Genomic DNA, 54165 nt, shown 5'->3' on the forward strand with positions numbered 1-54165 from the left:
GGTCTCGATCACTGCGAAGGAACCCGCAGCAGCGCCGGAGCCGGAAACCCCGGCCGCTTAGTCGAGCTAGTTCAATTCCACCCTGCCCAGCGTGGAATTTTTGCTTGGGCGCTCCTTCACGAAGCGCCTCATGCGCGAGTGGCGATGCCTCTCATTTCCTGCCGATTTGAAACTTCAGCTTATCGGTTGGCCACCAGTTGAAAGACGGAGGTGGCTCATAGCAGCCTGGCTGGTTAGCAGGCGAAGCATCACACCGAACGGTGTATCCCTTCGAGCCTACCTCTGTAATGTCATCGCTGGAGCTGTAGTGAGAGCAGCCCGCCAGCGCGGTGAATATGAGTGATGCAGCAACACGCTTCATAAGAAATTCCTTCCATAGATTGCACCATCGTATCGCTTAGCAGTGGCGGATAGGGACGTAGATCTCAGAGACCACCAGTGATTCAAGAAAGCGAGTCGAGCAGCTTGTTGAGGATGCCTTCCTGATACTGCCGGTTGTAGCAGCCCGGTTGATTCGGAGGAGTGTCATCGCACGCAATCTCATGCTTGTTGGTAGTGCTCCCATAAGTGCTGTTGGAAAAGTGGGAGCAACCAGTAAGCAGGTAGCTGAATAGCGCTAGTGCAAAAAATCCATTTTTCATACCCAGTCTCGCGTAACGGATGATGCAGATTGGACGTTCGTGCAACAAATAAGGCACATCCGGCCCGCCCAGCGCGGGCTTTTTTTCGTCTGGAGAAGACCTATGACCACACCACGCGGTGTCCGCAACAACAACCCAGGGAACATCGACTACAACCCGCGCAACGCCTGGCAAGGGCAGCTGGGCCTGGAAGTAGGCGTGGCTAAGCCGCGCTTCGCCCGCTTCGACCATCCAGAGAACGGCATCCGTGCACTGGGCAAGCTGCTGCTCAATTACCGGGGCAAGGATGGGATGCCCGGCGTTGGCCGGCCTGGTATCGACACCCCGCTGGAATTCATCAACCGCTGGGCGCCGGCGAGCGAGAACGACACCAATGCCTACGCCCAGGTCATCGCCAAGCGCCTGGGCGTCGGCGTTTGCGACTCGATCGACATCTCCAAGCCGCAGATCCTGCGCGAGTTGGTGGTCGGCATCATCGTGCACGAGAACGGCACCAATCTGTATCCGTCGACGCTGATCGATGAGGGCATCAGGCGGGCGCTGGCATGAGCCCGTGGGTAGGCCTGGCGGCTGGCTTGGCCTTGGTGGTCAGCCACTGGGGTGCCTACGAGCACGGCCGGAGCGTCGAGCAGGCGCGGGCCGGCCAGGCCACGGCCCAGCGCGATAGCGGCGCCCGTCTTGCCGAGGTGCTCGGGGAGCGTGGCGCTCGTCAGCAAGAACATCAACGCGCCCAGGCGCAGGAGGAGGCGAGAGCCCATGCATACGAACAACACCAGGCGGCTGATGCTGACGCTGCTGGCGCCGATGCTGCTGGCCAGCGGCTGCGCAACGACGGCGCCAAGTTCGCCGCCGCCGTCAGTTGCCCCGGCACGGATACCGCCGCTGTCGCCCGAGGCCAGGCAGCCACCCGCGCCGCCATGGTGCTCTCCGACCTGCTCGCACGGGCTGATGCTCGAGCGGGAGAACTGGCGAAGGCTTATGACCAAGCCCGAATAGCAGGACAGCTGTGCGAGGCGTCCTATAATGCCCTGACCAAATAAGGGTATTCCAGATGGACAAAGATGAATTTGCCGCTGCCGTTGAGGCAGGCGAGCCACTGATCGAGCAGTCGATGGAGGCTCTCAAACGGTACTGGGAGGCCAGAGACTATGGAGCTCCAGCCGAGGAAGTAGAGCGTCTTCGGCTCCGTTCTGAGTCCCTGGCCCAGGCGGTTTCTGACTACCAGCTTCGCACCGTCTCCAAGCTGATGGGCAACAAACTGCCCCCGCTGCACTAGCGCACCCCGCCTGTCGGCAGTTGCCGGGCCTATTGCAGGTCACTACCATACTGTTCATTCATACAGTATTGAGGCTCCGCCAATGAACACCGCCCTTGACTTCGAAATCGACGACATGCCACAGCTCAGCCTGGACAATCTGATGCAGGTGCGTGCGCCCTGGACCTACCTGGTCAAGATCGAAGGCGAGAGCATGCAGGGTATTGGAATGTATTCCGGCGACCTATTGGTCGTTGATCGAAGCGTCGAGGCCAAGCACGGCGACATTGTGATCGCGGCGGTGAACGGCGAAGCGGTCTGCAAGCGCATGTGCCATGAGCACGGTGTGCTGGTCTTACGGTCGGAGAACCCAAAGTACCCGTCGCGGTACATTATGGAGGGCGACACGTTCGAGGTGTGGGGTGTCGTCCGGTTCAGCGTCCGGGATCACGACCGTGTATCAGGGTAGGGGTAGGATTCGGCAGAACGCCGGAAGAGGGTGGTTAGGCTGTCTAATACTGGCGTGAGGCACCGCGCTTTTACTAGGCGAAACCCGCTGAAAATGAGGATAGGGTATTAGACAGCCATGGTTTGGGCGCCGCAGATTGTGCGGCTTGGGGCGGGGATCTTCCGCTACTGCTGCATTACTGGGGCGTTGAATTCTGATTGTGCGAATGATCAGCCAGAGCCAGTGTCGCTCTCGCCTTACGTTTTTTGCGGGCAACGTACACTGAGTAAATCGCGAAAATCACCATCAAAGCCGTTACCACTGGCACTGCAAACTGCCATTTCACGACGCACACACCGACTACTACTGGCGGTAGGAAAAACCTCGGATTGCTAATCGCGAGAATCAGCCAGAGAATGGCCAGCAGCCATAATGCTAGCTTGTAAACCAGCGATGCGACGCCGAGCGCAAACAAGGCATACCATCCGAAGGGAACGTTGACGACGAGTCTCATGAGGTGGCTCCAAATTTTCCCCAATTGTATCTCAGTTGTGGCTCATTGCCATGAGTGAAAGGCCCTTATCGACTGCCTGGTAAATCGGTTCCAAACTCAAACAGCGACCCGTGCAGTGTGCGGTTTGTAGGCGTGTGGTTTGGTCTATGTTTTGGAATCGATTTTGCGGTACAGGACGCTTGGGATGGGATTTCATTGCACCGTCTTGAAAACCGTTGAGCTAAACCGACGCTTTTGTCCAGGATCTGCTAGACAGCTTGAGGTCGGCTTCACGCGAAAAGCTGCTTTCGACCCACAGCGGACGTTCGACGATGGCAGAGATCGAACCTTAGCTATGGTTGCAGAATGGCAGTATTCGGATGATAGGTGCGAAAAAGTAGACCCTCAATAGAGGGGGCTGAGCCTGGAAGGAGGGCCTTTGGGATACAGGGAGCAGGCATTGCGTTCATTGCAATAGTACTCCACTGGTCTATTTCACAAAGCTCAAGTTTTAACCTTATAATGTAGGCCTACCTTAATTTACTGAATGAGTATGCTATGACGCCTGGAGCCATTTTTACTAATTTGAAGAAAGAGCTGGGGGCCATCAATCCATACATGGCGATTGTAGATTCCGCAGTTAAAATTTTTCTCGAAGCATCAAAACAATCTGCCAATCCGCCTGGTTTTATCTCTGCGCAGGCGAAGTCGCTCGGGTACGGTACGCTCTATCTTGATCAGCTAGAGCTAGAGAAATCAAAACAATTTGTATATCTCTCACATATAGCTTTCATGAACGGCAAAGCCGAAACTGCTTGTGATTACATTAGAAAACAGCCTTTAGTAGCCAAGCCTAATGTCAATGTAGAGGGTGATTTCCTTCGAAAGGCAATTCGGGTTATCCATTCGTCTAGAAAGGGGACAGGCGAGGTGATGAATGACGATGCGGCATTGTCAAGTTTTGTCGATGCCTCTGATGTAGCGGTGATTGATTATTATAGGAAAATGAGAAATATTAATTTTCATGGAGGGAGTTCTGAAGAAATAGTAATATTTAGTGAGGCTTACGCCTCTACAGTTAGGGGGAGGTATAATTGGGTTCCTAGTCCATTTGGAAATTTGAAGGCTCAAGATATGATATTGCTGTCTAAAGTTTGGCAGCGAGTGATACGTGATCTTTGTGAAAGGTCGTTAGATCCCGAGCGGGATGTGCTTCCGTTGGTAGTGAAGCGATATAAGGGGGCAACCGGTGAGAGAATGCTGAACGGCGCCATAAAGCTCCTACGGCAAGAATATCTTCTTGACACCAGTGCCGCGACCGAGCTAGCATCGAGACTAAAGGCTGGTTAGCATAATCGGTTAATGCGCCCTACGGCTGCGCCTAGCGCAGCCTCCCCTCGAATGTTACTTGTGACAGGTAGCATTCGAGGGGTAGATGGAGGTTCGAGCCCTCTGCCAGCCACCATTTTCATTTTGACGCTGTCCTGATTCATTTGGATTGGTCGTCAACTTAGCCTTATACCGCAGGCATTGCTAGTTTTCGGTGTTCTTGGGCAATCCCAGTTCATTTCTGAATATCAACTATTATCAACTTTTAGGTTGAGCCTTAGTCACGCACCGTATTGCCCTCATTCCCTAATGTCTTTTACCGGTCGGTATGAACTGGGTGGGATCATTGGTCAGTTCACGGCCAAAAGTGGACGTTTGGAAGCGCCCGCTACCGGCCAGAAGCGGCCGGTCGAAGCAGCTACACGCGCTGCTCCGCAATGATCAATGCCCTCGGCTCATGCTGTGCGCCCCGTCACAGCCTTAAACGTACTTTCTGCGCCTGTTTTCAAATGCCGGTTTTGTACCTTCCAAGATGTTGACCACAGACAGATTGAGGTGGAGCTCCTCAATTGAGCCGGCGTCGTACTTGATGCGATTGCTGCCGTCGCGTTCCATGGTGCACACAATGACTTGCTCGGCATCACAGGCGACTGCCAGGTTTGCGTTGTGAGTGACCATTACCACTTGGCGATGTTGCTTCGCCCTGTTGATTACCCCTACTAGCAGGTTGTAGACGGTCTCGTTGTCTAGGTTCTCCTCGGGCTGGTCAAGAATAATGGGGATACGTTCCCTATCGACCAGCAAATAGAAAATCAGCAACAGCGCACCACGCTGACCTGGAGATAGACGCTCCAACTCTACGCTGCCGAGCATCAGTCCATAGCTCAAGTCGAAGTAGCTCAGTCCGTATAGGAAGTCATATAGATCCGCGGGAGTCCGGTCTGATCGCAGGATTGAGGAAAGGGTTACGGGGCGTTGGGTGTTGCCGCGAATGTCAAAGTTCAGGGCCGTATCAGCCTCGGCAAGGAAAGCCCGTAGTCCTTTAGGATCGCTAAGGTCGTATTTTGCTACAAGGCTGAGGGCGTACGCTTTCGATTCCTCTACGCCCACAAATGAACCAGAGCTCTGTTTGATGTAGTCGAACAGCCGGGTGGCGAAAGCATCGAAAGAGAAGCGGACAGAGAACTGTACTCCCAGCGCCTCCCGTATGGCGGGCTCGCCATCGATTAGCGACTGAACAGGAGCGAAAAGTTCGCGCAGTACTGCTGCGCGGCGCTGGAGACCCTCCAAGATGGAAACGGAAACTTCTACTCGTTGTGCCTGAAGTACCTGTAGCTCGGTACGGCGAGCAGCAAAGCTCTTAACCTTGAACCAGAGATTTCTGAAGCTGCCGTCCGTCTCTACGGTACCTACAGCTGAAGCCCATTCTTCGTTCCAGCTTCTCAGCAGCGCCAGTTCTTCTTGGTAAGCAAGGAGTGGCCCCTCGAGCTTCTCCTTCTCCATCCGAAGTTCTTTTTCCCTTTCAGCAAGCTGGGCTGTGTGGGACGTTGGGAGGTCGAGATTAAGCAAAGCTTCCTGGTCAACAATCTCACCCGCGGTGGCGGTTGTGAGGTCTTGTAGTGGCTTCAGATCAATGGTTAGTTTGATCACCTTTTCAGCGTCAATACCAAGGGGCGCCAAACGGGTTACCAGCTCTGCGATCGCGGCTTTACTGGTCCTCTCAAAGGACTGAATACGTTCAATGGAATCAGCAATGTCACGCTTTCTCGACCGCAGAGAATCCACGGTGGATCTAGCAGTGCCTTCCTTGTCCTTCAGTTCATCGATAGCGTTCTGGATCTCCGAAATACGCTGTGAGATTGTCTGGGCTTCGGCGTTGTCGGACTGAGGCTCAATCGGTTCTGCCGGCTTGTTATCGTAGAGCGCCCGAAGGGCTAGCAAAGAAAGTTTCAACTCTTCCCGAGCACGCAGTTTGGCTGCAGGATCAACTTGGCTGGTCAGTTCAAGGATGCGTGCATTGAGCGCCGTCAGCGTCGTTTGTTGGCTGCTGGTCTCACTGCTGATGATGTCCGTCCGTAAGCGAATCAGCTCCTCAAGCGTCGCTGCACCTTTTCGTTCTTCCGACGGGATATGCGAGAAAATGACTGTGCGCAGTTCACTCTGTAGAAGACTGTCGTCACCGCGAACGTGATCATTGCAGAGCTCTTCAAAATAGCGCTGCGGTAGGTATTTCACTCGAGCAACTGAGCTACTGAGTCGAGCCTCAGAAAGCGTGCGCCACTCCAGCTCCTTTGTGTCCTGCACCCATTCGAGCTGAGCCTCGAACGAACTGGCCTTGTTGTCCTTGGACAGCCTGAATCTCTGGTCTGAGAGGAAGGAAAAGTACCGCCCGTTCGGGGTGTCTCCCAGCATGCCGATTACATCCGCCAATGCACTCTTGCCGCTGCCCTTTCGACCGACAAGTGCCACTAGGTCTTGGTTTAGCGGGAGCTCTGTTGGATCAAACCATGCTCCTGGTTCAGGTGCTCCAGTCTTCTTCCGCACTCGGATGGTTTTCAGGAACAAGTGAGGGTTTCTGTCTACGAAGTCCAGCTTTGGTGGGCGGGAACCGATGTAGGAGCGGTTTCCAGGCTCTCTGCATGCCTGGAGAAGCCCCGCAAATGTCGGACTGGCCTTGATCCAGGTCGATTTACCTGAGGGGAAAACACCGTATTCAGAAATTTTGTGGGCGTCGCTCCCGCGAACCGCGAGCTTTGGATGCTTGATTGCTTCCATGAACTCGTCGAAGAAGCCTTCATTTTCCGCAGTCTTGATGCCGACAAATGCATCGCGAGTTTTGAGCGAAGAAACCTCGAAAATGGCCTCCATCGCGAGTGCTTCGCGAGGAAAGGAATAGTGCTCACGGAATTTAATTTTCGTGACGCCATCGCTCGTATCAAACGGTACGAACAAAACTGCGTCACGCTCGCCAAGGATCCTCAGAGCTTCGCCAACAGAATCGGGGAGCACCTCAGCGGTTTTAGAGGCGGCCTCAAGGGCAACAGCCTCCGAGTTAGTAATCCCCTCCTTTTTCATCCCCAGCTTTTCGATGCGCTCAGCGGAGATGTGGTTTCGAGCCCACTCAATGAGATATCCATCTGTCAGGGGCTTCCCGCTGATCGACAGCTTTAGCTGGGTCTTGAAAGCATCGAGTTTGTCATCGCTCAAATCGGGATTGAGTACAGCATGCATGTTCAGGCGGAAGTCCCCTGGCGACACCATACGAAGCTCAATGCCAGGGAAAATCGTTGCGTTGCACTTCACTGCATCAGGCCGCTTGAGATATGCACGTAAGGCCTTAACGCCATCAAAGGTCCAATAGTCCATGACCGCGACAGCTACGCAACCACTCGCATTGATGCCTTCGACCACCTCTTTGAGCAGGTTTTGGCGTTCCTCATCGGACGTTATGTCTCTTAACCGTTTTCCGCCTCTCCACTCATACGACGCTGGCGTATGAATGTGTAGATCCCATTTCCCCCAAGTCGCACCACGGTTCATTGCTGGTTCCCTCCATCAGATATTGAAGACTGCGAATGGCGGCCTGGGGCCAAACGCATAAACAAAACGCTGCACTCATTTGGAGTCAGTGCCCCCCGGTGCTCTTAAGAATATGACTTGGCAGAGCTGGGGCTCCGCATGACCAAGCTAGCATCTGAATCAGGAGCATGCAGCCCAATAGTTTGTGCGGCTGCTTCTGGCCGATAGCTGCTCCTCAGCCATGGGCAGCTTTTGGTCGACAGCAGTCATCTCCGAATGGCCGCTAACGACCCATTGCAGCCGTTCGGGACGGGCGGCAAACGGCCAAACAGACGCTTGCCCGGACACGGCGATATAATCCCAGCGTAGAAATCCTGCGTTATTTAGGAAGCTTGCTACTGACAATGATTAGGAAAGACTTGAGGTACGCATTGGCATCATGTCCCATTCATGAATTCCGACGGGATCACACTGATGGAGGCGCCGCACGCTTGCCGCTGGGCATTCGAGGGCGCCACAAAAATCATCCGGTTAACCTAGGCGCGCGTTTTCTCAAATCTCAACCTCCCCATGCGGGCTCAGAGCTATTCATGCTCGCAGGCTCATCCGTCAGCCTCTGGCAAGTTGCAGTAGGGAAGCTCTGCGAACTCGGATATATAGGGGTGGGATTCGGTCAAAGTATAGAGTGAAACCAGTAGGTTGGTTGGGGTGCCAGGGATTTTGGTCTCAATAAGCCTGTCAGCAGCGTAGCTTAGTTGCTCATCATCATCTAGGATGAACACCATTGTAAACGTATCTACCTCTCCCTTTTCCAGATGGTTTACTGCTCGTGCTACTAGACTTTTAATCAGTTTCGCAAAGATCACGGACGACCTTGAAGCCTGCCTGATCTCGTAGCCGCTTTTACCATTGCTGTCCTCGACAAGGAAGTCCATGGTCGAGTGCTGATGCTCTACCCCCCCTTGGGCAAGCCTCCAGTCTTTGAATATTCTTTGTTTTTTAAATAGCGAAGACAAGTATTCTTGTGACTCGGCTGTAATGTTTCGACGCTCGATAGATGTGTCGCGAACATCTTCCAGAGTTGATTCTGAGATCTTAGTATTAAGATAGTCTTTAGAATACTGCAAGAAGCCTTCAGGGTTGTACATTACAAAGCTATCTATGCCTCCTGAAATACGCGCATCTTCAATAAGCTCGGGGCGGGGGCCTATTGTTTTAGGGCCGTCAAGGTTATACTTTTGCCACCAGTCTTCTTTAGCGTCATCCGTTACAAAAACTATAGTTTTGTTATTGCTTTTTTTGGCAAAATCAAGGAGCTGATTCCAAACCAGATAATCACCAAACTTGCGCTTGTAGATAATATTGTTGTGGATGAATTCGTCTGGTGAGTCCTCATCTTTATTGCTATCCATGTATCCCGGAGGGATTTTAAATTTATAACGCTGCTCAGCGATTTTACAAAATTCATCTACTGTCTTTTGATCTGGGGGTGGCGGGCCTACTCGATTTTCGAAGAGGCTCTCAATTTTATCTTTCAGGGCATCTGGCTCTGTCAGTTTTTGTTGAGTTTTTTGAGCCGCGCTAAGTTTTTTTAAAAAATCTTTCGTGAGCTTTTCGAATTCGCTTAGAAAGTGGTCAGGATCGATGAGGGTGTGCCTTTTTCTTAGGTTTAGCTTACCTAGATCAGAAATAACTGTTACTTCAAATTTTTCGATCGCCTTCCGTATTTCTGAGAATTTCTTTCCTTGAGCCGCAATGACTTTCATTCGATTGCGTTGGAATTCCAATGCGACATGAAAGGGAATCCATATTTTATCTGAAAGCTCGGACAGCACTCCGAGCAACTCGTCGCGAGTTTTCTCTTGATATCGGTACAGGTTGAGCAGGACATTTGTATCAAACACGAAAATTGCGTCACGCCAGATCGCTTTGTAATCCAGTTTTTTAGATGAGTCGTATTGTGGAAAGAGTCCTTTCATATGCTCTCCTGGAATGCATGAAGACCTACGATAGGTCCGAATGATGCGGAGGGTAACGCAAAGGATAAAATCGCGCCACTAAAGTGATATCAGGGGCATGTGAAGGTGTACTGGAGGGGCACGACATTGGTTTGCAGCCGTAGCCAAATCACGGCTTCTCTTTTTTACAAGCGCATCTGTTGCAAGGAGCCCAGATGGCCAACCGCCGAGTCTGTCTGCTTCTAGGTGTTTGCTGCCCTCCGCCGCCGCTTTGGGTCGATAGAAGCCGTTGAATCAGGCGGAGCATGCGCCGGGAACAACCTATTTCATACCGGATCGGCATCATGATCGCATGAAAGCCATCGGACCAATTCGCGAACCAACTCATGCATATCGGTGGGGGAGTGAGAGGAGCTTGGCCCAGCAAAATCGACACATCCCCACCCGCTAAACCCCATGGCATAGCGCATGGTGATGTTTGCTGTGGAGATCAAGTGCTTGTCCTGCGGGGGTTCCAGAGGTGTATTTAGGCCCTCTCGTCAGTTCTGGGCCAATTTTGGGCCATTTCGACTCGGGGCGGCAGCTTCTCCAGCTCCCTCCAGTCCAAGGAGGAGCTGATCCATTTCGCGTAGGTAGAGAGCTACATCTCGACGCTGTAGCCGAGCTGGCTCGCGATGAACGCGGGGTTCATCCCAGACATCAGGCACATGGTTGCGTAGGTGTGGCGGGTGTCGTACTGACGGCGTTCACGGATGTTCAGCGCCTTCAGCGCCGATTTGAAGTGGCGGATTGTAACACTTGGCTCGTTGATCCACAGCCCACCTTTGCTAGGTTGGAACACGAAGGGACTGGTTGGTGCTGACCAGCACTTGGGCTTCGTTTCACTTGAAGATCAGGATTCCCTCAGGTTCCAGTACACGGAAACGCTCGGCAAAGTCTTGGGGGATATCCTCCCGCCATTCACTGGTGAGCACTCTGTACATTGCCCGCATCCAGCGAGCCACGTCGGCCCGGGTCAGATGCGGCGGATCGAACACGACCAAGCGCAAAGCGGCGTCCCCAAGGGCAGACTCCGAAAGTCCATCAGCACATCTGGCTCAACCTTCAGTATCCGGCTGTCGCATCGCTGGTGTTCGTCGTCGCGGATGTCGCCGAACAGGGCGCGCTGGTCTTCCTTGTCGAACCACATCATGCGGCGGGCACTGCATGTGTCGAGCGGTTCAACCGCTGCGCTCATCGCGGCCCCCTGCAAATCAGGTAGGCCATGTACATCAGGGCTAGAGTCATAGAAGGTGTCCTCCGGCATACCGCAGGGCGTCACGATCTTGTCGAAGCTAATCGCGCGCTTTGATCAGGCCTTGATTGCGGTTGAAATGTTGCGGTGCTCCAACTCGAGGGTAATGGCAACGCATATAATGCGTCAGGATCACCTCGCCCGGCTTCTGGCCGAGCCAAACCCGCCTGGAACGGCATCACGCCGGCCGGGCTATGACTCAGGGAAATGAGACCAATGAAGACCGTTATCAAGGCCGGTATCGCTGGCGCGGTGCTGGCAGTAGTGGGCGCAGCCCACGCCGAGCTGCACGGGGAAGAAGCAGAGATTGCAGCACGGGATGCAGCGGTGCGTCAGTACGCGGCGAAGCTTGAGGCCGATTGGCAGCAGTGCTCGAGAAAGCCGGAGACCAAAACCACCCAGGATTCAGCTCATTGCGCATATGAAATGCGGGAGGCGGCCAAGGACGCGGTGGAAGAGAAGTACCAGAAGGCCCTGGCCACCGCAAAGGTGTATGTCGATGAAGGCTCGCTCCCGAAAAATGTACCGGCCATGATGCCCCAGGCGCAGGCAGCGTGGGAGAAGTTCGTAGAGGCAGATTGCGACGTGGTAGGTGCTCTCGTCACTGGGACCGCGAGTTCTACCTATCAGATAGTGTGCGAGTACAAGCACCAGATACAACGTCTCCACGACTTGGACGAATGGTGATTTTGATGGTGTTTGATAGGCGCAGGTCGTCGTAGTCGGGGCAGTCGCTCGATTTCGAAGCTTCGATGATTTCTCCCAAGGATCTCATGGCTTGACTCCAGCGGCCAGGGCCTCAGCCTCCAGTGAGGCGTACGCCACGCCATCCAACGCGCTGCCTCGTGGTATTTGGCGGGGTTCTGCCACTGGCCCACGTCCTTGACGATCTGCCTCAGCAGCCAACCTTCTGCTTCGATCCGGTCGGTCATGTCTAGCCCCAGTAGCCAAGGTCTTCGTCAATAGCATCATGCGGATGCCAGGCGCCGAACGTCTTATGCAGAGAGTCGGCCATCTTCCAACTAGCCCACCCTATGACAGCCTTCAAGAAATCTCGAATTTTCCTCACAACTCATACCTCTCATCAATCCAGCGCCCAGGCGCCAGAGCAGGTGGAGGTTCGGGTTGGGTTTCGTGCTGGGAGAGCTGGCGCTGATTGCTGGCCTGCGGCTGGCTGTCGGAAATGCAGCTGATGCCGCCGAAGTGTCCGCCGTAGAATACGTAGTAGGTAACGCCGCGCTCCTCGTCGTGCACACAATTGCCGCCCCTGTCGATGTTCCCGAATGCCTCGACATGAAAGGTTTGCCCGGCGCTTGCGCCTGTGGCCAACAGCAGGAGGCAGGAGGCGAGGCGGGTCATTCGCTCACCTCATCAACGGGCACCACCGTGCCGCCGTTTGTGCGCTGGGCCTACGGATTTCTTGGCCGCCATATCTCGGCACTGATGCGTAAATACACCATTAAAAATGCGTCAGGCATATATACTAGCCGGACAAGTAATTAAGATAATTCAAATTTCAAGAGAGATAGCCACGTGCGCAAAACACACCTAAGCCTGATCGTAGGCGTTGCTGCCACAATTCTGATTCACGGCGCCCTGAAGAGAAAAGAGGAAAATTACGGGGGATCTTGCGATTCAATTGATGATGGAAGGTACGTGCCTGAGGTAACTGGCAAGGCAGCGGCATCATTGTTTGAGGTTAGGCGACGCCTATACGCAGCTGCAATCGCGGTGTTTATTTCATTCGCTTGGAGTATCGCGTGGTGGTTTGAGGGAGACGCTGCGCAATTTTCACGGTCGGGATCTGTTATAACTGTATTTGCCCTTCTTGGCGAATCGCTTTTGGGCGAGGGTGTGAGCAGACTCAACAGGCAGATGCGAAGATCGCATGGCAGTTACTACACATTGTGGCGCGCTGTTTGCGCCATCGCGGCAGTCTTGGGAACGCTGGTCTGGGGTTACGGTGATCTGTTACATGCCAACCTGATGCCGGAGCCTGTGCCTCAGCCTCAAATTTGCATGCAAACCAATTGAAGCAGAGGCTTCTCTAAGCTGGCTGTTCGCTGGGCACGAGGGGGAACCGAGCCGCTAGTATTGTTTCATGTGGGGCGGGTCAGGCTTTATCGACATAGCGCAGCAGTGAATAGGGAGAAAGGGGTTATAGCGGAGCGTAGTACATTTGTACTCCTATTAGACTTTCAGCGTATTACCTGCCTTCGCCAGCTCGGCTGTTACACGCTGACGCCAATCCGCGCCGTGCCTAAAGGAGTGCCCGAGAGGCCAGTGAATCACGACGGCCCGCTTGACTTCGGCATTGGGTGCGATCGTGAGCCCCATGATACGTTGAGCCTTGGCGATGTGGTGGCAAGTAAGGTTCGGGCGTCCGAGGATTTCGCGAAGGTCGCTGCTGAGCGCTGGAATGATTGTGGTGTTCCAGTCAGCTAGCTTGGTGTGCAGTTCCAAATTCTCGGCCCGAATACATCTATCCTGGATGTCAGCGTCATCGTGGATCGTCAATGCCAGCTGCAGCTCTGCGATTTCCAGCAGCTGATTGATGTCGGCGCTATCGACATAGGTCCAGCCCAACAATCGGCAGCCCAGCCTGCTCAAGGTTACCTATACCTAAAGGTGAGGTGTTTCCTAGCATGACTAGATCACAAAGTGTTGCGTACTTGGCTGAGCTGAAAAGACCACCGTTGCAGTCGATGATCTTTAGTGATGGTGAGGTCTATCGGTGATCTGCCTGGAAAAATGATACTGATAGTTTCCCCAGTTGCGTTTATACTTACGGTGTTACAATTAGGTCAGATATCTTGGGTCGAATTTGGTCGAAGACTTCGATCGGTGAAGCACTTTTGAGTACGCAGAAGCTTACGTAAAAGGAATGTGCCTGCAGCGAAGTAAAGAGGATATGGAGGCTAGTTATAATTAAACCCACATGGAGGCGTTTTCACCTCCTTCAAAGAATTCGGTTGGACATGAAAGCGTTCATGTTTTGAGTACGGCAGGTGGTGGCTACTGGCTCAGCGCCATGCTTTGCGGCGATTGGCGATTTTTGATGTAATGCCCGACCATCTCACAGGAAGGAACCTTATGAAGCACACCATGATTGGCGCAATTCTCGTCGCCGTTACTGCGCTGTTGCTGAGCGGCTGCTTTGGCTCAACAGAAGAGCAAAAAGCAAAGGCGCAGCAGGAATCCAGCGACAGGCTATGGGACATCCCACCTCCGAAGACACCAGATAAGGGTTTCAAGCCCTGATGGGGAATTTCTAATGCCGCCTATCTCTAGGCGGCGTTTTTCGTTTGGGTGCTGGCGGGCAGCGCCGCAGGGTTAGGCGGCAGCGCGAACTACGAAGCTCAGGATGGCAGTGGCGTCGTCGTTGAAACACTCGGCCAGGTTTTGATACGTCCGATACTTCGAGTTTTTCCAGCTTGCTCCAGTCGGAGCTTGGGTTGAGCCAACGGCATAGGTCGATATCAGCATGTAAACGCTGTGACCCAGCTGTTGGGCTATGAATGCGGGACTTAGAACAGAGGCAGTCGGCGTATGGCCTGGCGAACTGGATAGCACGCAAAGCCTGATCGTTCAGCAGCACACAAGTCCCTTTCTGTCTTCGTTCCTTCCTCTATCTTGCTTAGGGCGACTCTCCTTATGACTTGCTGCATCCTCTTCTGCAGATTGATCACATCCCATCGGCTGGCATGACGTCTATCGGTACATTAGCTACGTCTTTAATCTTACTGCGCTGCGAGAGGGCGAGAGTCGCAAAGAATGCGCCATCTGACTGAAGTGCAGCGCACACGCCGACCTCGTGGGAAGTCATTGCGTGTTGCTCGCTCCAGTTGATCCTCCTTGAGCATCCAAGCCCAACTCCATGGGCTTTCCGGCAACGGACCGGGGCGGGTCGTTGGGAGACAACGCTACGACGGCATGAGGCCGTACGGTTACGGGTGATGCGTCCAGGGGGATAGGTGGTCATCCTTGGAAGTCTGTGCAGGATTGCCTTAGAGTTTGCGCTTTACTCAAGCCTTCAAAGGAATGACTCCATGGTCACCTGCCATGTTCGTTATGTGATTGATCCCTACCAGCTTCCCGCTTTTGAGGCGTATTCCCGTCACTGGATCGCTCTGGTCGAGCGCATGGGAGGCCAGCACCATGGCTATTTCCTGCCTTCTGAGGGGGCGAGCAATGTCGCCTATTGCCTGTTCAGCTTCGAGAGCCTTGCTGCCTATGAGCAGTATCGACAGCAGGCGGCAGGCGATTCGGCATGTATGGAATTGGTCAAGGAGGCCAGCGACAGGAAATTCATTCTGAGTTACGAGCGAAGCTTCTTGCGCCCAGTGTTCAAGTAGTAAGCAGATTTCCTTGTATCAGCCCAGCTCTGTTCTGGGCTTTTCGCATCTGGGCAGGGCCACGCCGCCTTGTGGTGGATTCCCGGCATCATCAAGGAGGGATCAAATTCGAATCTTGATCGGGGCAATGGGTTTGGCTTTGCTAGCGGGATGCATGGCTCCAACCATGAATGAAGCTCGTCAGGCTGGTCCCTATAAAGTTCTGAGATCGACCAAAACTGACGCCGCGCTGGCGAAGTGTGTCCAATACGAATGGCAAAATCAGCCGATTTTTGGTGGAACACCTGGCGCCACTCTTCAAGCAGGCCGCGATGTCGGCTATACCGTCTTCACGCAAGTATCAGAGTATTTCGTAGACATCCAGCCAGCACCGAGTGGGTCTGAAGCAAAGTACTACGTGGTGCTGGGGAACTGGATCGCAAAAAAGCGCCTGTCAGCATTGCAAGGCTGTCTGTAGCGGTTCCGTCGAGCGCGCAGATGCCGGGCTGATACGGTCTCGACTTTCAGGAGATAGAAAATATGCGAAACATCATAGTCGGGTCGGGCTTGGCATTGCTGGCGGGGTGTGCGAGCGTTGGCGACACCCGAAGCAATCCGCCACTGCTGGACTTGAAGTCGTCAAGGCCACCCCAGCAGGTTGCCGAGTGCATCCGAGATGCCTGGCAGAACACCACGGTGCTGGGGGTAAGTGTCGGCGGTATCTTGCAGACATCTGGCGACCGCTACGCTGTCTTGGCGCCTGACGCGCAGACGCCTATCCATTTGGTCGATGTGGCATCAGCACCAAGTGGTTCGACTGTCCGTTATCACTTCTATCGCACCTGGCAGTCACCGCTGGAGCGCGTGACAGATGCGGTCAGGTCATGCGCCGGTTGACCTATCCGGGGTGGATAGCTTTTCAATGGTCGCTGACTGCTACCGAGCGCGTGGTGGCCACGCTCAAGGCCACGGTGCCCGCCACTGAGGAGTACAGCATCAATGAATGCTGTGGCGTGCTGCATTCCCTAACCTAAGAACACATAATGCAGCACAGAGGACGCACGACAGGGTGCGGCTCAAGGCACGAAAGGACGGCCAATGACCGAGAAGGAGGAGCTGGAGCTTGAGAAGCTCCAAGCTGAAATTCACAAGCTCACCGCCGAGGCGCGAAAATTGATCGCCGAGGCCAACAAAATGAAGCGCGAGACGCTGTTTTACCCCTTTGTCGCGGTGGGAGGGCTAGTCACCGTCATCGTTACCGCTGCGGCCTTCATTCAAAAGCTCTAGCCTGCCGTCCTGAGAAACAGGCTTGCGCCGAGTGGTCTTGAGCTTTACGCCAATTCGGCCGACACTATCGCCATAGGGTCTAGCAACAGGCGTGACCTGGCATCACAAGCGAGGGCGACCATGAGCCATGATCAAGTTATCAAGCAGATGAAAGAGAACCTGGCACAGCTGGGCAGTGAGGTCCGCGAGGGCACGCAGCACCAAGCGCGCAGCATCTTTCTGTCGGCTGCTGCGGGCGCAGTCTTTGCTTTGGCGACGAGCTGGGTAGCGTTCAAGCTCTTTTCCTGATCGGTCGGGGCCGTTACCGGCAAGCCCCACCCGATAGCCTGCTTGGTTTTCTCGAGAGCACCCAGGCCTGTCTGGATCGCGCTTCATTCTGCTCCTGTAAACTCTGCTAGAGTCGCTCCGATATCTCTATCAAGTTGAGATCCGGGTCGCGCACATAAACGGATCGGATAGGTCCCGTGGCGCCGGTGCGTTGAACGGGGCCCTCGATAATTGGCCACTGCTGTGCTTCTAGATGGGCCACGACTTTCTCAAGGCTGATCGAGGCGATGAAGCAGAGGTCCAACGCGCCTGAGACTGGCAAGTGAGCCTTGGGTTCGAATTCGTGGCCACGCACGTGTACGTTGATCTTTTGCTCACCGAAGCGCAAAGCCAAGCGCCCGGCACCGAAAATTTCCAGGTTCATGCCCATGACGCGGGTATAGAAATCCTTGCATGCCTCGACATCGATGGTTGTCAAAACGAGGTGATCCAGATGGTTGATCATTTCACTGCCTCCCTGGGTGAGCAGTTGGTTTTCGATGAAGGTTTCGTAATGGTCAATGAGCGGACCAGTAGCACCCCACGGCTGCAGTGCTAGCCGGGCAAGCTCAGGTGCAGCAAGGGGAACGGGCGGCCCTCACCATCGAGAGGGGAGCGGCCTGTTTGGATAAAACCATAATGCAGATAGAACCCGACCGCTTTCGGATTCTGCTCATTCACATCAACGCTAATTTGGCCGCGTGAACTCCGGGCGTGATCCAGTAGCGCGCGGCCGATGCCTTCACCTCGCCGACTGGGTTCGATAAACAGCATTTCTACGTGGCTTACGTTAAGCCCGATGAACCCAAGCGGGCCGTTTACGGCATCCTCTGCCATCCATAATTCGACAGCCGGCAGGTAGCTATCGCGCAGTTGAGCAAACAACGCCTCGATATCGGCTTCCTGTAGGAAATGGTGAGTGGCACGAACGGCGCGCAGCCAAAGGTCGAGCAACTGCGGATGGTCGGTATTAGTAGCCTGGCGAATGATCATGGCATCATCCTTAACGGGTGATAGCGGAAAAAGAGGGGTGGCAGGGAAGATAGCGAGTCTAAGCGTGGCACATCGGTAGGGTGGCCGAACGAGCAGCGCCTGGAGCGTGGTTTTGACGAGGCCAATTGTAACGTATGGCTCATCCACTGTATTTGACCTGACGTGACCTGATGAAAAATTATCGATATCTGCTCATGGCCACTGTCGTGCTTTCGAGCTGCACTGCGCAACCTGTACGGCCGGTTATGGGTGAGGCTCAGTACAAGGGTTTTGCGCTGTCATCCATTACAGGTGAGCAGTGCGCGCTCACTGGGATGCTGGATGTCGACCTGGCCGCCGCCAATAGTGTGATGCTCGAGGCGCGAGCTGCGGCGTTCGAGTATGACCCAGCAAGGATGGAAATTGAGCGTCGGCAAGCCGCTATCGACCTGCAGCGTGGGCATGGCGTGACTGAGCCTGTCTGTCATGCGCTTGCTTATGAGGTATTGAGAGCGCTGGCGGTGCGCAGGATCGAAGATCAGTCAGCGCTGCAGCACAAGCGCATGACCTTGCAGGCAATGAAGCAGGCGCGCGGTGTTCTTCCCTGACCTACTGATAACCGGGACATAGTAGCTGATGGCCGCAATTTTCCGGCACACGTCAATTCATGCGGATACAAGGCGCGGTGAATCAGAACGACGACAGAGACTGCGATCGTTTGAGTGCAGCACAGGTGGTGATAAACGTGCAGGCCATGCTTAGGCGGTTTCAGAGATGGTTTACACCAGCGCGCAAACGATGGGCGGGGGGGGCATTGATCGTTATCGCGTTGGTGGGTATGGCAATGAATCCCGCGAGCAGGTGGCCTTGGGTGTTGGCGACAGGCGTGATATGGCTGCTCGCGGCCTGGTTACCCAGAAGATGACAGATCGTTAGTCGCAACTGCTGGTGCTCGATCCGCTGTCGCTAGCGTGGCTGTCCCCGATAGGGCGCTATTGCTGACGTGATGGCAGTCGTAGTGTAACCGTCCGGCAACCACATCTTCCCCACACGACTGCTGAAGGCCATGGAGCCCCCTAAGTTTGAGTGGACACCATTTCTGGTCCATCAAGCGGATTTCCTATGCAGCCTCGTTTTCTGGGCTCGTGGAATGGCTAGTTGGTCTGCGATGACTTTGCAGGTTACAACGCCAGCTTCGTACAGGGCTTGTTCGACATTGGCTGTATGGCCCATGTCCGTCGCAAATTCTTTGACCTGTTCGCTTCGAATGTGCCCATCCATAACAATCAGGGGGGAAATCAGATTCGCCCATGGGCCCTCGGTCATTCGAACTGGCTCCTTGCCAGGTCGTTACGCAGCGGTAAACGGGCAGCGGCGATCATGAGCCTGATCCAGTCAGCACGGCTGAATGGACATGATCCATACGCCTACCTGAAAGACGTCCCTAGTCGTCTGCCAACCCAAAGGGTAAGCGAGTTTCCTGATCTGCTTGCGCATACGTGGGCGCCTGAAGCGAGATGAGCCGCTTCCAATTGCGGCTACATATCTGTAAATTCGCATATGCGTAGAATCGAATATAAAGGTTGGTCATGCCCATTCAGCCGCCTATTTTCTTTAAATGCCTTGGTGACGAAACCCGCGCCCGGATCATGCTCATGCTCGCAGCTGAGGGTGAGCTGTGCGTCTGTGAACTGATTTGGGCACTCGACGACAGCCAGCCGAAGATCTCACGCCACCTGGCTCAGCTTCGTACCTGCGGGCTGCTGGAGGACCGTCGGCAGGGCCAATGGGTTTACTACCGTCTTCATCCGGAACTGCCTCTATGGGCACTGGATGTACTTCAGGCGACGCTCGAGGCTAACCGCACTTGGCTCGGTGATGACCAAGGTCGCCTTGCTTCCATGGAAGGTCGCCCGGTACGCCAGGTTTCCTGTTGCTAAGTGTTATTGGAGACCCGAGATGTTGCTGGCAGTGTCTATTTTTCTGGTAACGCTGGTACTGGTGATCTGGCAACCCCGAGGGCTTGGCGTGGGTTGGAGTGCGTCTGCCGGAGCGGTGGTCGCGTTGCTAACTGGCGTTGTTGCGCTCAGTGATATCCCGGTGGTCTGGCACATTGTGTGGAACGCAACGGCGACGTTCATTGCGGTGATCATCATCAGCCTCCTGCTGGATGAGGCAGGCTTTTTCGAGTGGGTAGCGCTTCATGTGGCTCGTTGGGGGAGAGGCAGCGGGGCACGCCTGTTTGCACTAATGGTACTCTTGGGTGCAGCTGTCTCGGCCCTGTTTGCTAATGATGGCGCAGCATTGATTCTGACCCCCATTGTCATCGCAATGCTTACGGCGCTGCGCTTTAGCCCGGCAGCAACCTTGGCTTTCGTGATGGCTGCCGGCTTCATTGCCGACACTGCCAGCTTGCCGCTGGTTGTCTCGAACCTTGTGAACATCGTCTCTGCCGATTTTTTCGACATCGGATTTGGTCAGTACGCCTCGATTATGTGGCCGGTGAATCTGGCCAGTGTCGGGGCGACGCTAGGCATGCTTTGGTTGTTTTATCGAAAAGAGGTACCGCTGGCGTACTCACCCGAAGAACTACCGCGACCAGAAGAGGCCATCAAGGATCGCCATACGTTCATTGCTGGCTGGTGGGTGTTGCTGCATCTGCTAGTCGGTTTGTTCGCCCTTGAGCCCCTAGGCATACCGATCAGTGCTGTCGCCGCTGTATGCGCACTGGTGTTGCTGATAATTGCCGCGAAAGGGCATGTGATCTCGACCCGCAAAGTCATGCTCAACGCACCCTGGCAGGTCGTATTGTTTTCACTTGGCATGTATCTGGTGATCTACGGCCTGAAGAATGCAGGGCTGACAGAAGGACTCGGCTCATTGTTCGGCACCTTCGCCGATCATGGTCTGTGGGTTGCGACACTCGGCACCGGTTTCACGGCTGCGCTGCTGTCATCTGTCATGAACAACATGCCCAGCGTGCTGATTGGTGCCTTGTCGATTCAGGACAGTGGCGCGACGGGGCTCGCCCACGAAGCCATGGTGTACGCCAACATCATCGGCTGCGACCTTGGCCCCAAGATAACCCCCATCGGTAGTCTGGCGACGCTGCTGTGGCTGCATGTCCTGGCTCAGAAAAACATCCGCATCACTTGGGGTTACTACTTCAAGGTTGGCTGCGTAATCACTTTCCCCATTCTGCTGCTGACACTGGCAGCGCTTGCCGTGCGCTTGAGCATCAGCACGTAGGAGTAACTTATGAAGATGCTGTTCATGTGTACGGCCAATAGCTGTCGCAGCGTCCTGTCCGAAGGACTGTTCAACCATGTTGCGCCGGACGGCTTCACGGCCATCAGTTCGGGCAGCCTCCCCAGCGGCAAACTCAATCCCCGTGCGGTGAGCACGCTGCAAGGACTGGGTGTCGACACGTCCGCCCTTTATAGCAAGGGATCAGAAGCGTTCGAGGACTCGCCACCCGATATCGTGATCACTGTGTGCGACAAGGCAAGTAGCGAAGCCTGTCCGGTGTATTTTGGCCCGGCCATCAAGAGCCACTGGGGGCTGCCTGACCCATCGGAAGTGGATGGCAGCGACGAGGCTATTCAGGTCGCATTCGACGCAACGGTTGAACACATCAAAAGGCGGTTCGCAGCGTTATTCGCGTTGGATCTGAAGACACTTCAAGGCGACGACCTGAAGCAGGCTTTGGATCGGATTGGAGCATTGTGATGAACGAGTTCGATATCGACTCTGCCGAGGCCTTTCCTGCCCTCGATCTGTTGCTGATGGATCTGCCCACTGCCGATAAGCTTAACCTGGCTGATGCGTCGAACGTCAAACCACGCATCCTTCTGCTCTATGGATCGACCAGAGAGCGTTCGTTCAGTCGTCTCTTGACGCAAGAGGCCGCTAGACTGCTCCAGTACATGGGCGCCGAGACGGTGATTTTCGATCCGTCAGGTTTGCCCTTGCCGGATGACGCGCCAGTCGAACACCCGAAGGTACAAGAGCTGCGTAATCTGGTGCTGTGGTCAGACGGACAGGTATGGTGTTCCCCCGAGCGTCATGGCGCTATGTCCGGGGTATTCAAAGCGCAGATCGATTGGATTCCTTTGACCCTGGGTGCCGTGCGGCCCACCCAAGGCAAAACACTCGCGGTGATGCAGGTGTGCGGCGGGTCTCAGTCATTCAACGCTGTGAACCAGATGCGTGTGTTAGGTCGATGGATGCGCATGCTGACCATCCCGAATCAGTCGTCCGTGCCGAAGGCGTATCTGGAGTTCGACGATGCTGGCCGAATGAAACCTTCGCCGTATTATGACCGCGTGGTCGATGTGATGGAGGAACTGGTGAAGTTCACGCTGCTGGTTCGTGGCCGTGAGGGCTATTTGGTAGATCGATATTCGGAGCGAAAAGAAAGCGCTGAAGCTCTATCGGCCAGGATAAATCAACGCTCCATCTAGGAATCGCTTGGATGGGATGTCAGCCATTACGCAACTTCAATTGCAACGTGTAATGGCTGGTGCGCTTACGTCGTAGCTTCGTATCGAGCAGGTTGTGGCCAGGCGCGTGGTCTCGTCGTTGTCCATGAAGGGCACGGAGGAGGGAGGGCTGATCTGGCTGGAGTCGGTTGAACGGTTGAGTTCAGCGTGCCCTGGCTTATCTGTGCGCTTGAACAAGCGGGCCAAGAAAGCAGGCATGACTAGTCCTTTCTTAAAAGCCTGTTGAGCAGCCCCTCTTGGTGCACATTGTCGTAGCACCCAGGTTGATTAGGTGGCGTGGCGTCACAGGGGATATTTCGTTGATCCCAGCGACTTCCATAGGGGCTGTTGAAATAATGATTGCACCCCGTAAGCAGGGTCACCACCAGCCCGATCAGTAGACCTTTATTCATTGCACATTCAGCCCTCAAATGTCTCACGTAGTACGGTACTGGCAACTGGCAGGGCAGATTAAAGTCGAATCGGATAGGTCCGTTGACTCAGCGGTAAGTTTCGCCCCTTTACGCAGCCAGCGCGCGTCATCTCCCATCGTTCAACGTTCATCATGCCGCTGATAAACACGCTTTCTACAAGAAGCCGATCAAGCGCATGCTCTCGAATTCTGACACCTAGTGAGATGCCTGATCGGCCACCGCCAAAGCATATTAGCCATTGACCCGCACAGCCAGCAAAGCCCGTTCCTTGCTCAACGGCTTGAGCAGGCCTGGCTGCTCTCCGATTTTCATGAACAGATAGTAGTCTCCGCGCTCGCCAAGGAGAATGCGATAGACCTGGGCAGTTCTGTCGGTGCTGGGCGAAGTCAATTTGTCCACGAGCAGTGTGTAAGTGGTGACACCCAAGGTGCTCAAGGCCTGTGCAAGTTCGGTATCGATTTTCGCTCGCCATTTCTGCATGACGTGCCGGTGCGCCATGACCGTCAGGGCGATCGCCAACAGTGGCAACACCGCAGCTGCGAAGAAGGTCAGTAACGAATTCATGATTGATGCTCGCGGTAGATGTGCAGTGCGTCCAGGCATCGCTAATGGCGCCCTATCGCGACAGCCCAGCATTATGGCACCGACGTTCCCGCTCGTCTGATCGATGAGGTTCGATGCCATATTTCGCTAGTAGCCCAAGCGGCAGGCGGCTAATGTCCCTCTTAGCGGCCATTAGACTAAAGTATTAGGAGGCGCGATGCGGATACGCGGCAGTGTGTTCTGGTCCTGGGCTGACCCTACGTTGCACCATCGCGCGCACGAAGAGACATTAAGCGACAAGACGTCGATTAATGTACAGGTTCGTCTGTCCCGAAAAGGCCTCGTTCAGCTGTTCATAGGTGTCTATGCCCCTGGCGGCGTGCCTGTCTATGAGGAGGCGTTCGACGACCGCCCAAAGGAGTCCATGTCCCGGGCATTGGCCTGGGGCGTCATGAGGGCCCGCGAAGTGGCTTCTTTCAATTCCCAGAGCATCCCCAAGAGCGGTCATGGAACATGATGGCTGCCGATACATCTGAACTGCTGAGCGCAACAAATGCCCAACGTTTCACACGTTGAGGAGTTTGAACATGACTGAACAGCAACCTGAACCCAAAAAAGATCAGGTACCGGCTCACGCCACCGAGGAGGAAAAAGCGCGACTCAAGGACAAGAACAAGGATGGCATTCCGCCTGGAGTCGCCTGACAGTCTTTACCGGGCATGAACTTCTGAATGCCACCGCTTATCTGATTCAGGCGCCGGGTCATTCGGCTCAGGACAGTCGTTTCTCAAGCGGAAAGTTGCGTATGTTTTCAGAGGACTTCTACGGTATCTACCTTGTTGTGGAGGCGGTGGTGGCTTTCGTCGTGCTGGCGATCGCTGCTCATTGGAGTCAGGGTACTTGAGGGTGCGAGACGGCACGGGTCAATCCTGTGCCGTCTGCAGCTGCATCTCTGGGGATTTATTTCAGCCAACTACCCGCTCAACCCCTGATCATCTCCAGCCGTTCGCGGCCTGCTTCGGTAATCGCGCTCTCGCCCTCGTCACTGATGCGGTACCGTCCCGATGGCAGCTTGTGAATCGAGAACCGCACCAGCCCGCTGCGGGCAAGCGCTTGTCCGGCTTCATAACTCATTGCATTTTCCAGATCGTAAACCTTGATCTCACCAATCTTGAAACGTGAAAACGCAATGAGTGCTGAATCGATGACGTCTTGGCTGACGGAATGAACGTGTTCCATTTGACTTCCCAGTTCGTGAGTGGCCCGGTCCATGGACATAAGCAACGGACCTTGGCAGTTCGTCGAAAGGCGAACGCTACTACGCTTGGTACGAGACGTGTACTGGGTTTGCATCCACGCTGGATGCAAACCCAGCGACATGACCGCGGCACTGGGAGTGCCCGATGCTTTTCCCCACGACAGCTAACTGAATACTGAAGTAGCAGCCAAGCGCGTAGAGGCGTCATGAGCACTTTGCTTTTGACGCACTCAACCGCAATACTTCGCGTATTCAATCGGAGGAAAGTGCGTGGAAACAAGAAGTGCTGTAGCTGAAATGTTCATTGGCATCCCAACACATTTCTGGGTATTGCCCGTGGCAGGCCTGATCGCGTATTACGGCGTCAAATGGTCAGCCAGGCCTACACCACGCGCGCACTGGATCAAAGGGGCAGCCTACTTGCTGCTGATCGCCCTGGCCTTGATCCCGAACGCACTTTACGCGCTCATGCCGCCTGCCCCCGGTCCTGAGCAGCTCATCGACAACCACCCTGTGCCCAACTATGCCGGCCGCTTCTACCTGGACCTGTTCTACGTATTCGGCGGCTGGGCGCTGAGCAAGGTGGTCAAGCTCAGGTTTCATTGAGACGATCTTCGGGGGATGGGATTGTACTCAATGCGTCACTTGTTACGCACGGCAGGGCTAAGTGAGCGTTGCATCTTGGTTGCCACCTCCCGTAGGGCTTCGGTTACCTGTGCAAGGGCTTCAATGTGTGCGTTCACGTCGATCTGATCCGGATGAGCACCCCGCGCCTGCATGAAGCGCGCATGGCCGTTCATGGCTTTGCCAAGTTCTTCTAGATGATCTGCGGTTTTGACCAAGTCCGATTTGATGCAGTCAAGTGATTCCATGAACATGTTGACTCGATGGGCGATGCGTTCAACGTTAGCATGTTTGTCAGCCGCTGCGCTTGGCCCGGCTTCCAGCAACGGAAGGGAACGCCTGTGCCCACGCTCTTTCTGCACCTGCCTACGACCCCAATCAGGAGGGTGCTTGATCTTCGGATTGCACCATTAGAACCGATCCCTGAGCGTCAGTACCCAGCAAGGCCGGGCCACTATCAACACGCGTTTCGGCAAGCGCTGTATCAGGGGAGCGAAAGATCTGCTGACGCTGCTCGGGGCTCACGAGGGTTATCAGCTTACCGTTCTGGTAAAACAACCGCGTTTGTTTAGACGACTCGTTCATGGGCTCGGCATCCTTGGCTGAAGGGTTCGCGTGCCGGGATTGGCCTGATGACATTGCCACCCTATACCTGCCCTTGCTACTGGCAGAACTGTCAGGCGACAACCTGCACAGCGCCGCCTACTCTATCAAGCGTTCCGGGTTGAAGAAAAAAGAGGCGATCAGAACTGCGGCGATAACCCCGCTGGCGTCAGCCAGGAACAACGACAATGAGTGACTGTTGCCTACTGTTGCGCCCAGGCCTGTAGCAAAATTCACCCCATGCGGGAATGCAGCGACCATCAGCAGCACGCTGGCCAGCAGGCAAGCGAGCAGCTTCATGTACAACCTGCCGAACGCCAGCCCGTAGGTCCAGAACACCAGGATGCACACCACGGCCAGACCGGTCGATGTTGCAAATTGTGCAAGCACTTCTAGCCACCACACCATGTAGGACTCCAGCGAATCGCCCAATTAAATCAGTCAAGCAGTGCCCACATTTGTGTGGCTGTGCATGATTGCTCATCAGAAACAAGACAGGCTGCATTCGTTCCGCACGCCGGTAAAAAAGGACAACCGTAATGTTTCCGGAATTCGACGATGGTCCATTCCTCCTTGGCCCTTTCACTTGCTAAAATGCCCGCGACTGATCGAGGCCAAAGAAATGCCTAACTTCCTGTATGTCGTGGCGGCGCTGTGTGTAGCACTCGTGGGCTGCGCCTCACCCGGCAAGCCCACTGCAAGCAAGCTCACATCCAAAACGCCCCAGCAATATGCCGCCTGCGTTATGCCGCAATGGCAGGCCTTGGCACCCAATTCAACGCAGAAATCCATCCCCCATGGCGTACGCATGACGGCGCCTAGTGCGGTGACGACCGATGATGTGCTGGAGGTGATCGAGTCGGGGGAGGGTAGCCGCGCGACATTCTATAAAGGCAGCTTTCTGTCGGGCGACAAGCTAAGGGTGGCGGCACGCGAATGCCTTGAGTGACAGGTGCGTCAGGCGGGTTTGCAGGCGGGCGTGATCGCAGGAAAAAGGGCGGTCCTTCGCCTATTCAAGAGCGTGGTAGTTGCGGCGCGCCGTTCATTGAAGCAGTGCAGGCTTGCGTGCGGTTTTGCGGCGTACTACATTGCATACCCAGCGCTTGCCACACCGGTAAGGCGCGCGGATGAACGTCAGGTCAGCGATCAACCTGGCCCCTTGTGCCTTCAGGGCTTGTGCGAGTTGTGCGAGCGTCTCAGCTTCGATAGTCATGATTCACCTCGTCAGTTTCTTGCAGCGTTCACAAGTGTTGACCGGTGCCGATTCGCAGTAATTCAGTTCCATTACGGTTAGTCGCTTTGTCATAAGCACCCCCGCAAGCTGCCTTTTCATTTCCGAGTAGCGGTATGCCTAGCCTGTACACCCTCATGCCATCGCTGGTTGGCACGCTGACCCTTGTCTCTCGGGATCAAAGGCTGATCGCCGTGCTGTGGGAGCAGGAGCGGGAAAACAGAGTGCGTCTTGGTCCGTTGCAGCGTGACGATCACTGCCCCGTTCTGATCGAAACCGCACGTCAACTGACCGAATACTTCGCCGGCTCACGTCAGTGTTTCGATCTGGCCCTGGAATTCTCTGGGACGGCGTTTCAGCGTCGAGTGTGGGACGCATTGCTCTGCATACCCTTTGGTGAAACCCGCACGTATGGTCAGATCGCCCAGCAGATCGGCAACCCCAGTGCCGTGCGGGCGGTAGGCGCTGCCAATGGCCGCAATCCGATTTCGATCATTGCGCCCTGTCATCGTGTGATAGGGACTGGCGGTGGGCTCACCGGCTTTGCCGGTGGCCTGGCCGCCAAACAACTGCTATTGGCCCTCGAAGGCCGGCAAACGTTGCCACTGGACTTGCGGCTTCAGCCCAGCCAGTAGGCGCCAACGCACGACAGTGCAGTCAGAAATGTACCTACCATGAGTGAATACTCGCAGCGCACACGGCGCAATCGTGCCTGAACAGCCCGCAGGTATTGGCCTGGGGCAGGCGCATCACGGCGATGGCGCATGCCCTCGGCAATGTCGGCCACCTGGCCATCGATTAGCAATCCGATCACGTAGTAGCTTAGCCCGTAGCTCGCCAGTGCCAGTACCAGGTAAATCACGCGGGCGCATCCAGCGGTATCACGCTGGCAGTGCCAGCCTCGGTGTCCAGCAGCAGCAGGCCTTCGCTGTGGGAGTCCAGGCAAGCCAGCAGGCGACCCTCACTGTCCCACGCCGCAGAACCACCGGCCGCCAGGAACTCGCCGGCGGGTCCAACGCAGTTGGCCATCAGCACGGTCAGGCCCAGTTCGCGCGCCACCTGCGGATAATGCATGTGTCCTTCGCTTACGCCTTTTGCCGTCTTGGCCACACTCACCAGATAGATGTCTGCCCCTCGTTCTCGTGCCGATGCAGCATGTGCCATGAACATCGATTCATAGCAGATGGCGGGCGCAATTTGGTGATGCGCCGCCTGAATCAGCGAGGTGCTCACCCCTGCGTTGAAGTAGGGCAGTTCATCTTCGTGCAGACGCTGTTTTGCATAGGCTTGGCGTGGGGCGCCCGGGGTGAAGATCGGCATGCCGATCTGGATGCCGTTCGGGGTTGGCAACGGTAATCCCGCCGCAACGAGGATGCCCAGGCGGTCACTTGCCGCTTGCAGCGGGTCCAGGCGTGGGGAGCCCAGGGGCAGCGCAGCCTGACGGGCAATGGTGGGTTCGTAACCGGTCAACGACAACTCGGGAAAGACGATCACGGCAGCGCCCAGGCTCGCAGCCTGTTCGATGCAGGCCAGATGACGCCTGACGTTGGCCGCCACATCGCCCTTGAATGAACCCAGTTGTGCAGCGCACAGATTCATGACACTTCCTTCCCTGGCACGTGATCGCCGAGCATACTCCCGACCAGCCGCTTGTGCCATGCTGCCCAGGCAAAGGCCTAGAAAGTCTTTGTCTACTTGCAAAGGAATAAGGTCATGCAGCGTTTCCAGCTTGTCGGTGCCAATGTTCAAGGTCGGGATCTGGCCGTTGGAGACATACACGGCCATTTCGACCGGTTGCAGCAAAGCCTGGACGTCGTCGGTTTCAACAAGGAAAAGGATCGGCTATTCAGCGTCGGCGACCTGGTCGATCGCGGGCCCTTTAGCCGGGCAGCCCTGCATTGGCTGGAGCAGCCATGGTTTTATGCGGTCCAGGGCAACCACGAGTCGCTGGCGATCAACCTGGTCCGTGGCGGCCGGCTGGACCTGGCGATGTACCGTGCAGCAGGGGGTGGGTGGTTCATCGATTCGACGGCCGCTGAGCAGCTGCGCTTCGTCGAGCGTTTCGAACAGATGCCGATCGCCTTGCAGGTCGAGTCGGCAAGCGGCCCCATTGGCCTGTTGCATGCCGACAGCCCGTTCGACGACTGGTCCACCCTGCGTACCTGGCTCGAACTGGACGATGACCCAGACGTGCTTGAAACCTGCCTGTGGTCAAGGCGACGTTTGAAGCAGGCCGATACCACGCCCGTAAAAGGGTTGCGCGCCCTGCTGGTCGGTCATACCACTGTCCAGTCTGTCAGGCAGCTGGGCAATGTGTGGCACCTGGATACCGGGGGATGGACCAGTGGGCATTTCAGCCTGATGGACCTGCGTACACTGAAGCTGGTCAACGCCAGGCCAGCGTGATCAGCAAACCGATGCCGAGCAGTAGCAACACGAGGCCTGACAGCCGTTCGAGTAAGGGCAGGGCACTGCTGAATCGCCGCAGCACCCGCGGGTGGCCTATGCTGACAGCGACCAGCAGGTCCCAGGCAAGCACCGCGCAGAACATCCAGATGCCGTACGACAACAGCCACATAGTAGAGCTGCCCGCTACCAGGCTGGCCAGGCTTGCGTAAAACAACCCATTTTTTGGATTGAGCAGGCCGGACAGCAGGCCCATCTGCAGGTTGCGCCACCAGGTGGGTGCGCTGCTGGCCGAAGTCGGGGACACGCTGGTACTGCCGGCATGACGCAGAAACGCAATACCCAGATAGACCAGGTAAACCGCACCGGCCAGTTGCAACAGCTCGAACAGCGCGCTGCCCTCGTGCAGTATGGACACCCCGGTGAAGGCCAGCACGATGAATACCCCGTTGCCCAGGGCAATGCCCACACATGCGCCGCTGGCCACGCGCCAGCCACTGGCAATTGCGGTTCGGGCAATCAGGAAGAAATCCGGCCCGGGCGACAACAGCGCCAGGAAGTGGGCAAGGGCAATCAGGATAAATGCTTGCATGGTCGCAGGTGGCTCGGCGCTTGAGATCAGTTGCCTGAGTGTGCGAGTGCAGGCACGCTGCGTATTGAACAATATTGCAGGTGGTGACCGCGCAGCCTTACTTCATGGTCTGAGCCTTGAGGTAATGCCCCGGTGTGATCCCGACATGCGCCTTGAATACCCGCTGAAAATGGCTTTGATCGGCGAACCCCAGGTCGTGGGCGACCTCAACCAGTCGGTGACCCTGCCGGAGCAGTTGACGGCCCCGGTTGATCCTGGCGTTGAGCAAGTAGGCGTGCGGCGTCAGGCCTGTGGCAGCCCGAAACGCGCGAATCAGTTGATAACGACCAAGGCCTGCTTCCCGGGCCAATGACTTCACGGTCAGGCGAGCCGGATCCTGGTCGTGCAGGGTCGTCAGCAAATCCTGCAGCGCTGGGGCTTGAAGGACGGGTGCTGCGGCCAAGGGCGAGAAGGTGTCGAAATCCATGTCGCACAGAAAAGCGATCAGCTCGGCCTCCTTTTGCATCGGGGCCGCCTCGGAAAACAGCACGTCGTTGAGTTGGCAGAATCGGTGGTACGCTTCGGCATCCCGGCTGACACGCGCCGGTTGTTCAGGCGCGCCGCAGGGCAGGCCGGACTCAGTGCGCAGCTCAGCCAGCCAGCGCGCATCCACATGCAGCATCTGGTAGCTCCAGGGCTGGTCTGCCTCGGGGTTGCAGGCATGGACCCGGTGCGCGGGGACCGCCACCAGCGTACCGGGGGTGAGCCGCTCGGTCCCGCAGCCTGCACCTGTGAACAGGCTGGAACCCGTGTCCACGGCACCGATGGAGAAGGTCGGATGGCTATGGGCTTTGTAGCAGGCCCGGCTGTTGCAGGCGCGGCGGCTCTCGACCTGCGGCAAGCGCGGATCTCGCCACAGGCGGGTATTGGAACGCGGCATCGGAAAGTCCTCGTGATGGCTGACAGCTTAAACAGACGCTGCTGGCCCGTACAGTTGTCGCGCGTGACTGTACCTTGACGCTGCGGCCTGGTACCTGCGATACAGCCCTAAATCTAGAGGATAGAGGGATGGACCTTGCCAGCCTGATGCTTTTCATACCGGCCTGCTTTGCCCTGAACATGGCACCAGGTCCCAACAACCTGTTGTCGCTGCACAATGCCAGTCGCTATGGGTTGCGCGCCGCTTGCCTTGCCGGGGTAGGGCGCCTGTTTGCTTTCAGCGGCATGATAGGCCTTGCGGCCATGGGCCTGGCCGTGGTCCTGCATACCAGCGAAACCCTGTTTCTGGCGATAAAAGTGGTGGGGGCGGTGTATCTGTTCTATCTGGCGTGGCAACTGTGGCGTGCGCCAGTGGCCGCGGCCGTCGATGCTGGGTACTCGGCGCACAGTGGGTGGCGCCTGGCGCGTCAGGAGTTCATGGTTGCAGCAGGCAACCCGAAAGCCATCCTGATATTTACAGCCTTTCTGCCACAGTTCGTATCGGTCGCCAGCCCCGTGCCGGTAGGCCAACAGTTCCTGTTACTAGGGGTTTTGTTTCTACTGCTGGAATGGGCAGCCATCGCGCTCTACGCTGCAGTGGGCGCTTATTTGCAGCGATGGTTCTCGCGGCCGCGGCCTCGTAGGTTGTTCAATCGCACCAGTGCCGCGCTGCTGGCAAGTGCAGGGGCAGGGCTGTTGGTCGTTCGGCGTTAGTCAAGGGCAGGGCGCGCGATGGTCGCGCGCCCCGCTTACTTGTCAGAACTGCCAGCGTACGCCCAGGTTGACGCCGCTGGCCTCTTGTTCACGGCTATCCAGATGCGTCGTGTACTGAATCCCGCCGTGCACGCTCAACGAAGTATTGAGTTGCGCTGCAACGCCTGCTTCGGCTTGCAGGGCGGTGTAGCGGTAATCAGTCTTGACCTTGTCCGTCTTGTCGAAGACCAGCGCATCCCTGCCGCCGTCCCCATGCCACAGGTTCACTTGCGCGTAGGGCTGCAGCAGCCGGGCCCCGTTGGGCTGGAATCGTCCCTCCAGGCGCAGCCCGATGCGGCCAGTGAGTTCAACCTGCGCGTCATGGTCGATACGCGAGACGCGATCATTTGCGGTATCGAACTTGGTCTTCTGGGCGATGACCTGTGCCTGCGGCTCGATTGCCCAGTGCGATGACAAGGTTACGGGCACGCCGGCTTCCAGCGAAGCGGCCCAGGCGTCCCCGTCCAAGTCCAACTTGTCGCCTCGGTCCGAGCGCGCCCGCCCATCCAGACGGGTGTATTGCAACACGCCATCCAGATAGCCACCTTGCGCACCCACCCAGCTCCAGTACGCACCTGCGCTTTTTCCATCCAGGCGCAAGTCACCGACGCTACGGTTCTCCTGGGCCAACGCGAAGCCCTTGACACCGGCCGTCAGGCGAGACTGGCTGAGGTATACCCCAGCGTGTTGACGGGCACCGCTATCACTCACATGAGCGTACACGTCCTGACCAACCTTGAAGCCATACAGGTCGCCATCGAGGCTGGGGCTGACCGTACCACTCCACTGTTGACGGAGTGCGCCGCCGTAGGCCTGACCCCAGGCAGCGGGCAGTGCGCCCTGGCCCTCCAGCAACTGCTGGTCGCCCTGACGCTGATGGAAGGTGCCCAGCCCCTGACGCACCACGATGGCTGCCCCCCTGGGGGCGGCGGCGTAGACCGCGACCTCGGGACGATACAGCGGCAGGCTCTGGTTGCCGGCGATCGGGGCGGGCAAGTCCAGTTGCCCTGGGGCTGGAGCGGCAACCGGCGGGGTAACCGCCGGCTGTTCGGGCGCCGGCTCGGCAGGGACCTCGGGTTCGGGCTCAGCCGGCGGCGTCACCACAGGTGGCGCCACCAGCGTCGAGCGCAGGTACCAGTTGTTCTCGCTGCCAGCGGTAACACCACCTTTGAACAATCGATAGTCGTAGGCACCCGCCGAAAGGGTTTGCGTTTGCACGAAGGCGGTAGCCGTACTGGTGGCACCGTCGCGTGCCTCCACGACCTGAATGCCGTTCTGGGGTGTCGACGCGCCGGCTCCCCCCAGATTGTTGACGATCAGGCCGGTCGTCCCCGTTATGGACCCGGCGCTGACCACCAGGCGATCGGAGGGCGCATTGTCACCGGCCAGCACACTGTTCACGCGCAACAGGCCGTTTTCGCCGACATAGTCGCCTTGGATGGTAAGACGGCCCAGGGCATCGCCACCCTCGGTAAGGTTGAGCGTTCCGGCGTTACTCACCGATGCGCGTTGCCCTGGGCCAAACGCTGTGATCACGCCCTCGCTTGAGGCAAGGACGCTGTTGCTGTCGAGGGTGAGCCTGCCGGTTCCGGTGCCGGCGTCTCCAAGGACCAGGGTGTCGTTGAGCGCCAGCTGACTAAGATTGGTCAACGCCACCGTCTCCCAGTTGAGGTAGCGAGCACCGCCCACCGCGCGGCTATTGTCGAACGTGAGGATATCGTTGCCTTCGCCGCCATCGATTGTGATGATCAGCGTTTCCGGATTAAGCCCGGAGAGCAGCGCAGTGTCGTCGCCCGGCCCGGCATCGACTTTCCCGCCGATCGTCCCGCCGTCCCAGACGAAGCGATCGTTGCCCGTGCTGAGCAGCACGTCCCCTGCGACGCTGCCGCCATGGATCAGGACGCTGTCGTCGCCGCCGCTGACGCTGATATTGCCGCCAATAGTGCCATCGAAGACCTCGATGTAATCGGTGTCGAACGCGGCAATGACATTCCTGTCAACGCTGCCACCGCGCATGATGAAGGTATTCTTGTCCAGGCGCAGGTTGACGTTTCCGATCCTGCCGCCGTCCATTTCGGCGTAGTCGCCGCTGTCGAAGGTGCCCTTGATCCAGCCGCCGGACATGTAGAAGGTGTCCAGCCCGTCACCCTGGTTGACGTTACCCTCGATCACGCCGCCGCTCATGACGAAGTCATCGATGCCGCCACCCTGATTGACGTTGCCGGCGATCGTGCCGGAGGCCATGTCGATACTGTCCCGGCCTGGGCCAAAGGTGACATCGCCCTCGATGGCGCCGGTGCCACCTGCCGGAAACACCAGACGGTTGTCACCCTCGGTATCCACCAGCGAAGGCGCTGACCCGCTGTCGCAGACATACGTGTCGTTACCGGCCCCAGGGGAAAATGTACAAGCTGCCTGAGCGGATGGCAGGGCCGCGCCCAGCAAACTCAGTGAGCCCACAATCAGTCGTACACGCATAGCAAAGCCTCCATTCAAAGCCAGCGCGCAACGTCAATTGCGCGGGGTCAGGCACTTTTTACAGAGGAAGGCTTGGGAGCGACAACTGGCAGAACTGCTAGTTGCTGGGTATTTGGACGGCAGTGTTGAGACTCAGTCGCGGTAGAACGTCTGCACCAGGTGATAGCCGAATTTGCTCTTCACGGGCCCATGCACAACGCGCAGGGGCTTCTTGAAGATGACCTGGTCGATCGCACCGACCATCTGCCCAGGGCGAATCTCTCCAAGATCACCGCCACGCTTGCCCGAGGGGCAGAGGGAGAACTTCCTGGCGAGCACATCCAACGCCTCACCCTTGGCGATGCGCTGCTTGAGCTTTTCGGCTTCGTCAGCAGTCTTGACCAGGATGTGGCGGGCTTGGGCTTTCATGATCTACCTGTGCATGCAGCGAGAGAAAGCAGCCATTATGCCCGACGCACCGCTACCACCGCGAATCGGCATGGCTTATTGCGCCAGCCATCCACCGTCCATGTTCCAGGCCGCACCGCGCACCTGGCTGCCAGCCTCGCTGCATAGAAACAGCACAAGCTCGCCCAGGTGCTCGGGCGCTACGAACGCTTGTGAAGGCTGTTTTTCCGCGAGCAATTCCCGTTCTGCCTGCTGCGGATCGACGCCGGTTGCAGCACGTGCGTCGATCTGCTGCTGCACCAGCGGCGTCAACACCCAGCCTGGGCACAGGGCATTGCAGGTCACGCCGCTCATGGCGGTTTCCAGCCCTACGACCTTGGTCAGGCCAATCACCCCATGCTTGGCGGCGACATATGCGGCCTTGCCGGTGGAGCCGACGAGCCCATGGACCGAGGCGATGTTGATGATGCGGCCCCAGTTGCGGGCGCGCATACCTGGCAGCACCAGGCGAGTGCCGTGGAAGACCGCAGACAGGTTCAAGGCAATGATCTTGTCCCAGCTGTCCACCGGGAAGTGCTCGACAGGTGCCACATGCTGGATCCCGGCATTGTTGACCAGGATATCCACGGCACCGAATGCCTGTTCGGCAAAGTCCAGCATGGCCTCGATCTGCGCGGCATCGGCAAGATCACCGGGGTGATGGCGCACCTGCACCCCTAATTGCTCAAGGCTGGCGATGGCAGGTGAAGGGTCACCAAAACCGTTGAGCACGATGTTGGCCCCCGCTCGCGCCAGCACATGGGCAATGCCCAGGCCAATGCCGCTGGTGGAACCTGTGATCACTGCTGTCTTGCCTTTGAGGGTCATGCAAAGCTCCCTAACAGCGCGCCGGCGCCGACTGGAACGAAGAAAGCCGTTGGGCATCGCCCGGGATGGGCTGAGCGTAGGAGCGGAGCGGCTGATCAAAGGTTCCGCAGGGGCCTTCGCGTGAGGCCAAAGCAGCGGCTTTGCGCCACTCCCTCCTACCGGGCTTGCTTCGCAGGACTTAGTCCTGGCGGCTGGTCACTTCCAGCAGGTGGTAGCCGAACTGAGTCTTGACCGGACCCTGCACGGTGTTGACCGGGGCGCTGAAGACCACGGTATCGAATTCCTTGACCATCTGGCCAGGACCGAACGAGCCCAGGTCACCACCCTGACGGCTGGACGGGCAGGTGGAGTTGGCCTTGGCGATTTCAGCGAAGTCGGCACCCGCTTCGATCTGGGCCTTGAGTTCGTTGCACTTGTCTTCGCTGTTGACCAGGATGTGACGGGCGGTTGCACGTGCCATGGGGTACTGCTCCTTGGGAGGGTAAAGAGGCAAAGCCTAACGCACTTCAACCGGTCGTGTCTCGCAGGGTTCGGCCTGCCGCTCACCCAAAAGGCGTGCCGCACCCTGCAACAAGGTCTCAGTGGTGCTCCAGCCAAGGCAGCCATCGGTGATGGACACGCCGTATTTCAGCGCCCCGTTGCTCAGGGCCTGACAACCCTCGAACAAGTGCCCCTCGATCATCATGCCGACGATCGAGGTGTCGCCGCTCAATCGCTGTTGCAACACCTCGTTGAAAACAGCCGGTTGCCGGGCGGGGTCCTTGCCACTGTTGGCATGGCTGCAATCGACCATGATGCGCGCAGGCAGGCCTGCTTTGGCGAGCCCCTGACGGGCCAGGGCAAGGCTGTGGGCGTCGTAGTTCGGACCTTGATGGCCACCTCGCAGCACCAGGTGAGTATGCGCGTTACCCAGGGTTTCGACGATCGCAGGGTAGCCCTGTGCATCCATGCCGAAATGCCGGTGGGCATGGGCAGCACTGCGCATGGCGTCCGTCGCGATGGCAACGCCGCCATCGGTGCCGTTCTTGAAGCCTACCGGCAGCGCCAGCCCGCTAACCATTTCTCGATGAATCTGTGATTCGGTGGTGCGGGCGCCGATGGCGGCCCAGGCCAGTACATCGTCGAAGTAGCCAGCGGCCATGGGCTGCAGCAATTCGGTCGCAACCGGCAGGCCCCGTTCGATCATGCCCAGCATCAGCCCCCGCGACAGTGCCAGACCTGCATGCATGTCGTCGCTGCCATCGAGGTGAGGGTCGTAAGCCAGGCCCTTCCAGCCCACCGTCGTGCGCGGTTTTTCCACGTAGGCACGCATCACCAGCAGCATGCGTTCGCCGACCTGTCGGCTCAACGCGGCCAGGCGATCGGCATATTCCAGCGCCGCGCGCGGATCATGCAGCGAGCATGGCCCTACGATGACCAGCAGGCGAGGGTCGCGCCCTTCGAGAATGTCGCAAATGGCTTGGCGGTGCGCCTGGACTTGGTGTGCGAGCGAGGCAGACAACGGCATCTGTTGTTTGAGCAGGTGCGGGCTGGGAAGGCGGCGGCTGACAGCGGTATTGGCAGCTTGGGCTTGGGTCAGGGGCAGGGCGAGGCTGGAGGCTTGCATGAGGGTTTTCCTTGGGCGGACGGCAGGCACTATGGCTGCGCAGTCGGCCCTATCGAGGTGTTCGACAGATCGGTGTTTGGCTATTGGCTGAATCAGTGCCACCTGTGCAGAACCGGTCGGAGGCGGCAGGCTGGCCCGAGCGGACGTGGCTAAATCGCCAGGTGGAGGTGCTGGTTACGTAATAGGTGTCGTATTTCATGAATCTGTCCTCTGGATCGTTTGGGTGTAGGCCTGAAAAAACAAAACCCCCGGTCGGGAGGCCGACCGGGGGTTTGAGTATTCTCATGTTCGGCGGCCCCTCGAAGGTGGACGCCGTGTGGGTATCGGCGCCTAGTGGCTAAACCAATACCCGAAGTAATAGGAGGCAGGTGCGTTCACGCACACGGTCACGACCGCTGCCGGGCGCGGGGCGCGGCCAGTGGTAGTAGCGAGTGTGTGGATGGTTGCTTGCATGCTGCTCTCCAGTGAATGAGCCCGAGCTTACTGCACATTGCGCGGGCCATTCAATGGAAAATTGCTATGAGCGTAATCGATCGGATGATTACGCCGGGTGGTCACTGGACCGTAGTCTTAGTGACTGTCTTGATCTTCAGCTTGACCACCAGTGGCGCCTGCGCCTGAGCCAGTGGCTTCGCCGGTGCTGTTGGAGCCGCCCGCAGCACCGTCATGGGCACCTGCGGCCCCGGCGTTGCTGCTGTCATTGTCACGGCTGCTGCCTGGGGTATTCACGCTGCTGCCTTCACCTGCAGTCTTGCCGCCCATCTGGTCGGTTTTCGGGTGCATGTCGGTGTTGGTGGTGTCAGTGGCGGCCTGACTGGTACCGGCCAGGGTGGCCAAGGCGAAAGCAACGGACAGCGAAAGGCTACGGATGCGAATCATGGCGAAGCTCCTGTGCATGGATTCTGTCATTGCTTTGGCATAGTCCTGCACAGGAGGTGCCCAGAGGGCGACGGATGGTCGGTTAGGGCACGCTTGCCTCAACAGGCCTCGCCGTGGTGCGAAGGCTTGGGTTCGGCCGTTTCCATCGGAGGATGCTCCTGCGCGGCATGCATCAGGTCCTCGGTGACCCGCAGTTCGGCGCCAGTAGGCGAGAAGGTGGTGGAGGCCGTGAACGGGGCAGGGTGTTCCGCGGCCGGGCGCTTGCCGCGCCGCCACAGGAAAAAGCCCACCATCAACAGGTTGACCACGGCAAACGCCCAGAAAAGCCCGGCTTCGCCAAACTCGGTCATCACGGGTGATATCGCCATCGGCGCCATCGCCGAGCCCAGCGAGTTGATTAGCAGCAGCCCTTGGATCATGGGCACCAAGGCATCGGATGGGGCACGGTCGGCTGCATGGCTGACCGCCACCGGATACAAGGTGAACACCCCGCCGCCCAGCAGAAACAGCATCGCCGGCAGCAGGAATGCATCCGAAGGCAGGAACACGGTGACCAATGCCAGCGCAGCGCACACTGCCGCCAGGGCAATCAGCACGTCCTGACGGTCCTTGCGGTCCGACCACCGCCCCACCGGGTATTGCAACAGCATGGCCCCGAGGATGACCCAGGCCATCATGTTGCCTACTTCGCCGACGTCCAGCCCGATACGTTGGAGATACAGCGGCAGCAACGTATAGATCCCGGCAATGGCCACGCCCGAACCAAAGCATCCCACCAGCCCCGAGGGTGCCACGCCCAGCAGTTGCCGCGGCTTGAGCGGCTCTACCTGGTCCAGCAGTGGCGAAACCCGTGGCAGGATCACGATCGGCAACACCGACAGGGCGGTCAGCACACCTGCCAGCATGAAAGGCGCGGTCTCGCCCAGGCGGGTGATCTCGCCAAGCCCTGCCTGAGCCAGCACCCCGGCGCCATAGAAGGCGATCATGTACAAGGCCAGCAGGCGACCGCGGATCTTGGCGTCTCCGGCAAGCAACAACCAGCTCTCGATGACCAGGAACACCCCCACGGCCGCCCAGCCATTGATCAGGCGCAGCACCGACCACCAGGTCACGTCATAGAACAGGCCTTGCAGCAGGATGGTGACGCCGATCAGCGAGGCAAAGCTGGTGTAGGCGCGGATATGGCCGATGCGCAGGATGAGCCGATCATTGAAGATGGCCCCCAGGGTCAGACCGATGAAGTAGGTGGACGAGACGATGCCGATGGTGGTGGCAGACTCGCCAGCCTCGCCGAGTCGCAGGGTGGTCAGAGAAGACATGAAGCCGTTGCCCAGGGCAATGATGAACAGCCCGAGCAGCGGCGCCAGCGCCATGGCCAGCAAACGCGCAGACATAGGTACCTCTAGTTGGATAGGCGAAGGTTGGCCTTTTCGAGCGCTCACGCTGGTCGACCCGGGTAGGGTAGAGGCTGCACGGATGCGACCTGGGCAAGACTCAACCGCTTGGCCATGCAGGAAGACGGCCGGGCGGGGAGGGTTGAGCCTATTTCACATGAGCGTTCATGGGGTCAGGCGCGGACTCGGTCTTGGTTGCCGGTTGCCACCGTTCAAGGCGACGGGCGAAAAGGAAGCGCGATTCTACGGGCTTGCAGGGTTTTGCCAAGGGTTGACTGCCTGCGGCGCAATGCCGCAGTCTCGAAAAGACATGCCAATGTCTTTCCCAGGCAAATCGCTCGCAGTCGCAGTCGCAGTCGCAGCTGCTGTTGCTGTTGCTGTTGCTGTTGCTGTTGCTGTTGCTGTTGCTGTTGCTGTTGCTGTTGCTGTGGCTTTTGCTTCTAAGCGCGCGGTAGCCCAGGCGCCGCAGATCGCGACTTCAGGAGGCCGAGCGCAGGGCTTGCGGAGGGAGGTGACAGGCATGGATGCCTGTCAAGCGCTGGGCCCCAGGATGGGGCCTGCAGCGCGGTCCTCCCGGGAGCAAGCCCGGAGCGAGGGAACCCCGGAGCGTAGCGTAGGGGCCGGATGATAGGAGCAGGCGGTTTTTGCTTACTTTTTGCCAAGACAAAAAGTGAGCCGCCGTAAGGGCGGAAGGGTGACTGTGCGCCACCCGCGCCAATGAATACCAACTCGATATATGCGCCCATGCTTTGAAGTTTGAAGTTTGAAGTTTGAAGTTTGAAGTTTGATTGGGTTGGTGTGGGTATCGATAGAGAGCATAGTCCATTTGCGATGGCGACGCTGAATCACCTTTTCGCCCTTACGGCGAGTTACTTTTTGTCAAACGCCACAAAAAGTAACCAAAAAAGGCTGCGCTCCATTCATACGGCCCCTACGCTGCGCTTCGGGGTTCCCTCACTCCGGTCTTGCTCCCGGAAGGACCGCGCTGTAGGCCCCATCCTGGGGCCCAGCGCTTGACAGGCATCCATGCCTGTCACCTCCCTTCGCAAGACCTGCGTTCGGCCTTCTGAAGTCGCGAAGATCAAGATCAAGATCAAGATCAAGGTCAAGATCAAGATCAAGATCAAGATCAAGATCAAGATCAAGATCAAGATCAAGATCAAGATCAAGATCAAGATCAAGGTCAAGATCAAGATCAAGATCAAGATCAAGATCAAGATCAAGATCAAGATCAAGATCAAGGTCAAGATCAAGGTCAAGATCAAGATCAAGATCAAGATCAAGATCAAGATCAAGATCAAGATCAACAGCGTCTGTGGTGGGGATGATAACGTCTAAACTTGCCGCGATATATATCCCGTGTAGGAGCGACCTTGTGCCGCGATGGCCGCGAAGCGGCCCTAGTGTTTGAATCACAGCAAATAAACTGGGGCCGCTGCACGGCCATCGTGGCACATGGTCGCTCCTACAAGAAGTGGTGGCTCGCAAAGGTGTTCGAATGCAGCCACACCCTGATTAAAGAGACTGATCTATGGGGTGTAGAGTAATACCCATTGTCCACTCTCGCCAACACGTGACCCATCCAAGGGCACACCCCCCATCAATCCGCTAGCAACCCGCTCTGCCACAGGACGGCTGCTCCCCCGTGTCGATACTGACCACCACCGACATACCCGGCCGCAGCCGCGCAGCCTCTGGCTGGCCGGCATCCACTGTGATACGCACTGGAATGCGTTGGGCGATCTTGACGAAGTTGCCGGTCGCATTGTCCGCCTGAAGCAACGCGAACTCCGAGCCAGTGGCAGGGGAAATCTGTTCGATGTGCCCGTACAGTTTGAGATGGTTCAAGGCATCCACCGTGAAACTGGCCGGCTGGCCGATGCGCACGTCGGCCATCTGCGTTTCCTTCATATTGGCGATGATCCACAAGGTATCGGGTACCAGCGCCATCAGCTGGGCACCGGAGTTGACATAGGCGCCCAGGCGCGTCCCGATCTGCCCCAACTGCCCGTCCCTTGGCGCGGTCACGCGGGTGTTGTCCAGATCGATGCGGGCCAGGGCCACGGCGGCCTTGGCATTCTCGACCGCAGCCAGCAGCGCCGCGCGGTTGACGATCACCGACTCGCGATCCTGCCGGGCAATCTCCAGCGCAGCCTTTGCCTGCGCAAGGCTCGCCGCCGCCGCCGCCTCGCTGGCGCGGGTGACATCCAGTTCACGTCGTGACACCGATCCATCGGTGACCAGCGCCTGGTTGCGCGACAGATCGGCCTTCGCCTTGGTCAACTGCGCGGCAGCGTCATTGATGGCAGCCTGGCGCTGGGCGATGGTCGCCTCAGCGCTCTTGCGCTGCTGCGCATTGTTGGCCAGCGCCGCCTCTTGTTGCTGCTGCTGAGCGATGGCCTGAGCAAGGCGCTGGGTGTAGATCCGGTCATCGAGCTTGACCAGCAACTGGCCCGCCTTGACGTACTGGAAGTCCTGCACTGGCACCTCGACGATATAGCCGCTCAACTGCGGTCCGATGATCGTGACCTGCCCGCGCACCATGGCGTTTTCGGTACTTTCGATGGCGCTGCTGAAAGGGGGCAGGCGCCACGCATAAAGCACCACCAGTACGCCGACCAGGGCGACACAGCCGAAGGTGATGGCTGACAGTATGCGCACCTTGCGAGTGCGTCCGGGTGAAGTTGGCTCACTTGGTGGCGTAGTGCCCTCCGGCGCTTCGGCGATGGCAGTCGTGGTGGTGGTGCGGGATTGTTCGGTCATCGTGTCGGTGCGCCAAGGGATGAGTCGGTCAGGCGAGCCTGACGTTTGCTGTACCAGAGCCAGGTGCCGCGTATGCAGATCCAGATCATGGTGAGAATAGCGATAGCGCCAATGAGCATGAACACATCGTTGTAGGCCAGCACATTGGCTTCTCGGGTGGCCGCGCTAGCCAGTTGGCGCATGCCCACTTCAGTACGCAGGGCAGGGTCGGCGATCAGGCGCCCGACGCTTGCACCCCCACTTTGAACCCGGGCGGTGACCAGCGGTTCCACGCTGCTCAGGTGGTCCATCAGGTGACTTGAGTGAAATTTTTCCCGCCAGATCTGGAACGTGCCCAGCAGCGCTGCACCGATCAGACCACCGAGGTTGTTGCAGATGCCGAACAGCACCGAGAAGCTCACCAGGTTCTGCGGGTTGGCCCGCACATGGCCAATGCCCAGGGCCATGGAGGGGCCCAGGAAGAACGTACTGCCGAAGGCCAACAAAAACTGGCTCAGGTACATTTGCGCAGGCCGGGTCAGGTTGCTCGACGTGCTGTCCATGAAGGCGCCTACTGCCATGGCCAGCAGGGAGATCAGCAGCGGTAGGATCAAGTGGTTAGGGTTGATGGTCAAGGCGCTGGTCGCCAACCCGGCGACCGCACCGAGCAGCATGATCCAGTACAGCGAACGCATCTGTTCACTGGACATGTTGAGCATCTGCAGAAAGCCGACTGCGCCGGTGGATTGCTCGGAGGTGACCATACGGATGAGGATCACGCACAGCCCCAGGCGGATGATGGCGCCGCTGCCCAGCCACCGCGTCATCAGCAGGGGGTTCTCCCGGTTGTGCTCGATCGCCAGCCCGCTCAGGATCAGGACGATCGAGCCTGCCAGCGCCATGCCGATCCACGGCGCATCCAACCACCAGTCGATGCGCCCAAGCGACAAAGCAGCGCAGAGCAGCGCCGTGCCGCTGGCCATCAGGGCGAAGGTGAGAAAATCCAGAGGCTCGAAGGTCTTGAAGCGGTCACCGGGCGGTAGTTTGAGCAGAAGTACGCAGCCCAGGGCTGTCAGCGCCAGCCCCAGTTCGAACAAGTAAAGCCCCCGCCACTCGGCGATCAACAGCAGGTCTTCAGAAAATATCCGTGCCAGCGGCAAGGCCAGCTGGGAAGCGCCAAGGCCCAGAACCATTGCCTTGAGCCGCCACTGTGCCGGGAAGGCCTGGATCATGTAGTACAGGCCAAGCGAGGTCAACGCGGCGCCCACCATGCCGTGGGCGGCCCGCACGGCAATGGCCGAATTCAGGTCGTTGACCAGGAGGTGGGCGAAGGTCACCAGGGCATAGAGCACCAGAAACACTTCGGTAAAGGCACGCAGGCCGAATTGCTGGCGAAACTTGACCAGCAACAGGTTCATGGACACGTTGGTCATCACGTAGGCAGCCGGCAACCAGGCCATTTCCGCAGTGGTCGCGCCCAGTGCACCTTGCAGGAACACAAGGTTTGCGGTCACCAGCGCGTTGCCCAGCCCGCCGGTGATGGCGACCAGCAAACCAACCAGACCATAGGCCAGGCGCTTGGCTGGGCTGTGCAGGGGCGTGGACGGCGAACCTGGCAGGGTCGGTTTCTCGTGGGGTAACCACTGGCGGGGTGCGTACTTGTCCATGAAACAGCCTGTCTAAGGTGTTGGATGCAGCCGTTGTGTGGCCGCTTGCGCCTGCGTCGATGTTATCCAGCGCTGCTACAAGGCCCGTGCCAGGAAGGCGGCTGTGCGGCTGTGCTTGGCCTTGGCCACCTGACCGGGGTTGCCGCTGGCGACCACCTTGCCGCCGGCATCGCCAGCCCCAGGGCCGATGTCGATCACCCAATCGCACTGGGCGACTACGCGCATGTCATGTTCGACCACCACCACGCTGTGGCCGTTATCCACCAGGCGGTTGAGCTGCACCAGCAACCGGTCGACATCTTGTGGGTGCAGGCCGTTGGTCGGCTCATCGAGTACATACAAGGTGGCGCCGCGGGCCTGGCGTTGCAGTTCGGTGGCCAACTTGATCCGTTGTGCTTCGCCCCCTGACAGCTCCGTTGCCGGCTGGCCCAGACGCAGATAGCCCAAGCCTATGTCTTGCAGCACCTGAAGCGAACGCCGCGCCGAGGGCTGATCCTCAAACACCCTCAGCGCTTGCTCCACGGTCAGTTGCAGCACCTGGGCGATATTCATGCCTTGCCAGCTCACCGAAAGGGTCTCTGGATTGTAGCGGGCCCCGTGACAGGTCGGGCAAGGAGCGAACACGCTTGGCATGAACAGCAACTCGACACTGACGAATCCTTCGCCTTCGCACGTAGGGCATCGACCTTTCGCGACGTTGAATGAGAAACGCCCGGCATCGAAGCCCTGGGCCTTGGCCTGTTCGGTACTGGCGAATAATTTGCGCACATGATCGAACAAGCCGGTGTAGGTGGCCAGGTTGGACCGAGGCGTTCGGCCGATCGGTTTCTGGTCTACCTGCACCAGCCGCTTGATGTGCTCAAGGCCTGCGCTGACGCGGCCCGTGCTCACCTGCTCTGGCTCGTCTTCCAGGTCAGGCACCTGGGCATCCTGTGAAGCCTCGGCGTGACCCAGGTGTGTGCCTACCAAGTCCAGCAGGGCCTGGCTGACCAGGCTCGACTTGCCGGAGCCCGAAATGCCGGTCACCGCCGTGAAGCAGCCCAGCGGGAACGCTGCACTGAGGTTGTCGAGGTTGTTGCGGGTTATGCCCTCCAGGCGTAGCCAGGCCTGGGGCTCGCGATGTTGGCGGTGTGTCTTGTCCTGTGCCTGGAATAGATAGCGGGCCGTACACGATTGCTCGACCTGGGCCAGGCCGGCCGGAGGGCCACTGTAGAGAATCTTGCCCCCGTGCTCTCCGGCGGCCGGCCCCACGTCCACCAGCCAGTCCGCACGGCGCATGGTGTCCAGGTCGTGTTCGACCACGTACACCGAATTGCCCGCCTGCTTGAGGCGCTGCAGGGCATCGAACAAGGCTTCGCTGTCGGCCGGGTGCAGGCCGGCGGAGGGTTCGTCCAGCACATAGACCACGCCAAACAGCTGCGAATTGAGCTGCGTGGCCAGGCGCAGGCGCTGCAGCTCGCCCGAAGACAGGGTAGGGGTGCTGCGTTCGAGTGCCAGGTAACCCAGGCCGAGCTCAAGCAGCGTGTCGATGCGCACCAGCAGCTCAGTGGCAATGCGTTGCGCGGCCAGGCGTTTTTCAACTGTCAGGTCGTCGTCCTGAATCAGGTACTCGGCTGCCGCCACCTTGCGCAATACCTCAGCCAAGGCCTGCAGGGGCAGTTGCGAAAGCGCTGCGATATCCAGGCCTGCGAAGGTGACACTCAATGCCTCGCGCTTGAGACGTTTGCCTTGGCACGTGGGGCAGGGGCTCGGGCGCATGTAACGGGAAACGCGCTTGCGCATCTGTGCACTTTGCGAGTGCATGAACGTATGCAGCACATAGCGCCGAGCGCCGGTGAACGTGCCTTGGTAGCTAGGTTCTGCCTTGCGTTTGAGGGCGGCACGTGCCTGGGCCGGCGTAAGGCCCGCGTAGACTGGCACGGTGGGTGTTTCTTCGGTGTAGAGAATCCAGTCACGCTGCTTCTGGGGCAGATCGCGCCAAGGCACATCCACGTCGTAGCCCAGGGTGACCAGAATGTCCCGCAGGTTTTGCCCTTGCCACGCCATGGGCCAGGCAGCCACTGCGCGCTCCCGGATGCTCAATGAGGGGTCCGGGACCATGGTCGCCTCGGTGACCTCGTAGACCCGGCCGAGCCCATGGCACGCGGGGCAGGCGCCTTGCGGCGTGTTGGCCGAGAAATCCTCGGCATACAGCATTGGCTGGTCCGCGGGGTAATGGCCTGCACGCGAGTACAGCATGCGGATGGAGCTCGATAGCGTGGTGACGCTGCCTACCGAAGACCGCGCACTGGGGCTGCCACGCTGCTGCTGCAGCGCCACCGCGGGAGGCAAGCCTTCGATGGCGTCCACGTCCGGTACACCCACTTGGTCGATCAGCCGCCGAGCGTAGGGCGCAACCGATTCGAAGTAGCGGCGCTGGGCCTCGGCGTACAGTGTCGAAAAAGCCAAGGAAGACTTGCCGGAACCCGACACTCCGGTAAACACCACCAATGCGTCGCGCGGTACCTCTACATCGACATTCTTGAGGTTGTGCTCGCGCGCACCCCGTACACGAATGAAACCGCTGAAGGCGGGTTTGTCGCTTGGCATGTTGCTGTCCTTGCTTGGCAGTCGGGTCGAGGAGACATAGCAGGCCAGCGATCACGTATGGCCTGCGGTCGAATAGGAATAGCTGTAGGACGCTCCAAGCGGCCAGGAGGTTCTACCGGGCAGCCTGCGAGCCGAGTGGAGCGTGGCCATCCACCTGGACGCACACCGTCCGGTCACCCACCGTTTTGCAGGGCCAATGATCATTGATGTAAGCATCCGGGGTAAAACACACCCGGTCATCATTGACCCAGAACATGTGCCCGCGCGATCCGGAAATGCGCAGTTTGGTGCAGGGCCGATAGTCCTTGATCAGGAGCGTGGCCGTGCTGACTGCAATCATCACCGGGGCCGCGATGCATATCGCCATGAGTGTGACCTGAAAAGAGCGAAGCTGGAATCGAGCAAGCCAGGACCCCCTCGGCGGGTCGAACTTGCGCCCGGTAAAAAAGCCGGTCATGGCAGCGGCGATTACAATGGGCGTCAACGAAATCACCCCGATCAAGAAGAAAGCTCCAAATGAAGTCTCGACCACCGGAGCACCGCGGTACAGGCGCCCGAAGACTGGTAGCACATCCACCCAGATGGCATACAACGCCAGGCTGCACACGGCGACCATGCCCAGCCCAATACCCAACGCTACGAAGCGAAACAGCAAGGGGCTGCGCAGGTGAAGCTCAGCGTGCTGTGTCATCGCTTCCCGCCGGTGCCCTGTCCGCGCCCAATAACGCCCACAGGCGCGCATCTTCGAAGTTGTCGATGACCAGGCGCGCACCTGCCTCGATCAAACGTTGTGGCGTCTGGGTAGTGGCAAGGCCGACCGTGAAGATCCCGGCAGCGCTGGCTGCCCGAACGCCCGGTAGCGAGTCTTCGAAAGCCAACGCCTGGTCAGCATGGGCATCCAGTCGCTGCAGGCCGGTCAGGTAGGGAAGCGGGTCGGGCTTGGGCTTGGCCAGTTCATCGGCAATCACCACGTGGTCGAACCTGTCGCTCAGCTTCAGGCCTGCGAGCATGTGTTCGGCATTGAGCCGCGGGGCGTTGGTCACTACGCACATGCCAAAGCCGTGGGTGCTGGCGTGATCAAGCAAACGGATCAGCCCAGGCAGGGGCTCGAGCTTTGGTGACATTTCACGAAAAAGCGCTTCCTTGCGTTCGGCAAGTGCCTGGCACTGCAAGGCAGTGGCACCCTCGAACAACTCGGCGAACAGTTCGCCATTGGCCCGGCCGCTGATCTGAGCATCGAACTGGCCCTGGCTCAATGCTCGGCCGTCGTATTCACGCAAGAGCTGGCGAAACGCCTGTAAATGGAGGGTATCGGTGTCGGTGAGGGTGCCATCTAGGTCGAACAGCAATGCATTGAGCATGGGGATTTCCAAAGCAGGTACAGGGTGGCCATAGGATCATAACCAATGACGACGACGAAGGGGGCTGGTCAGCGTGCTCCGGAAAGAGTACAAATGTGCTCCATGGATAATCTAACCCCCAAGCGCCGCGCCATTTTCGATTTCATTCGCGAGCGCATCACCGAACAAGGCCAGCCTCCCAGCCTGGCCGATATCGCCACGCGCTTTGGCTTTGCCTCACGCAGCGTGGCCCGCAAGCACATCACCGCGCTGTGCCAGGCAGGCTACATCGACGTCACCCCCAATCAGGCCCGCAGTATTCGCCTGGCAAGGCCGCTACGCCGGCCTGAAATGCTCGAACTGCCGGTGCTCGGACAGGTGGCCGCGGGTGCGCCGATCGGGCCGGACCTCGACATCCACGAGCAATTGATGCTCGACCCCAGCCTGTTTCGTCGTACTCCCGATTACCTGCTCAAGGTGCGCGGGGACTCGATGATAGGTGACGGCATCCTCGACGGTGACCTGGTCGGCATCCGCCAGCAGGGCGATGTACGGGAAGGGCAGATCGTGGTCGCTCGGCTGGACGGCGAGGTGACCATCAAGCGCCTCCAGCGCCACGGCGAGGGCTATCGGCTGGTGCCGCGCAATCCGGCGTACGCACCAATTGACGTAGGGCCGGATCAGGAGCTGTTCATCGAAGGCATCTTCTGTGGCCTGGTGCGGCGCGACTGATGGGCGCGGTCATCGATCTGGACAGGCTGCTCGACCAGCGTCGGGTATGGCGTGGCCGTCAAGCCCAGGCCCGGCCACAGGGTCTGCAACCGACCGGGCATGCCAGCCTGGACGAACGCCTGCCCGAAGGCGGCTGGCCGGCGGCGGCGCTCAGCGAATTGTTGCTCGTGCGGCCTGGTAGCGGCGAACTGCAATTGCTTTGGCCCACGCTGGCGCGCCTGAGCGGCGAGGGCGGACGCGTGGTGTTGGTATCACCTCCCTTCATTCCTTTTGCGCCAGCCTGGCAGGCGGCGGGTATCGACCTGCGCTGGCTGTTCCAGGTCGACGCGGGCACTACCGACACCCTGTGGGCCGCCGAACAGTGCCTGCGTTCGGGCAGTTGTGCCGCGGTGGTGTGTTGGCCAGAACGCGCCGACGACCGCGCCTTGCGCCGCTTGCAGGTCGCGGCGGAAACCGGGCAGGCCCTGGCGTTCGCCTGCCGTGGGCAAGCGGCCATGCATAACCCGTCGCCTGCGGCATTGCGCATCGCCATCGACGCACGCCCACCCCAGTGGCGGGTACTCAAATGCCGTGGCGGCATGCCGCCGGCCTTACCGATCGCGTGTTCAAGGCAGGGATGATGGAACATGTTGTGGGCCTGCATTCTATTTCCGCAGTTGGCGCTGGACAGCCTGCTGCGCGAGCGCGACGACCGTGACGCACCGCTGGTGCTGCTGGGTGGTCCCAGTCAGCGCCGGGTCCTGCAATCGGTCAACCCTGCGGCTGCCGCTCTGGGGCTTCGCGCCGGCCAAACCCTGACGGCCGCCCGTGCGCTGGCCGATGGCTTCTCCTGCCTCGAAGTCGATCCCAAGCGCATCGATGCTTTGCAGCAGTTGCTGGCCGCCTGGGCATATCGCTTCAGTGCCCAGGTCAGCTTGCACTATCCGCGAACCTTGTTGCTGGAAGTAGGGTCGAGCCTGCAGCTGTTCGGGCCATGGCCGGTACTGGAGGCGCGCTTGCGCCAGGAACTGTCTGCGCTGGGCTTGCGTCAACGCATCGTCCTGGCCAGCAATCCGGTGGCTGCGCGCATGCTGGCCAATACTCACGACGGGTTGGCGTTGGAGGATGCCGCTTCGACTCGTGCGGCACTGGCCGAAATGCCCATCGACCGGATCGGCCTGCGCCCGGAGGATGCCCAGGCCTTCGGCCGCATGGGGTTGCGCCAGCTGAAACAGGTACTGGCGCTACCGCGCGACGCATTGGCAAGGCGCTTTGCTGCCCAGGTGCAGTTGCACCTGGACCAGTTACTGGGCATGCGCAACCTGGGCCTTGCATTCTTCGAACCGCCGGACCGTTTCGAGGCGCGGTTGGAGCTGAACTTCGATGTGGAGTCGCACCAGGCGCTATTGTTCCCATTACGTCGCATGCTGACAGACCTGGCCGCTTTCCTGGCTGGGCGCGACTGTGGCGTCCAGCGATTCAAGGTGTACATGGAGCACGCGCAGGGCCATGACACCCAGCTTGACGTTGGATTGCTGGCCGCAGAACGCGACCCGGCCATGTTGCTTGAACTGGCCCGTGGCAGGCTGGAATTGGTGCGTCTGAAGGCGCCGGTGCGCAACCTGCGCCTGGTGGCCGAGGACTTGCCGCCATTCGTGCCTCAGCACAAGGCGTTGTTCGATCCACGCGCCCAGCAGGCCCAACCGTGGGAACAACTGCGCGAACGCTTGCGTGCACGTCTGGGTGACCAGGCCGTGACGGGGCTCAGCGCCGTGGCCGATCACCGTCCTGAACAGGCATGGCAGGCCAATGAAGTCGGCCAGTGGTCCAGCCTGTGCGTCACACCGGGCAGCCGTCCTGGCTGGCTGCTGGCCACCCCCACGGTGCTCGACGAACAGGCCTATCAGGTTCACGGGCAGGCCGAGCGCATCGAGTCCGGTTGGTGGGACGGCGCGGACGTACGCCGTGATTACTACCGCATCGAAACCCGTGAGGGCCTGCGTGGGTGGGCCTACCGTGACCTCGGCCAAGGCGGGCCGCTATGGTTGCAGGGCTGGTTTTCATGAGCGGCTTTGGCTACGCGGAGTTGCATTGCCTGAGCAATTTCAGCTTCCAGCGCGGAGCGTCAAGCGCGGATGAGTTGTTCCGCCGGGCTCGCGAGCAAGGCTACCAAGCCCTGGCCATTACCGACGAATGCACCTTGGCTGGCATTGTGCGCGCCTGGCAAGCGGCGAAAGAGCAGGGTGTACGGCTGATCGTCGGCAGCGAAGTGCAACTGCAGGATGGGCCCAAGCTGGTGCTGCTGGTGCAAGACCTGCAGGGCTACCAGAACCTTTGCGCCCTGATCACCCGTGCGCGGCGTAGGGCGCCCAAAGGGGACTACCAGCTGTTGCGCGAGGACCTGCCTGCGCACAGCAAGGGCCTGTTGGCATTATGGGTGCCTGATGATGTTGCCGATCAAGCTGCGGGCGACTGGTTGAGGGAGGTCTTCGCGGCCCGCCTCTGGCTGGCCGTGCATTTGCACCGCGGTGTCGATGACGACCAGCGTCTGGCGCGTCTGCGTGCATTGGCGGCAACCTTGGGTGTGAATGCGGTGGCGTGCGGGGATGTTCACATGCACGTGCGCGGTCGGCGCGCCCTGCAAGACTGCATGACGGCAATTGGCCGGCGCTGCCAAGTGGCTGAGGCAGGGCGCTTTCTGTACGCCAACGGCGAGCGTCATTTGCGTACCCCTGCCCAATTGGCCGAGTTGTATCCCGCCGACCTGCTGGCCCAGACCTTGGTGATTGCCGAGCATTGCCGTTTCGACCTTGGTGAGCTGCGCTATCGCTACCCCGAAGAACTGGTACCCGCTGGGCATACCGCTGCCAGTTGGTTGCGTGAGCTGTGCGAACAAGGGTTGCCGCTGCGCTGGCCCCAAGGCCCGAGCGATCAAGTTCGCCAAGCCCTTGATCGGGAGCTGGCGCTGATCAGCGAGCTGAGCTACGAGAGTTACTTCCTCACCGTTCACGACATCGTGGCCTTTGCCCGCGAGCAGCACATCCTGTGCCAGGGGCGCGGCTCTGCCGCCAACTCGGTGGTGTGCTTCGTGCTGGGGATCACCGAGCTGGACCCCATGAAACATCGGTTGCTGTTCGAGCGCTTTCTGTCACGCGAGCGCAACGAGCCGCCGGACATCGATGTGGACTTCGAGCACGACCGGCGCGAGGAAGTCATCCAGTACGTGTTCAGGCGCTATGGTCGACACCGCGCGGCGTTGACGGCGGTCGTCAACACCTATCACGCCAGCGGGGCGGTACGCGATGTCGCTCGCGCATTGGGCCTGCCGGCCGACCAGGTGGACGCCCTGGCCAAATGCTGCGGCCGTTGGAGCGACCGCATCCCCGATGCACAGCGTTTGGCCGAGGCGGGGTTCGATGCAGGCAACCTGATGTTGCGGCGTATCCTGGTGCTGGCCGGTGAGCTGATCGGTTTTCCCCGGCACCTGTCACAACACCCAGGTGGCTTCGTCATCTCGCAACAACCCCTCGACCAGCTGGTGCCCGTGGAAAACGCGGCCATGGCCGAACGCACCGTGATCCAATGGGACAAGGATGACCTCGACATGGTCGGCCTGCTCAAGGTCGATGTGCTGGCGCTGGGCATGCTTAGTGCACTGCGTCGCTGCTTCGCGCTGGTGCAGCAGCACCGTGGGCGACATTTGACGCTGGCCACCGTCCCTGCCGAAGACCCGGCCACCTATGCCATGATCAGCCGCGCCGAGACCATGGGCGTATTCCAGATTGAGTCCAGGGCGCAAATGGCCATGTTGCCGCGCCTGCAGCCCAGAACCTTCTACGACCTGGTCATCGAGGTCGCCATCGTGCGCCCTGGCCCCATCCAGGGCGACATGGTCCATCCCTACTTGCGCAGGCGGCTCAAGCAGGAACCGGTGACCTACCCATCGCCCAAGCTGAAAGCGGTGTTCGAGCGTACCCTTGGCGTTCCGCTGTTCCAGGAGCAGGTGATGGAGTTGGCCATGGTGGCGGCTGACTACAGCCCCGGTGAGGCCGACCAGTTGCGTCGCAGCATGGCCGCCTGGAAACGCCACGGCGGGCTGGAGCCGCACCGCAAGCGCTTGCTCGAAGGGATGCAGCGCAATGGCTACGAACTGGCGTTCGCCGAACGCATCTTCGAACAGATCAAGGGCTTTGGCAGCTACGGATTCCCCGAGTCCCACGCCGCCAGTTTCGCACTGCTGTGTTATGCCAGCAGTTGGTTGAAATGCCACGAGCCGGCCATCTTCACCTGCGCGCTGGTCAATAGCTGGCCGATGGGGTTCTACAGCCCCGACCAACTGCTCCAGGAGGCCCGCCGCCAGGGTATCGAGGTAAGGCCGGTGGACGTGTGTCACAGCCAGTGGGACTGCACGCTCGAGCCTGGGCCCGGGGGAGAACTGGCCATTCGCATGGGCTTGCGCTTGGTCCGCGGCCTGGCCGAAGCCGATGTGCGCCGGCTCGAACAGGCAAGGGCGGTGCAGCCGTGGCGAGACGTCGAGGACCTGTGCCTGCGCTCGGCCCTGGATGAGCGCGCCCGGGCTCGTCTGGCGGACGCAGGGGCCCTGGTCGCGCTGGCCAGGCACCGGCACCAGGCGCGCTGGGAGGTGGCGGCGGTGCAGGCGCAATTGCCTTTGTTCGCCGACGTGCAGGCGCCCCCGGAGGAACGCGTCGACCTGCCGGCACCCACCGTCGGCGAAGACTTGGTGGCCGACTATCATGCCATGGGCACGACCTTGGGGCCCCACCCATTGACCTTGCTCCGATCCCGTCTGCGTGCCTTGGGCTGTCGCAGTTCCGGTGAACTGCACGGCGTCGAACATGGCGACGCCATTGCCATGGCAGGGCTGGTGGTGGGCAGGCAGCGGCCACAGACCGCCAGTGGCGTGACCTTCGTAACGCTCGAGGACGAGTTCGGCATGGTCAACGTGGTCGTATGGCGGGACCTCGCCGAACGGCAGCGGCGCGCGTTGGTCGGCGCTCGGCTGATGAAGGTCAGTGGCCGCCTGGAACAGGAAAATGGCGTACGCCATTTGGTGGCCAGGCGGCTGGAGGATGTCAGCGTGCTGCTGCAGGGGCTGGACGTACGCAGCCGGGATTTCCACTGAACCCCTGCAGCACGGCTTTGCTTACACCATCGCTAGGCGCTGCTTGCGGGTGGGTACTTCGAATGCCTGGTCGATGGCGTTCAGGTCATCGGCGGTCAAGTTCAAACGCGCTGCCTCGGCATTGAGCCTGACATGCTCGGGTGTCACGGCTTTTGGAATCGCGATCATGCCATTGTGCCGCGTGACCCAAGCCAGGCAGACCTGGGCCGGGGTAGCACCATGGTCGTGGGCGATCTGCTTGAGCACTGGGTGTTGCAGCAAACGCCCTGCCTGAGCAAGGGGGCAGTAGGCCATGATGGGCAGTCCCTGCTGTATCGACCAGGGCAGCAGGTCGAATTCGATACCTCGTTGCGCAGGGTTGTAGAGCACCTGGTTGGTTGCACAATCGGGGTTGTCCAGTTCTTGAAGGTCATCCACGTCGAAGTTGGACACGCCCCAACGCTTGATCTTGCCTGCCTCGCGCAGGCGCTCGAAAGCGTCCACGGTTTCCTGCAATGGGTACTGACCGCGCCAGTGCAGCAGGTACAGATCAATGCAGTCGGTACCCAGGCGCTTGAGGCTGCGCTCGCAGGCGGCCTGCGTGCCGCGCTGGCTGGCGTTGTGCGGGTAGACCTTGCTCACCAAAAATACCTCGTCCCGACGCC

At 58.7% G+C, this 54165-nt stretch carries 59 protein-coding genes, 1 tRNA gene and 3 pseudogenes (2 of these 63 running past the window's edge); 31 read left to right on the top strand and 32 right to left on the bottom strand.

Annotated features, from left to right (window positions below; genetic code table 11):
- From NMB38_RS10330 to NMB38_RS10350, 5 genes are all read left to right on the top strand, one after another.
- Positions 1–61, top strand: partial view of a hypothetical protein gene (locus NMB38_RS10330; protein ID WP_254286770.1) — the 3' end only. 161 nt of this gene lie to the left of the window's left edge; only the last 61 of its 222 coding nucleotides appear in the window; the start codon falls outside the window, past its left edge; its stop codon occupies positions 59–61.
- Positions 62–743: 682 nt separating this feature from the next.
- Positions 744–1190 carry a structural protein P5 gene (locus tag NMB38_RS10335; protein ID WP_494355066.1) on the top strand — a complete coding sequence of 149 codons (447 nt, stop codon included), beginning with the start codon at positions 744–746 and terminating at the stop codon, positions 1188–1190.
- Positions 1187–1681 carry a DUF2514 domain-containing protein gene (locus tag NMB38_RS10340; RefSeq protein ID WP_494355067.1) on the top strand — a complete coding sequence of 165 codons (495 nt, stop codon included), beginning with the start codon at positions 1187–1189 and terminating at the stop codon, positions 1679–1681. The genes NMB38_RS10335 and NMB38_RS10340 overlap by 4 nt, the downstream gene beginning before the upstream one ends.
- Positions 1682–1692: 11 nt before the next feature.
- Positions 1693–1917 carry a hypothetical protein gene (locus tag NMB38_RS10345; protein WP_494355068.1) on the top strand — a complete coding sequence of 75 codons (225 nt, stop codon included), beginning with the start codon at positions 1693–1695 and terminating at the stop codon, positions 1915–1917.
- 67 nt (positions 1918–1984) lie between these two features.
- Positions 1985–2365, top strand: a complete 381-nt coding sequence (locus tag NMB38_RS10350; RefSeq protein ID WP_494355080.1) for a LexA family protein — start codon at positions 1985–1987, stop codon at positions 2363–2365.
- 175 nt (positions 2366–2540) lie between these two features.
- On the opposite strand, the gene NMB38_RS10355 is transcribed toward NMB38_RS10350, so the two are convergent.
- Entirely contained in the window at positions 2541–2858 is a 318-nt protein-coding gene (locus tag NMB38_RS10355; RefSeq protein WP_490806149.1) for a hypothetical protein, read from the bottom strand.
- Between the two features lie 537 nt (positions 2859–3395).
- On the opposite strand from NMB38_RS10355, the gene NMB38_RS10360 reads away from it, so the two are divergent.
- Positions 3396–4187 (top strand): hypothetical protein, encoded by a 792-nt coding sequence (locus NMB38_RS10360; RefSeq protein WP_494355069.1) that lies wholly within the window; start codon positions 3396–3398, stop codon positions 4185–4187.
- A tRNA-OTHER gene (locus tag NMB38_RS10365) sits at positions 4178–4302 on the top strand. The genes NMB38_RS10360 and NMB38_RS10365 overlap by 10 nt, the downstream gene beginning before the upstream one ends.
- Before the next feature lie 344 nt (positions 4303–4646).
- Here the strand turns inward: NMB38_RS10365 and NMB38_RS10370 are convergent.
- From NMB38_RS10370 to NMB38_RS10385, 4 genes and pseudogenes are all read right to left on the bottom strand, one after another.
- On the bottom strand, positions 4647–7706 hold the full coding sequence (locus NMB38_RS10370) for a TrlF family AAA-like ATPase (RefSeq protein WP_494355070.1): 3060 nt from the start codon (positions 7704–7706) through the stop codon (positions 4647–4649).
- Positions 7707–8287: 581 nt separating this feature from the next.
- Entirely contained in the window at positions 8288–9664 is a 1377-nt protein-coding gene (locus NMB38_RS10375; protein ID WP_494355071.1) for a PIN-like domain-containing protein, read from the bottom strand.
- Between the two features lie 505 nt (positions 9665–10169).
- A pseudogene (locus NMB38_RS10380) lies at positions 10170–10484 on the bottom strand (site-specific integrase).
- A gap of 43 nt (positions 10485–10527) precedes the next feature.
- A pseudogene (locus tag NMB38_RS10385) lies at positions 10528–10880 on the bottom strand (SAM-dependent methyltransferase); the annotation flags it as partial.
- 273 nt (positions 10881–11153) lie between these two features.
- Here NMB38_RS10385 and NMB38_RS10390 point away from each other — a divergent pair.
- Complete coding sequence (locus NMB38_RS10390) at positions 11154–11624, top strand: lysozyme inhibitor LprI family protein (RefSeq protein WP_490806166.1); 471 nt, start codon at positions 11154–11156, stop codon at positions 11622–11624.
- 378 nt (positions 11625–12002) lie between these two features.
- Here the strand turns inward: NMB38_RS10390 and NMB38_RS10395 are convergent, their stop codons facing one another.
- Both NMB38_RS10395 and NMB38_RS10400 read right to left on the bottom strand, forming a co-directional pair.
- The gene (locus tag NMB38_RS10395; RefSeq protein ID WP_028687863.1) at positions 12003–12296 is read right to left on the bottom strand and encodes a hypothetical protein; all 294 of its coding nucleotides are present in this window, start codon (positions 12294–12296) and stop codon (positions 12003–12005) included.
- An 831-nt stretch (positions 12297–13127) separates the two neighbouring features.
- Positions 13128–13547: a hypothetical protein gene (locus tag NMB38_RS10400; RefSeq protein ID WP_125922693.1), complete on the bottom strand. Its 420-nt coding sequence runs from the start codon at positions 13545–13547 to the stop codon at positions 13128–13130.
- 483 nt (positions 13548–14030) lie between these two features.
- Between NMB38_RS10400 and NMB38_RS10405 the strand changes: the two genes are divergently transcribed.
- The 6 genes from NMB38_RS10405 to NMB38_RS10430 all read left to right on the top strand — a co-directional run bounded on the left by NMB38_RS10405 (position 14031) and on the right by NMB38_RS10430 (position 16846).
- Positions 14031–14198 (top strand): hypothetical protein, encoded by a 168-nt coding sequence (locus NMB38_RS10405; protein ID WP_154665212.1) that lies wholly within the window; start codon positions 14031–14033, stop codon positions 14196–14198.
- Between the two features lie 788 nt (positions 14199–14986).
- Positions 14987–15292 carry an NIPSNAP family protein gene (locus NMB38_RS10410; RefSeq protein WP_088523788.1) on the top strand — a complete coding sequence of 102 codons (306 nt, stop codon included), beginning with the start codon at positions 14987–14989 and terminating at the stop codon, positions 15290–15292.
- A gap of 166 nt (positions 15293–15458) precedes the next feature.
- The gene (locus NMB38_RS10415; RefSeq protein WP_225806690.1) at positions 15459–15749 is read left to right on the top strand and encodes a hypothetical protein; all 291 of its coding nucleotides are present in this window, start codon (positions 15459–15461) and stop codon (positions 15747–15749) included.
- 62 nt (positions 15750–15811) lie between these two features.
- A complete protein-coding gene (locus NMB38_RS10420) occupies positions 15812–16168 on the top strand; it encodes a hypothetical protein (RefSeq protein ID WP_027916392.1) in 357 nt (118 codons plus the stop codon).
- Positions 16169–16369: 201 nt separating this feature from the next.
- The gene (locus NMB38_RS10425) at positions 16370–16558 is read left to right on the top strand and encodes a hypothetical protein (RefSeq protein ID WP_027916391.1); all 189 of its coding nucleotides are present in this window, start codon (positions 16370–16372) and stop codon (positions 16556–16558) included.
- A gap of 120 nt (positions 16559–16678) precedes the next feature.
- A complete protein-coding gene (locus NMB38_RS10430) occupies positions 16679–16846 on the top strand; it encodes a hypothetical protein (RefSeq protein ID WP_165919287.1) in 168 nt (55 codons plus the stop codon).
- Positions 16847–16952: 106 nt separating this feature from the next.
- Here the strand turns inward: NMB38_RS10430 and NMB38_RS10435 are convergent, their stop codons facing one another.
- Positions 16953–17330: a VOC family protein gene (locus tag NMB38_RS10435; RefSeq protein WP_027916390.1), complete on the bottom strand. Its 378-nt coding sequence runs from the start codon at positions 17328–17330 to the stop codon at positions 16953–16955.
- Between the two features lie 89 nt (positions 17331–17419).
- The gene (locus NMB38_RS10440) at positions 17420–17857 is read right to left on the bottom strand and encodes an acetyltransferase (protein WP_028687864.1); all 438 of its coding nucleotides are present in this window, start codon (positions 17855–17857) and stop codon (positions 17420–17422) included.
- 170 nt (positions 17858–18027) lie between these two features.
- On the opposite strand from NMB38_RS10440, the gene NMB38_RS10445 reads away from it, so the two are divergent.
- The 6 genes and pseudogenes from NMB38_RS10445 to arsH all read left to right on the top strand — a co-directional run bounded on the left by NMB38_RS10445 (position 18028) and on the right by arsH (position 22299).
- Positions 18028–18444, top strand: a complete 417-nt coding sequence (locus NMB38_RS10445; protein ID WP_028687865.1) for a hypothetical protein — start codon at positions 18028–18030, stop codon at positions 18442–18444.
- A gap of 496 nt (positions 18445–18940) precedes the next feature.
- A pseudogene (locus tag NMB38_RS10450) lies at positions 18941–19357 on the top strand (IS66 family transposase); the annotation flags it as partial.
- Between the two features lie 68 nt (positions 19358–19425).
- Positions 19426–19776, top strand: coding sequence for a metalloregulator ArsR/SmtB family transcription factor (locus NMB38_RS10455; protein ID WP_028687867.1), 351 nt, complete (start codon positions 19426–19428; stop codon positions 19774–19776).
- A gap of 19 nt (positions 19777–19795) precedes the next feature.
- Entirely contained in the window at positions 19796–21085 is a 1290-nt protein-coding gene (locus NMB38_RS10460) for an arsenic transporter (protein WP_028687868.1), read from the top strand.
- A 9-nt stretch (positions 21086–21094) separates the two neighbouring features.
- The gene (locus tag NMB38_RS10465; RefSeq protein WP_028687869.1) at positions 21095–21565 is read left to right on the top strand and encodes an arsenate reductase ArsC; all 471 of its coding nucleotides are present in this window, start codon (positions 21095–21097) and stop codon (positions 21563–21565) included.
- Between the two features lie 56 nt (positions 21566–21621).
- Positions 21622–22299 (top strand): arsenical resistance protein ArsH, encoded by a 678-nt coding sequence (arsH, locus tag NMB38_RS10470; RefSeq protein ID WP_230396049.1) that lies wholly within the window; start codon positions 21622–21624, stop codon positions 22297–22299.
- 683 nt (positions 22300–22982) lie between these two features.
- Here arsH and NMB38_RS10475 read toward each other — a convergent pair.
- Positions 22983–23315, bottom strand: a complete 333-nt coding sequence (locus tag NMB38_RS10475) for a hypothetical protein (RefSeq protein ID WP_088523783.1) — start codon at positions 23313–23315, stop codon at positions 22983–22985.
- Between the two features lie 196 nt (positions 23316–23511).
- Between NMB38_RS10475 and NMB38_RS10480 the strand changes: the two genes are divergently transcribed.
- Positions 23512–23811 (top strand): hypothetical protein, encoded by a 300-nt coding sequence (locus tag NMB38_RS10480; protein WP_027916381.1) that lies wholly within the window; start codon positions 23512–23514, stop codon positions 23809–23811.
- A 464-nt stretch (positions 23812–24275) separates the two neighbouring features.
- Here NMB38_RS10480 and NMB38_RS10485 read toward each other — a convergent pair whose 3' ends face one another.
- Positions 24276–24533, bottom strand: a complete 258-nt coding sequence (locus tag NMB38_RS10485; protein WP_088523782.1) for a hypothetical protein — start codon at positions 24531–24533, stop codon at positions 24276–24278.
- Positions 24534–24849: 316 nt separating this feature from the next.
- On the opposite strand from NMB38_RS10485, the gene NMB38_RS10490 reads away from it, so the two are divergent.
- Positions 24850–25158: a hypothetical protein gene (locus NMB38_RS10490; RefSeq protein WP_088523781.1), complete on the top strand. Its 309-nt coding sequence runs from the start codon at positions 24850–24852 to the stop codon at positions 25156–25158.
- Between the two features lie 35 nt (positions 25159–25193).
- On the opposite strand, the gene NMB38_RS10495 is transcribed toward NMB38_RS10490, so the two are convergent.
- From NMB38_RS10495 to NMB38_RS10505, 3 genes are all read right to left on the bottom strand, one after another.
- A complete protein-coding gene (locus NMB38_RS10495; protein ID WP_305955534.1) occupies positions 25194–25430 on the bottom strand; it encodes a hypothetical protein in 237 nt (78 codons plus the stop codon).
- A gap of 124 nt (positions 25431–25554) precedes the next feature.
- A complete protein-coding gene (locus NMB38_RS10500; RefSeq protein ID WP_028687870.1) occupies positions 25555–25761 on the bottom strand; it encodes a hypothetical protein in 207 nt (68 codons plus the stop codon).
- A gap of 117 nt (positions 25762–25878) precedes the next feature.
- Positions 25879–26187, bottom strand: coding sequence for a hypothetical protein (locus NMB38_RS10505; protein ID WP_023533881.1), 309 nt, complete (start codon positions 26185–26187; stop codon positions 25879–25881).
- Positions 26188–26401: 214 nt separating this feature from the next.
- On the opposite strand from NMB38_RS10505, the gene NMB38_RS10510 reads away from it, so the two are divergent.
- Complete coding sequence (locus NMB38_RS10510) at positions 26402–26728, top strand: hypothetical protein (RefSeq protein ID WP_027916377.1); 327 nt, start codon at positions 26402–26404, stop codon at positions 26726–26728.
- A 93-nt stretch (positions 26729–26821) separates the two neighbouring features.
- Here the strand turns inward: NMB38_RS10510 and NMB38_RS10515 are convergent, their stop codons facing one another.
- Positions 26822–26992, bottom strand: coding sequence for a hypothetical protein (locus tag NMB38_RS10515; RefSeq protein WP_023533860.1), 171 nt, complete (start codon positions 26990–26992; stop codon positions 26822–26824).
- Between the two features lie 134 nt (positions 26993–27126).
- Here NMB38_RS10515 and NMB38_RS10520 point away from each other — a divergent pair, with 134 nt between their 5' ends.
- Positions 27127–27645 carry a methylated-DNA--[protein]-cysteine S-methyltransferase gene (locus NMB38_RS10520; RefSeq protein ID WP_027916376.1) on the top strand — a complete coding sequence of 173 codons (519 nt, stop codon included), beginning with the start codon at positions 27127–27129 and terminating at the stop codon, positions 27643–27645.
- Here the strand turns inward: NMB38_RS10520 and NMB38_RS10525 are convergent.
- Both NMB38_RS10525 and NMB38_RS10530 read right to left on the bottom strand, forming a co-directional pair.
- Positions 27630–27872, bottom strand: coding sequence for a hypothetical protein (locus NMB38_RS10525; protein WP_088523780.1), 243 nt, complete (start codon positions 27870–27872; stop codon positions 27630–27632). The genes NMB38_RS10520 and NMB38_RS10525 overlap by 16 nt on opposite strands.
- The gene (locus NMB38_RS10530; protein WP_088523779.1) at positions 27869–28609 is read right to left on the bottom strand and encodes a carbon-nitrogen hydrolase family protein; all 741 of its coding nucleotides are present in this window, start codon (positions 28607–28609) and stop codon (positions 27869–27871) included. The genes NMB38_RS10525 and NMB38_RS10530 overlap by 4 nt, the downstream gene beginning before the upstream one ends.
- Before the next feature lie 114 nt (positions 28610–28723).
- Between NMB38_RS10530 and NMB38_RS10535 the strand changes: the two genes are divergently transcribed.
- Positions 28724–29416, top strand: a complete 693-nt coding sequence (locus tag NMB38_RS10535) for a metallophosphoesterase (protein WP_088523778.1) — start codon at positions 28724–28726, stop codon at positions 29414–29416.
- Here the strand turns inward: NMB38_RS10535 and NMB38_RS10540 are convergent.
- Positions 29397–30008, bottom strand: a complete 612-nt coding sequence (locus NMB38_RS10540; RefSeq protein WP_088523777.1) for a LysE family translocator — start codon at positions 30006–30008, stop codon at positions 29397–29399. The genes NMB38_RS10535 and NMB38_RS10540 overlap by 20 nt on opposite strands.
- Before the next feature lie 97 nt (positions 30009–30105).
- Positions 30106–30927: a helix-turn-helix transcriptional regulator gene (locus NMB38_RS10545; RefSeq protein ID WP_088523776.1), complete on the bottom strand. Its 822-nt coding sequence runs from the start codon at positions 30925–30927 to the stop codon at positions 30106–30108.
- A gap of 128 nt (positions 30928–31055) precedes the next feature.
- On the opposite strand from NMB38_RS10545, the gene NMB38_RS10550 reads away from it, so the two are divergent.
- A complete protein-coding gene (locus tag NMB38_RS10550; protein ID WP_088523775.1) occupies positions 31056–31679 on the top strand; it encodes a LysE family translocator in 624 nt (207 codons plus the stop codon).
- Positions 31680–31721: 42 nt separating this feature from the next.
- On the opposite strand, the gene NMB38_RS10555 is transcribed toward NMB38_RS10550, so the two are convergent.
- From NMB38_RS10555 to NMB38_RS10585, 7 genes are all read right to left on the bottom strand, one after another.
- Positions 31722–34196, bottom strand: coding sequence for an autotransporter family protein (locus NMB38_RS10555; protein WP_088523774.1), 2475 nt, complete (start codon positions 34194–34196; stop codon positions 31722–31724).
- A 132-nt stretch (positions 34197–34328) separates the two neighbouring features.
- Positions 34329–34604 carry a peptidylprolyl isomerase gene (locus NMB38_RS10560; RefSeq protein ID WP_494355072.1) on the bottom strand — a complete coding sequence of 92 codons (276 nt, stop codon included), beginning with the start codon at positions 34602–34604 and terminating at the stop codon, positions 34329–34331.
- Positions 34605–34679: 75 nt separating this feature from the next.
- Positions 34680–35450, bottom strand: a complete 771-nt coding sequence (gene hbdH / locus NMB38_RS10565) for a 3-hydroxybutyrate dehydrogenase (protein WP_028687875.1) — start codon at positions 35448–35450, stop codon at positions 34680–34682.
- Positions 35451–35628: 178 nt separating this feature from the next.
- Complete coding sequence (locus NMB38_RS10570; RefSeq protein WP_027916366.1) at positions 35629–35910, bottom strand: peptidylprolyl isomerase; 282 nt, start codon at positions 35908–35910, stop codon at positions 35629–35631.
- Between the two features lie 36 nt (positions 35911–35946).
- The gene (locus NMB38_RS10575) at positions 35947–37056 is read right to left on the bottom strand and encodes a 3-deoxy-7-phosphoheptulonate synthase (RefSeq protein WP_042139876.1); all 1110 of its coding nucleotides are present in this window, start codon (positions 37054–37056) and stop codon (positions 35947–35949) included.
- 570 nt (positions 37057–37626) lie between these two features.
- Positions 37627–37935 (bottom strand): hypothetical protein, encoded by a 309-nt coding sequence (locus NMB38_RS10580; RefSeq protein WP_027916365.1) that lies wholly within the window; start codon positions 37933–37935, stop codon positions 37627–37629.
- 98 nt (positions 37936–38033) lie between these two features.
- Entirely contained in the window at positions 38034–39329 is a 1296-nt protein-coding gene (locus tag NMB38_RS10585) for an MFS transporter (RefSeq protein ID WP_028687876.1), read from the bottom strand.
- A gap of 1026 nt (positions 39330–40355) precedes the next feature.
- On the opposite strand from NMB38_RS10585, the gene NMB38_RS10590 reads away from it, so the two are divergent.
- Positions 40356–40667 carry a hypothetical protein gene (locus NMB38_RS10590; protein WP_494355073.1) on the top strand — a complete coding sequence of 104 codons (312 nt, stop codon included), beginning with the start codon at positions 40356–40358 and terminating at the stop codon, positions 40665–40667.
- 270 nt (positions 40668–40937) lie between these two features.
- Here the strand turns inward: NMB38_RS10590 and NMB38_RS10595 are convergent, their stop codons facing one another.
- The 5 genes from NMB38_RS10595 to NMB38_RS10615 form a co-directional block, all read right to left on the bottom strand.
- Entirely contained in the window at positions 40938–42092 is a 1155-nt protein-coding gene (locus NMB38_RS10595; RefSeq protein WP_028687774.1) for an HlyD family secretion protein, read from the bottom strand.
- Entirely contained in the window at positions 42089–43738 is a 1650-nt protein-coding gene (locus tag NMB38_RS10600) for an MFS transporter (RefSeq protein ID WP_027916362.1), read from the bottom strand. The genes NMB38_RS10595 and NMB38_RS10600 overlap by 4 nt, the downstream gene beginning before the upstream one ends.
- Positions 43739–43813: 75 nt before the next feature.
- Positions 43814–46327, bottom strand: a complete 2514-nt coding sequence (uvrA, locus tag NMB38_RS10605) for an excinuclease ABC subunit UvrA (RefSeq protein WP_088523726.1) — start codon at positions 46325–46327, stop codon at positions 43814–43816.
- Positions 46328–46439: 112 nt separating this feature from the next.
- The gene (locus NMB38_RS10610; RefSeq protein WP_028687776.1) at positions 46440–47018 is read right to left on the bottom strand and encodes a hypothetical protein; all 579 of its coding nucleotides are present in this window, start codon (positions 47016–47018) and stop codon (positions 46440–46442) included.
- Positions 47002–47688, bottom strand: a complete 687-nt coding sequence (locus NMB38_RS10615) for an HAD family hydrolase (RefSeq protein WP_028687777.1) — start codon at positions 47686–47688, stop codon at positions 47002–47004. The genes NMB38_RS10610 and NMB38_RS10615 overlap by 17 nt, the downstream gene beginning before the upstream one ends.
- A 102-nt stretch (positions 47689–47790) precedes the next feature.
- On the opposite strand from NMB38_RS10615, the gene lexA reads away from it, so the two are divergent.
- The 4 genes from lexA to NMB38_RS10635 are packed head-to-tail and all read left to right on the top strand — an operon-like array spanning position 47791 to position 53521.
- Positions 47791–48399, top strand: coding sequence for a transcriptional repressor LexA (gene lexA / locus NMB38_RS10620; protein ID WP_088523740.1), 609 nt, complete (start codon positions 47791–47793; stop codon positions 48397–48399).
- The gene (gene imuA / locus NMB38_RS10625; RefSeq protein ID WP_027916357.1) at positions 48399–49019 is read left to right on the top strand and encodes a translesion DNA synthesis-associated protein ImuA; all 621 of its coding nucleotides are present in this window, start codon (positions 48399–48401) and stop codon (positions 49017–49019) included. Before lexA ends, imuA begins: the two co-directional genes overlap by 1 nt.
- A gap of 6 nt (positions 49020–49025) precedes the next feature.
- On the top strand, positions 49026–50444 hold the full coding sequence (locus tag NMB38_RS10630) for a Y-family DNA polymerase (protein ID WP_049696001.1): 1419 nt from the start codon (positions 49026–49028) through the stop codon (positions 50442–50444).
- Positions 50441–53521, top strand: coding sequence for an error-prone DNA polymerase (locus NMB38_RS10635; protein WP_345956873.1), 3081 nt, complete (start codon positions 50441–50443; stop codon positions 53519–53521). The genes NMB38_RS10630 and NMB38_RS10635 overlap by 4 nt, the downstream gene beginning before the upstream one ends.
- A gap of 21 nt (positions 53522–53542) precedes the next feature.
- Here the strand turns inward: NMB38_RS10635 and NMB38_RS10640 are convergent, their stop codons facing one another.
- Positions 53543–54165 carry the 3' portion of an aldo/keto reductase gene (locus NMB38_RS10640; protein WP_027916354.1) on the bottom strand. It continues 199 nt past the right edge of the window, so the window shows 623 of its 822 coding nt (coding positions 200–822); its start codon lies beyond the right edge, outside the window; the stop codon is at positions 53543–53545.

The organism is Pseudomonas sp. FBCC-B35, from assembly GCF_059133755.1.

Excerpts from the sequence above, each read along its gene's own strand:
- lexA (WP_088523740.1), top strand. The coding sequence starts at position 47,791 with ATGGATAATCTAACCCCCAAGCGCCGCGCCATTTTCGATTTCATTCGC.
- NMB38_RS10600 (WP_027916362.1), bottom strand. The coding sequence starts at position 43,738 with ATGGACAAGTACGCACCCCGCCAGTGGTTACCCCACGAGAAACCGACC.
- NMB38_RS10555 (WP_088523774.1), bottom strand. The coding sequence starts at position 34,196 with ATGCGTGTACGACTGATTGTGGGCTCACTGAGTTTGCTGGGCGCGGCC.
- NMB38_RS10355 (WP_490806149.1), bottom strand. The coding sequence starts at position 2,858 with ATGAGACTCGTCGTCAACGTTCCCTTCGGATGGTATGCCTTGTTTGCG.
- NMB38_RS10420 (WP_027916392.1), top strand. The coding sequence starts at position 15,812 with ATGCGAAACATCATAGTCGGGTCGGGCTTGGCATTGCTGGCGGGGTGT.
- NMB38_RS10410 (WP_088523788.1), top strand. The coding sequence starts at position 14,987 with ATGGTCACCTGCCATGTTCGTTATGTGATTGATCCCTACCAGCTTCCC.
- NMB38_RS10580 (WP_027916365.1), bottom strand. The coding sequence starts at position 37,935 with ATGATTCGCATCCGTAGCCTTTCGCTGTCCGTTGCTTTCGCCTTGGCC.
- hbdH (WP_028687875.1), bottom strand. The coding sequence starts at position 35,450 with ATGACCCTCAAAGGCAAGACAGCAGTGATCACAGGTTCCACCAGCGGC.
- NMB38_RS10405 (WP_154665212.1), top strand. The coding sequence starts at position 14,031 with ATGAAGCACACCATGATTGGCGCAATTCTCGTCGCCGTTACTGCGCTG.
- NMB38_RS10445 (WP_028687865.1), top strand. The coding sequence starts at position 18,028 with ATGAAAAATTATCGATATCTGCTCATGGCCACTGTCGTGCTTTCGAGC.
- NMB38_RS10595 (WP_028687774.1), bottom strand. The coding sequence starts at position 42,092 with ATGACCGAACAATCCCGCACCACCACCACGACTGCCATCGCCGAAGCG.
- NMB38_RS10540 (WP_088523777.1), bottom strand. The coding sequence starts at position 30,008 with ATGCAAGCATTTATCCTGATTGCCCTTGCCCACTTCCTGGCGCTGTTG.
- NMB38_RS10520 (WP_027916376.1), top strand. The coding sequence starts at position 27,127 with ATGCCTAGCCTGTACACCCTCATGCCATCGCTGGTTGGCACGCTGACC.
- NMB38_RS10480 (WP_027916381.1), top strand. The coding sequence starts at position 23,512 with ATGCGGATACGCGGCAGTGTGTTCTGGTCCTGGGCTGACCCTACGTTG.
- NMB38_RS10630 (WP_049696001.1), top strand. The coding sequence starts at position 49,026 with ATGTTGTGGGCCTGCATTCTATTTCCGCAGTTGGCGCTGGACAGCCTG.
- NMB38_RS10505 (WP_023533881.1), bottom strand. The coding sequence starts at position 26,187 with ATGGTGTGGTGGCTAGAAGTGCTTGCACAATTTGCAACATCGACCGGT.
- arsH (WP_230396049.1), top strand. The coding sequence starts at position 21,622 with ATGGATCTGCCCACTGCCGATAAGCTTAACCTGGCTGATGCGTCGAAC.
- NMB38_RS10570 (WP_027916366.1), bottom strand. The coding sequence starts at position 35,910 with ATGGCACGTGCAACCGCCCGTCACATCCTGGTCAACAGCGAAGACAAG.
- NMB38_RS10340 (WP_494355067.1), top strand. The coding sequence starts at position 1,187 with ATGAGCCCGTGGGTAGGCCTGGCGGCTGGCTTGGCCTTGGTGGTCAGC.
- NMB38_RS10560 (WP_494355072.1), bottom strand. The coding sequence starts at position 34,604 with ATGAAAGCCCAAGCCCGCCACATCCTGGTCAAGACTGCTGACGAAGCC.
- NMB38_RS10430 (WP_165919287.1), top strand. The coding sequence starts at position 16,679 with ATGAGCCATGATCAAGTTATCAAGCAGATGAAAGAGAACCTGGCACAG.
- NMB38_RS10495 (WP_305955534.1), bottom strand. The coding sequence starts at position 25,430 with ATGTTCATGGAATCACTTGACTGCATCAAATCGGACTTGGTCAAAACC.
- NMB38_RS10375 (WP_494355071.1), bottom strand. The coding sequence starts at position 9,664 with ATGAAAGGACTCTTTCCACAATACGACTCATCTAAAAAACTGGATTAC.
- imuA (WP_027916357.1), top strand. The coding sequence starts at position 48,399 with ATGGGCGCGGTCATCGATCTGGACAGGCTGCTCGACCAGCGTCGGGTA.
- NMB38_RS10435 (WP_027916390.1), bottom strand. The coding sequence starts at position 17,330 with ATGATCAACCATCTGGATCACCTCGTTTTGACAACCATCGATGTCGAG.
- NMB38_RS10610 (WP_028687776.1), bottom strand. The coding sequence starts at position 47,018 with ATGACACAGCACGCTGAGCTTCACCTGCGCAGCCCCTTGCTGTTTCGC.
- NMB38_RS10615 (WP_028687777.1), bottom strand. The coding sequence starts at position 47,688 with ATGCTCAATGCATTGCTGTTCGACCTAGATGGCACCCTCACCGACACC.
- NMB38_RS10360 (WP_494355069.1), top strand. The coding sequence starts at position 3,396 with ATGACGCCTGGAGCCATTTTTACTAATTTGAAGAAAGAGCTGGGGGCC.
- NMB38_RS10425 (WP_027916391.1), top strand. The coding sequence starts at position 16,370 with ATGACCGAGAAGGAGGAGCTGGAGCTTGAGAAGCTCCAAGCTGAAATT.
- NMB38_RS10535 (WP_088523778.1), top strand. The coding sequence starts at position 28,724 with ATGCAGCGTTTCCAGCTTGTCGGTGCCAATGTTCAAGGTCGGGATCTG.
- NMB38_RS10335 (WP_494355066.1), top strand. The coding sequence starts at position 744 with ATGACCACACCACGCGGTGTCCGCAACAACAACCCAGGGAACATCGAC.
- NMB38_RS10415 (WP_225806690.1), top strand. The coding sequence starts at position 15,459 with ATGAATGAAGCTCGTCAGGCTGGTCCCTATAAAGTTCTGAGATCGACC.
- NMB38_RS10440 (WP_028687864.1), bottom strand. The coding sequence starts at position 17,857 with ATGATCATTCGCCAGGCTACTAATACCGACCATCCGCAGTTGCTCGAC.
- NMB38_RS10455 (WP_028687867.1), top strand. The coding sequence starts at position 19,426 with ATGCCCATTCAGCCGCCTATTTTCTTTAAATGCCTTGGTGACGAAACC.
- NMB38_RS10530 (WP_088523779.1), bottom strand. The coding sequence starts at position 28,609 with ATGAATCTGTGCGCTGCACAACTGGGTTCATTCAAGGGCGATGTGGCG.
- NMB38_RS10510 (WP_027916377.1), top strand. The coding sequence starts at position 26,402 with ATGCCTAACTTCCTGTATGTCGTGGCGGCGCTGTGTGTAGCACTCGTG.
- uvrA (WP_088523726.1), bottom strand. The coding sequence starts at position 46,327 with ATGCCAAGCGACAAACCCGCCTTCAGCGGTTTCATTCGTGTACGGGGT.
- NMB38_RS10345 (WP_494355068.1), top strand. The coding sequence starts at position 1,693 with ATGGACAAAGATGAATTTGCCGCTGCCGTTGAGGCAGGCGAGCCACTG.
- NMB38_RS10585 (WP_028687876.1), bottom strand. The coding sequence starts at position 39,329 with ATGTCTGCGCGTTTGCTGGCCATGGCGCTGGCGCCGCTGCTCGGGCTG.
- NMB38_RS10460 (WP_028687868.1), top strand. The coding sequence starts at position 19,796 with ATGTTGCTGGCAGTGTCTATTTTTCTGGTAACGCTGGTACTGGTGATC.
- NMB38_RS10575 (WP_042139876.1), bottom strand. The coding sequence starts at position 37,056 with ATGCAAGCCTCCAGCCTCGCCCTGCCCCTGACCCAAGCCCAAGCTGCC.
- NMB38_RS10395 (WP_028687863.1), bottom strand. The coding sequence starts at position 12,296 with ATGACCCGCCTCGCCTCCTGCCTCCTGCTGTTGGCCACAGGCGCAAGC.
- NMB38_RS10515 (WP_023533860.1), bottom strand. The coding sequence starts at position 26,992 with ATGACTATCGAAGCTGAGACGCTCGCACAACTCGCACAAGCCCTGAAG.
- NMB38_RS10475 (WP_088523783.1), bottom strand. The coding sequence starts at position 23,315 with ATGAATTCGTTACTGACCTTCTTCGCAGCTGCGGTGTTGCCACTGTTG.
- NMB38_RS10545 (WP_088523776.1), bottom strand. The coding sequence starts at position 30,927 with ATGCCGCGTTCCAATACCCGCCTGTGGCGAGATCCGCGCTTGCCGCAG.
- NMB38_RS10465 (WP_028687869.1), top strand. The coding sequence starts at position 21,095 with ATGAAGATGCTGTTCATGTGTACGGCCAATAGCTGTCGCAGCGTCCTG.
- NMB38_RS10390 (WP_490806166.1), top strand. The coding sequence starts at position 11,154 with ATGAAGACCGTTATCAAGGCCGGTATCGCTGGCGCGGTGCTGGCAGTA.
- NMB38_RS10635 (WP_345956873.1), top strand. The coding sequence starts at position 50,441 with ATGAGCGGCTTTGGCTACGCGGAGTTGCATTGCCTGAGCAATTTCAGC.
- NMB38_RS10500 (WP_028687870.1), bottom strand. The coding sequence starts at position 25,761 with ATGAACGAGTCGTCTAAACAAACGCGGTTGTTTTACCAGAACGGTAAG.
- NMB38_RS10590 (WP_494355073.1), top strand. The coding sequence starts at position 40,356 with ATGCCTGTCACCTCCCTTCGCAAGACCTGCGTTCGGCCTTCTGAAGTC.
- NMB38_RS10370 (WP_494355070.1), bottom strand. The coding sequence starts at position 7,706 with ATGAACCGTGGTGCGACTTGGGGGAAATGGGATCTACACATTCATACG.
- NMB38_RS10485 (WP_088523782.1), bottom strand. The coding sequence starts at position 24,533 with ATGGAACACGTTCATTCCGTCAGCCAAGACGTCATCGATTCAGCACTC.
- NMB38_RS10490 (WP_088523781.1), top strand. The coding sequence starts at position 24,850 with ATGTTCATTGGCATCCCAACACATTTCTGGGTATTGCCCGTGGCAGGC.
- NMB38_RS10550 (WP_088523775.1), top strand. The coding sequence starts at position 31,056 with ATGGACCTTGCCAGCCTGATGCTTTTCATACCGGCCTGCTTTGCCCTG.